The sequence below is a fragment of the Psychrosphaera ytuae genome (assembly GCF_017638545.1).
Taxonomy (GTDB): Bacteria; Pseudomonadota; Gammaproteobacteria; order Enterobacterales; family Alteromonadaceae; genus Psychrosphaera; species Psychrosphaera ytuae.
In genome coordinates this window covers 1,036,975-1,094,645 of record NZ_CP072110.1, presented here as the reverse complement: position 1 = coordinate 1,094,645, position 57,671 = coordinate 1,036,975, and the positions used below count along the sequence as shown (strand labels likewise).

The window sequence follows — 57,671 nt, the reverse complement described above, 5'->3', positions numbered from 1 at the left end:
TAACAAAGCATCTATCTATCATTTTTTACAACACAACCAGTTGCTTGAACGACCACTTTGGGTGGCTGTAAGCGGTGGATTGGACTCCATGGTGATGTTGCGTCTCATGTTGGAACTGAGAAAAAGTGCTGATATTAAATTTTGTGTTTTTCATGCGCAACATGGCTTAAGCCCGAACGCAGACCATTGGCAAGCCGTTGTAGAGCGATATTGTGAAATCAATCAAGTTGCGATTCACTCAGTCAAACTAAATCTCAAACAATCATCTCAGGCCTCATTAGAGCAAGTGGCAAGAGATGCAAGATATCAAGCGCTTTCAGACCTTATGCCGGTGAATGGCGTTGTGCTAACTGGCCACCACCAAACCGATCAAGCAGAAACCTTTTTGCTAAGACTACTGAGAAGTTCAGGACTTAGAGGACTTGGTGCAATGAAACCACTGGCTCCTTTGCCCCACGCTGATAAATTTGAAAGGCAACAGTCAATTGCACGGCCGTTATTGCAATTCGATCAAAACCAATTAGAAGCATACGCAAAGTCCCATCATTTAGAGTGGGTGAACGACGAGTCCAATAAAGATACTGTGTTTGACCGTAATTATGTTCGTCATAATGTATTACCGATTTTATCTTCGCGTTGGCCCCATTCTGTCAAAGCAATCAGTCAGACAACTAAGTTACTGCAACAAGATCAAGACTTGTTAGAAGAGTACTTGCAAGGAGATTTGCGTAATTACACTGAGTCAGTCGGCTTTGGCCAAATTAAAAATAGCTACCATGAAATTAAGCCTTTATTCGAACTACAAGGATTAAACCTGACCAAACTGTCGCAAACCACTCCTTTAAAACAAAACGCCTTATTAAAGCGGTTCGTCGAGCAGTATACCGCGCACACAGTTGGCGAAAAGGTACTGGTTGAGATAGTTAACTCGATGTTAAACACAATGGCTGATCGTCAGCCTGTTATAACTTTGGGAGATGTGGAGTTACGTACCTACAAAGATTGGCTATTTGTAATTAACACAGCCGTATTTGGCCCGCGTGATGGAGAAATGACGGAGAGGTTTAAGGTACAAAACCACAATGATGACCACAACGTTGAGCACAACGATGGCCAAATTGTGATCACATTGGATATCGAGCCTCATTTAAATCCATATACGGATAATGAGTTTTTGATAACACCGAAATCAATGGCAAAAGAGGCGCTTGCGGCGTTGAATCCAGACAACATGACGTTAAAACTAGGTGAATTAACTGCGCGCATACGCCCTAATGCGAACAGTGGCCGAAAGAAAGTGTCAGATCTACTAAAACAAAAACACTGTCCAGCCTGGTTACGCCATTTAGTTCCCGTTATTTCAGTATCTGGACAACAAGAAGTAACAGAAGATGGCAACAAATCCAGTTCAAATGCGATTGCAGTACTTGGTTTTGCTGTTGCGGCTGATTTGCAAAAGTAGCGTTAAATAATAGCTAAAACAAAGAGATATAAAAAAAGCCATAAACGAGGTTTAGGGCTCTTTACCGCTTAGCTTAGTTGACTCTGGCTCAGCCTATTTTGTTTTGCTTCCGTTATGCGGTTCTCACACAGTTTTTTCCTGCGTGTTTGGCGTCGTATAGCGCCTTATCTGCCCTAGCAAACAAACTAGTCGTAGAGTCTGCTTTGTCAAACACGGCATAGCCAATACTGACTCCTACCGAGTACTTCTGGGCGATTTCAGAGCCGAGTACAGCTTGCTGAAGTCGTTCAGCTACAAATCGTGCACAGTCTTTGGCTTGCTCGTCCAAAATGATTGCAAATTCGTCACCTCCAAAGCGAAACGCCTGATCTGTGCCTCGAATGCAATCCAATAACAATTGGGTAAAGCGGACTAAGATTTGATCACCAAGTTGGTGGCCATAACGGTCGTTTGCTTGTTTGAAGTTATCTAAATCTAACACCATCAGACTAAACTTTGTATCGCGACGCTTCGCACTACAAATTGCACGACCAATCGCGTCGTCATAACTTGCTCTGTTACCAATAGCAGTCAACGGATCTTTAAGTGCCATTTGTTGTAACTGCCAAAAAGCCAATGCATTGCGTAATGGAAATACCAAACGCTTTTGAAAGTTACTCAAAGACGACAACAAAATATCTGTGATCGGTTTAGTCGAAAAATAACGAAGACGACCCATAAGTTGATCATTGATCTGAATTGGTAACGCTAACTCTTCATGTGAAGAGCTTGGCATACCGGCCGTAAACTTTCCGTGGTAAGTATCTAACTCCACGGCAGCGACTTTGTGGCTAGCTCCAATTGCTGCAAGGTAAATTGAAAGCAGCTGCTCAATATCAAGTGTAGTTTGTAGTTGTTCCGTCAACATCGCTGGATCTTGTGTCACTGAGTTATACCCTTGCCAACTAGGTACAAATGCAGTGTTCGTCTCTGGATTTACCACATCCAAATGACTGATATAGTCCATCTGATTCTCCAATGCGAGTTGCTAAATAATGAATAGTCACGATATAAGCGAATCCCATGCCAGTTTTGCAATGATCTGATTACCTTAGAAAAACGCTGTTTTGATCAATTATTCTGCTACACTGACAAAATACCGACGGCAATGAGTTGCCTGCGTTTCCCGCGTCAAACGGCAGAATTTATTCAGTTTTAAAGAGGAACAAAACGGATTATGGATCACGGCTTTTTTGTTGAGCTTATTGTCTTGTTGGCAACATCAGTGTTCACGGTTTGGCTTTTCAAAAGGTTTAAATTACCTGCGATTTTGGCGTATTTGGTAGCAGGTGTGATTGCTGGGCCGCAAGTTTTGTCAGTGATCACAGATCCCAAAGATCTTGTTCTTGTTGCTGAGCTAGGCATCGTCTTTTTATTATTTAGCCTGGGGCTGGAGTTTTCTGTTCCTAAACTAGTAGCAATGAGACAGCTGGTATTTGGCGTTGGTAGCGCACAGGTCATAATTACCTTACTCATTGTGATGTTGCTGGTGGTTTCTCTCAATCAAACTTGGGCTAGCGCCTTTGTTATCGGCAGTATATTCGCACTCTCATCAACCGCAGTTGTGGTTAAAAGCCTTAACGAATCAGGGCTGACTCAAACAAAACGAGGTCAAATAGCGATTTCGATACTCTTGTTTCAGGATATTGCTGTCGTGCCTTTTTTAATAGCAATCCCTTTGCTAGGTGCCGAAGGAGAGGGCAGCATGATGTTTGCCATTTTGGCAGCGTTAGCGAAAGGTGCAGTGGTCGTTACCATACTATTATCCGCCGGAAAGTGGGTGTTACCACGGATCTTTAATCAAGTCGCACAAGTGAGAACCGATGAGCTATTTGTTCTAACGGCCATTTTAGTTACCGTTTTGGCGGGTACCTTAACTAACTTCTTTGGTTTATCAATGGCTCTTGGCGCTTTCTTAGCAGGTATGATGCTCAGCGAAAGCCAATACAAACATCAGCTAGAGGCCGATATTAGACCCTTTAGAGATATATTGATGGGGGTATTTTTTATCAGTGTTGGTATGGCGCTAAATCTTTCTGCCATGATCACACAGTGGCCACTGATTTTATCTGGTATCGCTTTATTACTTTTGGTCAAAACCCTCATCATACGTCACCTAGCAGTGCTTGCTGGTGAAACCAGTGCAGATGGCTGGGCGGCGGGCCTTATGTTGTTTCAGATGGGGGAGTTTGGTTTTGTACTAGTGGCTCTTGCGCAGCAGTTTGATTTGTTGTCTCCTGAGATTTCTGCGGCATTGTTAGGTATAGGTGTACTGAGTATGGCAGTTACTCCTTTCATTATTAATCAAGACAAACAAATCATCGCCTTTGGCGGTCGTATCTTTGGCACGACTCAACAAGACTATATCGAGCAACAAGAAGAAGCCGAGTTTGAAACAAATTTATCCGAACACGTCATCATTTGTGGGTTTGGCCGAGTAGGTCAAACCGTCAGCCGATTTTTAAAATCTGAAGCTGTGCCTTATGTGGTTCTTGATGTCGATCCGGTTCGTGTGGCAGAGGCGCAAGCTGCTGGTGAAAACGTACAATACGGACATGCTCGAGATAAAGCTATCTTAAAAGCGGTTAGAGTTGACCGCGCTAAACTTGTCGTCGTTACTTTTGGTGACCTTACAAAAACACAAACCGTAATCAACAATGTTAAAGCCCTCTCTTCCAATGCTCGTATAATGGTTCGGACTAAATCAGACGAGCACATGGGCTTTATACTAGAAGAGGGCGCTGATCAGGTCGTGCCAGAGGCGCTTGAAGGCAGTTTGATGCTAGTATCCCAAGTCTTGTTCGAATCAGGCGTTCCTATGTCTCGAGTGCTCCGTCGGATCAGAAAAGAAAGAGAAAATCGCTATGGACAAATGCACGGATTTTATCAAGGGGAAACGACGGATTTAGCAGCGAACAAAAGGGATTTATTAGAGTTTATCCATGCCATTAACATCCCACCATCGGCCTTCGCCGTGGGTAAAACCTTGGAAAGCCTAAAACTAGAGGAACGCCGAGTTGAAATTGTTGGCTTACGTCGCGATGGCAAAGAGGTGTCTTCACCGGAGCCTGATACAGAAATAAAAGCGCACGACGTCTTAGTTGTAAAAGGCAAGCCCCGCCGCGTCGAACGAGCGGAGCGATACGTATTAACAGGCTGAGACTTACGCGACAGATGAAGTGTTATGTTGATGTTTTCGCGTAGGTCTTTGGTATTTTTCTAATTCTAAAAATTCCATGATCTCATCAATTCGCTCTTGGCCATCTTCGTAGCCAATCTGAATAAGTTTTTCAGTAAATGGCTTCTCAAACAAAATGTAACTCAACAACGCCGACTCAGAATTTTGTTTTACCCCAAAAAATCGCATCAAAAATCGAATAGCTGGCGGTAAGTTTTGATAGTAGCTTTGAGCAATTTGGTTGAAGTTACGGCTTGGGTTTATCAACAAGGTGTCAATTTTCTTTAAGCCTGTTTTATCTGTTGAGGAGTGTTCAAGCGTTTTGTTTATTCGTTGTAAGCGCTCCAAATCAGAGTTGATTGAGTCGGTAAATACAGTGTCAAGTAAATGCCCAGTTATGGCAGCTGAATTAGGGTGGAACTCAGAGTGACCATAGTATTTATCTTGGCTAGGCTGCGCTACGCCAATAATGAGAATTTTATCGGCACCAAGATGGATAGAAGGGCTTAACGGTGATAACTGGTGAATCGCGCCATCACCATAATAGCTATCGCCAATTTTCACACTTGGAAAGACCAAAGGAATAGCCGATGACGCTAATAAGTGTCGTGTGGTTAGAACCGTTTTAATTCCTTTGCGTTTAGCGCGTTGCCACTCATTACTATCCTTACTTTGAAAAAAGGCAATAGAGTCTCCGTCACTGTAACACGAGGCAGATACCGAAATGGCAGATAGGTGATCCGTTAAAATATTTCGGTCAATTCGTTGAAAGTTAACTACCTGTTTTAACAACTGCTTAAGAGGCTCATTATTCAACAAACTGGTAGCACGGTCTTGACCTCGTTTGCTAAACCGAGATAAAAAGTTTTTAAATAAATGTGAATAAACACCATACCAACTGCTGACATAAACCTGATTTGTCTTGAAGTTTTTCCAAACCCACTCGGCTTTTTTTACCCCCAAGTGATAACAAGAGGCATGCGTTGCCAAAGTTACGGCGTTGATGGCTCCCGCAGAAGTACCACTGATCACATTAAAGGGTGACTTTTGGTTTCTTGGCAAATGAGAAGCGATAGCTTTTAAAACACCAATTTGATAAGCAGCTCGAGCTCCTCCGCCCGTTAACATAAGGCCAACGTTTGGCGGGCTTTTAGGTTGACTAAATAACATTTTGTGCGGAAATTCCTTGCTAAAATACGACCCTAGTTTTGCCACAGGTTACGATATAAACCTAGCAGAAAAAAGCACTTACTCAATTATTGAGCAGTTGTTTTAGTTAACTGCAGGATTGTTGTAATTGGCCTTGCATGTCCTCGAGGTTTACGTAATAATTCGCGCCGATTGCTTGATTACGCAATCAGTCCATTATGGTATCCCCATTGGTTCTCTCGCAACGATAGTTGGTTAACCTGGTCAGGCCCGGAAGGGAGCAGCCACAGCTAATGACTCGTGTGCCGGGATGTGGCTGGTGGGGGTGCCACCCAATCTTCCTTGATTTCTTTTTTCTTTTCATCAGAAACATTTAGTTACTGAAAATCCCGACACCTTGCTTTAAGATAAATTAAAATACGCGCTGAAAAGTTATGCGTATTCTAAATATGCAAAAAATCTATAAGAAAAAGGAGTTCCCATGCTATCCGTTTTAACACGGCTAAGTGGCATCGCAATGCTGTCTGGCACCCTGATTTCTCCATCAGTTCAAGCTCAGCAATTAGAGCTTGAGAAGTGTTTCGTAGATGGAATCAAATCACAAGTTTTATGTGGTTCACTGGAGGTTCCAGAGAATCGAGCCGAACCAATCTCAGAACAAAATAAAATCGACGTAAATGTCGTTGTGCTTCCTAAGTTCAAAGAAGAGAGCAAAACGGTCCCAGTAATATTTTTGGCGGGTGGTCCTGGTCAAGCGGCGACTGAACTCGCTGGAATGATGGATGGCAGATTGGAAAAAGTCCGCCGTGAACACGACATCATTTTTGTCGACCAACGCGGTACCGGCAAGTCTAACGCGATCATGTGTGACAAGCCATTTGTTGAGCCTTTGTCATTTGACGACAGCCAATTAGATGTCAAAGCAGAAATAGAGGCGTGTTTAGCAGATAACACCGGACACCACTTACCTTCTTACAACTCTATCGAGCATATCAAAGACCTTGAGGCGGTGAGAGCTGCATTAGGTCACGAACAGCTTCATGTATTTGGCGGTTCGTACGGAACTCGCGCTGGATTTACCTACTTACAACAATTTCCTGAGTCGGTTAAGACAGCCGTATTAGACAGTAATGCGCCAATGCAGTTAGTGATTGGATTTTTTGGCAAAACCTCCGAACGTGCCTTTGACATGTTGGTAGAGGACTGTAAAAACACAGAAAGCTGTCATAAAGCGTTTCCTAACTTAAAACAGGATTATTTGGATTTTGCTGAGCGTCTCAAAAAGGGTCCAATCAAAGTGGATATGTTCCACCCCTTAACCGGTAAACCTGTCGAGTTTGTAATGACTGACTCTAAAGTCATTGAGTCATTACGCGGACTTTTATATAGCTTAGGTACACGCTCAATGTTGCCTTATGCGATTAACCGCGCTGCTAGTGGCGACTATCGCATGATTGCCGCACTAATTGGTCAGCAGGCTGATTCTGAGCGTCAGCCAGGACAGCTATACAATGGTCTTACCCTTAATATTTTGTGTAATGAAGACATCCCTCGAGCGATGCCATCAGATATCAAAAAAGACGGTGATAACTATTTTAATGGCAACAACACGTTTGAGCAGTTTTCCTCAGCGTGTGAACATTGGCCTAAATTCGAAGTGGAATCTGGCTTCAATGAACCATTAAAAACAGACGTTCCTGTGTTGTTGTTTTCTGGATTGTATGATCCCGTTACACCACCTGAATATGGTGATATGGCAATGGAAACCTTAGAAAACGCCAAACATGTCGTCATCAAACAAGCTTCTCATGTGGCTTCATTTAATCAATGCATCGACCCTATTAGTGAGTTTGTTAAAACGGGCAGTTTTGATGGACTTGATTTTAGTTGTGCAGATCAAGAACGTCAGCGCATGTTCTTCGTCGATATGAATCAGATTAAATAGGAGCGAGTCATGTTAGAAGTGAAAAATTTAGTTAAATCTTTCGGTGAATTCCAAGCTCTTAAAGATCTGAGCTTTAGTGCTGAAGATGGCCAAATAACGGGTTTGTTAGGCCCCAATGGCGCAGGTAAAACGACTGCATTACGAGTTTTATATGGCTTATTAAAAGCAGACCAAGGCGTTGGTATTATCAATGGTATTGATAGTGCTAAAGAGCCGATGAAGGCCCGCAGTCACATTGGCATATTCCCGGATAAGTTTGGTTTGTACGAGCGGTTAACGGCGCGTGAGCAAATCAGTTATTTTGCTGGTTTACATGGCTTTAAGGGCGCAGACCGTGATGCTGCAGTTAATAAAGTGATCACTCGATTAAATATTGAAGACATCGCAGATCGTCGCTGTGAAGGTTTTTCGCAAGGTCAACGAATGAAAGTTGTGTTAGCACAATCGCTAGTACACGAACCTAAAAACCTGATCCTCGATGAACCAACTCGAGGTTTAGATGTAATGAGTACACGAATTCTTCGAGATATCTTAGCGCAACTAAAAGAGCAAGGGACGTGTATTTTATTTTCATCTCATGTGATGCAAGAAGTCGCGGCTCTGTGTGACAAAGTTATCGTTATTTCTGATGGTAAAATTGCCGGTGAGGGTACACCTGAAGAATTGTGTGAGCGCACGGGTGAGTCTTCTCTAGAAGAAGCGTTTGTAAAACTAATTGGTACTGATGAAGGAATCGCAGCATGATCATGTCATTGTTAAAAAAGGAAGTGTTGGACTCTATCCGAGATAAACGCTCAGTAATGGCAGCGCTGCTTGGTGCCGTGGTTGGTCCAATTATGTTTGTTGGAATGTTTTCGTTTCAAATCGAAAAATCTCGCTCACAAGAAACCATGTACGTGGAGTTTGAAAATCAACAACAAGCACCGCAATTATTGGAGCTATTTGATCGTGAAGACATCTTACACGCGCCAAAACCAGAAACCGGTAAGACAATTGAAATTGACGGTGAGGATGAGACGCATTCGGGTATCACAGTTCGATTTGCTGAAGATTTTGCTGAGCGTCTAGCTGCAGCGAAACCAGCTGAAGTGTTTGTCATTGCTGACCACTCAGAGCAAGATGCCAACAGTAACATTCGTCGAATAAAGTCAGTGTTGAATAGTTATCAAGGTTCAGTCGTTTCGATGCGGTTAATGGCCAGAGGTATTTCTCCGAATGTCGGTGCGGTATTAAAAGTGACTGACCGAGATACCAGTACCCCAACGTCAAAGTCCGGTATGATCTTAGGTATGATTGCAGTGATGATATTAGTATCCGTGTTTGTGTCTTCAACAAACGTAAGTATTGATACCAGTGCGGGTGAGCGTGAGCGCAATTCATTAGAATTATTGCTTATGCAACCAGTGTCTACGTTTGATGTTGTTGCTGCCAAAACGCTCAACGCTGCTTTTTATTCCATGGCTGGTGCGACACTGAGTATCTTGTTATCACTCGTTTTATTCCCATTTGTGCCTTTACATAAAGTCGGATTGGCGTTCAACTTCGACTTAGTATTGGCTGCACAAATTTGGCTAATATTGATCCCTCTCGCTGTATTTGCAGCGTCTTTCCAGCTAGCGACGGCATTCCATGCCAAATCGTTTAAGGAAGCACAGTCATATATCCAATACACGATTATTATTCCTGTTTTTGTACCTATGGTGGTCCAAATCACTGAATATAAACACGTCATTTTGGGTTGGATTCCAGTTGTTTCACAGCAGCAGGCTATTAGCCAATTGGTAAAAGGTGAGTTAAACGAGTACCTTCCTGTCGTGATGGGTTTTGTTATTACGCTGTTGGCGTCGTTAGCCCTAACACTATTTACTGCACGTTCATTACGTTCAGAAAAAGTGGTATTGGGCTTGTAATACGAACTTTCAATAGTATAAAAAAAACACGGTCTAGGCCGTGTTTTTTTCTTTTAGTTTGTATTCCAAATCGAGTTTAACGATTTCGAGGGCTTCGAGTGCGACATCCGGTTCAATTTGATGTGACTCCAAGATCATGATCAAATCTACCGCTAGTTGAATATGAGGTGGTGCGTCCGACAGCGGAGAAGAGCTGTTTATTTTTTTGTTGTCTTCAGTCTTCGGCATCACGTGTATCTCTAGAACTCATAAATTCCATTGCGCGTCCAATGGCTTCTTTTACATTCATTTCCATTTCAAAGCGTTCAGCTTGCGGTAAATAAAACGCCATGTCGACTTCGTGGCGGATATACTTAGATGGAAGTTGATTCAAAACGATACAACACATATCGGCCAAAAACTCTTCAGAGAATTTTTGGTCAAGCTTGTTGTGAGTAATAAAATCGACAACGAGCTTTTCGTAATAGTTATGTATGTCAGTAGGCATTTGCATGGCGTTTTATTCCTTTTATTTTTGACCTATTGCCAACAACTTAAGTGTTGATAACCATATCACTTTTAACACAGTTTGGACAAAAACAGATGATTTTGCCACTTTATCTGTTGTTTACCCCGAATATGGCTCTCGCTGCTCTGGGTAGTTGCTGGTGGACATCTGTCAGTGCATCAATATCACGTTGGTAGCCTCCACCGATCACAGCCATGATCGGGATAGCCATATTTTTAGCCATATTGAACACCAGTTTGTCGCGTGCAAAGACGCCATCAGTTGATATATTAATCAGCCCCAAGTCATCATCTCTATGGATATCAATACCTGCGTCGTAAATGATAAAGTCTGGTTTAAAAGCCGAAATGACGGTTTCGAGAGTATCGCTGACGATGCTTAGATAAGCGTCGTCTTCTAAGTGTTTGTCAACGCCAATATCCCAATCACTCTGTTGTTTGCGCGCCGGAAAGTTTTTTTCACAATGTATCGACACTGTATATATACGGCTATCTGAAGCACAACAGGTTGCGGTGCCATCTCCCTGATGCACATCACAGTCAAATATTAATACCCGACTTGCTTGGTCGTTATCTAACAATTGTTTGGCGGCAAGCGCCAAATCATTAAAAACACAAAAGCCAGAGCCAAAGTCAGGATGTGCGTGGTGATAACCACCCGTCATATTGAGGGCAATGCCATGCTCAAAAGCGAGCTGTGCAGTTTTAATAGTGCCAGCAACAGCAAAGCGAGTTCGCTTTACAAATTGTTCTGTCCACGGAAAGCCAATCCGTTTCATACTTTTTTCAGATATTTCACCACTGATAAAGTCGTTGATGTAACTGCGAACATGTACTTTGGCTAAGGTATCTTCATGGACAGGTCGCGCAACCTGATGCACCTTAAAGTCGCCTGGATATTGATGTAATACACGGTCAAATAAAGCCTGGTACTTTTCGATAGGAAAGCGGTGGTTTCTTGGTAAGGTTAACTGGCTGTAAATAGGATGAAAGACGATGGGGATTTGAAACATGAGACCTCTTGTTTTTACATTCCTACTTGTAATTCAAAGCTTATAAAAGACGGCGGCTAACGTTCGCTTTGTTTATCTAGTGCTTGTATTTGCTCTTCGACACCGCTTAATGCTTGACGGCATCGACCTAGACGCTGTTGAGTCAACAAAACTGCATTTTGTAATTCGGAGCGGTTAGAAGCATTGGCGTGTTGCAACTGAGCTTGTTTGTCTGCAACCATGTCTAACAAACGACGTTCGTACTCTTGTAACTTGGACAACTCTTGATACAAGGTCTGAGCCGATTGAGTCACTCTTGCCGCCATTTGTTTTACGCGGTTAACTTTAGAAAAGTGCTTTTTATTTTGGTTACTGTATTTAGTACTTAAATATGAAGAATTGGTAAAGTTTTTAAAACAAGAAAATTGCGCTGCAATACGTTCCGTTAAATACTCTGCGTAGCTTTGCTCAGTCACAGACTCGAGCCTTGTTATGTTGTTTTGAATTTCTGTTAAATAGTCGTCGAGTTCTTCACTTTTGGTATAGAAGCTACTCGAGTTAAAAACATCACTTGCTGAAAACCAGTTTTGTTGCATCAGTTTTTGATGTTGAAGTTGGGCGGTCAACTCCGTCAACTTGGCTCGTAACTGCTCTATTTGATGTACTGACATAGCGTTCTAATTTAGTGAAAAAACAATCGAATTGATGTCTTAATATTCTTATGACCATGCATCAATAGCAAGCTTTATTGCCATTACTGAGACCACCAAAGTAAATATTGGTCTAATGAAGTTATTGCCAAACCGAATAGCTGAATGAGCTCCCGTGTAAGCACCCAGCATAAGTAACGCCCCCATAGATAGACCGATGGCAAAGTTTACGTGGCCAAGAATGATAAACGCTAAAAGCGAACAAATATTACTGACAAAATTCATCGCTCGGGCTACACCACATGACATAAGTAGATTCATTTTATAGAGGATCAGGTTACTGACAGTCCAGAATGCACCTGTTCCAGGGCCAGCAAAACCGTCATAAAAACCCAACGTAAAGCCTTGGCTTATCTTCTTTATTGTCAGTCCTCGGCATTTGACTGGTAAATCTGTATTGGAACTTGGTTTAACTGGATTTAATAGAGCATAAAGAGCGCTGAAGCCGATAAGAATTGGCAAGAGTTTATTTAACACTTCCGCATCTAGATACGACACCATGATCGTACCAAACACTGCGCCAATCGCGGTTGCGATAAGACTTATCCGCCAAAATGAAGGAGAAAATAGCTTTTTCTTATAAAAAGCGTAACTTGCCGTTACAGAGCCAAAGGTAGCTGCTAGTTTGTTGGTTCCGAGTGCAACATGAGGCGGTAAACCCGAGGCGAGTAAAGCCGGAACAGTAAGTAACCCGCCACCACCGGCAATGGCGTCGATAAAACCAGCCAAAAACGCAGAGGCCAGGAGAAGAACGATAATGGTTGTCGAAAGTTCAGGGAACTGAAAAAAACTCAAAAGCCAGTCCAAAATGTCTCCTAATACGGGATGAAAAAAAGTGGCATCAACGGTTGAGATATTTAATTACCTAACCAGCCACGCTATTATACCGCCCATACTCACTTATTGATATGTCAATGTCGAATCATATAGATCCAGAATCAGAAAACACAGGTTTTATCTTATCTCGAAGCCAATACGACCGAGGTGGTCTATGTTGTTTTGATTTTTGGATTCAAACTCAGTCTGGTGTCTCGCTCTTAACGGTTACGGGAGAGAAACCTGTGTGTTTTATCCGTCAGACGGACGTAGACTCGGTTGTTACATTGGCTCACAACCAGGCCTTACCTATAACTTCTAAGCCTCTCGACTTAAAAAGCTTTGATTCAGAGCCAATGGCCGCGTTGTATGCACCTAACTTAGCCACCTATTACAAAATAAAACCTCTGTGTGAGTCACTATCAGTTGAAATCTTTGAAGAAGATATTCGCCCTGTCGATAGGTACTTGATGGAACGCTTCGTAAAGGGCTCAGTTAAGTTTGTCGGCCAACAAGTTCAAGGAAGGCGTTATAACCATTTTCAAAACGTCAAATTAACTGCCTCTGATTACACACCTAGGCCAATGTCATTATTATCGATTGACATTGAGTGTAATGAAAAAGGCGATTTGTTCTCTATTGGCTTATATCAGGGTGCTCAATCAAGTGCCGCCAAATTTGCGGTTGTACTTTATAACACCGGCGGGATGCTTAAGTCGGTTGAAACTCTGACAAAAGACAAAGAGGTCCCAGAGTTTATTGAATGGTGTAGTGATGAAAAGTCACTTTTAAAACGGTTTTGTGAATGGGTAAATTTTATAGATCCGGACTGTTTGGTCGGCTGGAACTTCATAAGCTTTGACGTGAGATTGATAGACCGAGCTGCTCAGCGAAATAACGTTAAGCTAAGAATAGGGCGGGATGGCAGTGCGTTGCGATTTTCGGACGGAAAAAGTGGCCATCAGCGTTATCCAGACCGAGCAAGTGTAGCAGGAAGAGTAGTTCTGGATGGCATTGATGTAATGAAAAATGCGACCTATCACTTTGCAAGTTTTTCATTAAATAACGTCGCAAAAGAAATTTTATCCGACCAAAAGATTACATTAACAGACGACCCAAGTGACAAACTTGGAGAAATAAAGCGTCTGTATCAGCAGGAGCCGATTAAATTAGCAGAGTACAATCTACAGGATTGCAAATTAGTAGCGGATATTTTTCGGCAAGAACAGCTCCTTTTATACCTTCAAACTAGGTCGAGATTAACCGGGCTTGAATTAGACAAAGTTGGCGGTAGCGTTGCAGCATTCCAAAATTTATACATGCCTGGTATGCACCGAAAAGGTTGGATTGCGCCTAATTTGGTTAAGTTGGAGGACTATCTGCATAGCCCTGGAGGTTATGTGATGGAGTCAGTGCCCGGTATTCACCCTCAGGTATTGGTTTTTGACTTTAAAAGTCTTTACCCATCTATTATCCGCACCTTTAACATAGATCCCGTTACCTTAATTGAAGCACCTAATATACCAGCAGAACAACGAATACCCGGCTTTAGAGGCGGAGAGTTCAGTCGTGAGAAGAGCCTGTTGTCCGACATTCTCGATGAGCTTTGGTTAGCACGAGAAAAAGCCAAGTCAGAAGGCAACAAGGTTTTTTCAAATGCGATAAAAATCATAATGAACAGCTTTTACGGAGTTCTTGGTTCAGCTGGGTGTCGCTTTTACGATACCAAACTTGCCAGTTCAATTACCATGCGCGGTCATTGGGTTTTAAACCAAACCAAGGAGTGGCTAGAACGACAGGGGCTCAAAGTGATTTACGGTGATACTGACTCGGTATTTGTTAGCTTAGCTGAAAGTCGGTACTCAGAGAGCGATGCACCTGAACTCGAGTCTCGTTTAAACAACTGGTGGCAAGTTAAGCTTTCAGAAGAAATGAATTTGCACAGTCGATTGGAATTAGAATACGAAAACTGCTACCAGCCATTTTTTATGCCGACGATAAGAGGCTCTGAAACAGGTTCAAAAAAACGCTACGCGGGTCAAGTTATCGATGCTGATGGAAACAAAAAAATAGTGTTTAAAGGGCTAGAAAGCGTTCGCAGTGATTGGACACCCCTTGCTAAACAATTTCAACAAGAGTTATACGAGAGGGTGTTTAAAAATTGTACATGCCATGACTATATTGTTGAAATTTTGACCCAGTTGCGATCTGGTCAACATGATTCTTTGCTGCATTATCGAAAAAGAATTAGAAATGACCTAAAAAGCTACACCAAGACGACGCCTCCACAAATTAGAGCGGCGAAAGGCGCAAATCGCCTTCTTGGTTTCAACAAATATGGAAGAGGGGATTTGATTGAATATTACATATCAACAAAGGGGCCTCAAAGTATTGATTTTGTTGATTTATATGATTATGAACACTATGTTGAAAAACAGCTTTTTCCCATCGCAGAATCGATTTTAAGTCATTGTGAACCGAGCGCTTTATTAGCCTTTGATGACCAGTTGAGTCTGCTGTGAATTGGCAATGGTTTCTCCTATTTGATCCTGTTTCGGCAATGATTTTTTAGAAATGTCCATAAACAAAATATAAATTCGCACTCCCGAGGGGTTGACCCTTCTTTGTTTCTGAGGGTACTATCGAAAGGTCCAATTCGTGGTGTAGCTTTTTGATGTATCAAAACGGCATACCCGGCGGAAAAAATAAAAAAATAGCCACAGCTATAGTGGCTCCAGGGAGAAAACACATGTTTAAAAATAATAAACTAGCTAACTCTGTGCGCTTAGCAATTGCCTTTGGTGCAGCTGCTACAGCTTTACCAGCAACATCTGCATTTGCTGCTGAAGAAGAAGCTAAAGAAATCGAAAAAATCGAAGTAACAGGTTCACGTATCAAGCGTACTGATATCGAAACTGCAACACCTGTTACAATCACAAGCGCTGAAGACATCAAACTTTCTGGTTACACGAAAGTAGAAGATATCCTAAACAGCCTTCCACAGATTCAAGCGTCTCAGACATCTTTCATCTCTAATGGTGCGTCTGGTACAGCTAACATTAACTTACGTGGTATGGGTACTAACCGTACTCTAGTTTTGATCAACGGTCGTCGTATGGGCCCAGGTGGTCTTAACTCACAAAACGCCGACATCAACCAAATTCCAGCTGCTCTAGTTAAGCGTGCTGAAGTAATGACAGGTGGTGGTTCATCTGTATATGGTGCTGACGCGGTTGCAGGTGTTGTTAACTTCGTAATGAACGATGACTTCGAAGGTTTCGAAATCACGGCAGGTGCTTCTGGTTACCAGCACAACAATGACAACGATTACATCCAAGGTTTAATGGATAAGCGTGGCTTTGAATACCCTACAGGAAACTCTGGCATCGACGGTAAGCAATTCAACCTAGACCTTACAATGGGTGGTGAATTTGCAAACGGTAAAGGTCACGCAGTTGTTTATGCAACATACCGTGACATCGAAGAGCTTCGTCAAGAAGCGCGTGACTACTCTTCATGTGCTCTAAACTCTGCAGGTACTGCTTGTGGTGGTTCTGGTAACGCTATTATCCCTAACTTCTACGTTGGTGTACCAGGTCTTGATGATGACGGTCAACCTACAATCGACTGGAATGGTTTCAGCAATTACTACACTCTAACTCCAGAGAGTGGTTTCCAAGCGTCTAGCGGTAACGTATACAACTACGCACCGGTTAACCACTTCATGCGCCCAGATAAGAAATACTCTTTAGGTGCATTCATCGATTACGAAATCAACGACCATGCACGTCCGTACATGGAAATTAGCATGATGAATGACGTGACTCGTGCACAAATCGCTGAATCAGGTACTTTCTTCAACGAAGCGTACATGATCGATTACGATTCACCACTTCTTTCAGATGCGCAGCGTAGCTTCTTAACTACAGAGCTAGGTCTTGAGTCTGGTGACGAATTCGCAACATACATCGGTAAGCGTAACGTTGAAGGTGGCCCACGTTCTTCTAACTTAGAGCACTCTTCTTTCCGAATCGTAGTTGGTTCTGAAGGTGAGATTAACGACACTTGGTCTTACGATGCGTCATACCAGTTCGCGTCTGTAACGTCTTCAAGCGTTTACATCAATGACTTCTTTGCACCACGTATCACAACTGCATTAAGTGCAAACGGCGAAAGCTGTGCTGATACTTCTGGTTGTGTACCTTACGAAGTATTTACTTACCAAGGTGTAACTCCAGAGCAAGCAAATACTCTAACTGGTGTTGGTATCCGTAAAGGTTACGCAAAAGAAACTATCTTCAATGCGTTCGTTTCTGGTGAGTTTGACATTACAGTACCTACTGCAGATATGCCTGTAGCAGCAGTATTTGGTGTTGAGCGTCGCGACCAATACTTTGAGTCTATCTCTGACGAAGTATTCGAAAAAGGTCTTCTACTAGGTCAAGGTGGCCCAACTGCAACACTAATCGGTGGTTATGACGTTTCTGAAATCTTCACTGAATTCAGCATCCCACTAGTAGACGGTGCAGCGTTTGCAGAGTCTCTAGCGTTAGAAATCGGTTACCGTTACTCTGACTACAGCACTTCTGGTGGTGAGTCTACGTACAAAGCAATGGTTGACTGGTCAGTTACTGATGACATCAAGTTCCGTGCAGGTTATAACCGTTCTGTACGTGCACCAAACGTTGAAGAGCTATTCGCTAGCCAATCTTTAGGTTTATGGGGTGGTGTTGATCCATGTGCGGGAGATACTCCAGCATTATCAGCAGCACAATGTGCTAACACAGGTGTAACTGCAGACCAATACGGTAACATCGCTGCTAGCCCAGCATCACAATACAATGCATTGTACGGTGGTAACCCAGACCTTAACCCAGAGATTGCTGACACAGTAACTCTTGGTGTAGTTGCTAACTTAACTGACGACATCAACGTAACTGTTGACTACTTCAACATCGAACTGGACCAAGCGATTTCATCTATCGATCCAGAACTAACTGTTGAACAGTGTGGTGTAACTGGTGACGCTGCATTCTGTGACAACGTTACTCGTAACAGTGCAGGTAGCCTATGGGTTGGTCAGCAAGGTTTCGTACAAGCGACTGACATCAACTTAGGTGGCATTCACTTTGAAGGTGTGGATTTATCTGCTAACTACTCAACAGATTTCCAAGGCGGCCAATTATCTGCAAACTTCATCGGTACTTACATGCTGACTAAAGAGTTTGATCCAGGTATCGCAGGCACTGCTTATGACTGTGTTGACACAATCAATACACAGTGTTTCGCACAGCCTGAGTGGCGTCACAACGTTAAAGTTTCATTCCAGTCTGATTCAATCTGGGCTGTAACTGCAAACTGGCGTTACTTCGGTCAAGTTTCTTACGACGGTACATCAGACACGCTTCTAGTTGAAGACGGTGGTATCGATGCGCAAAGCTACTTCGACATCAAAGGTGCGTTCGAAATTAATGAATACACAGCTGTTTTAGTTGGTGTTAACAACGTATTCGACAAAGAGCCACCAATGGTTGGCGGTTCACTTTCTTCGAATGCAAACACGGTTGCTGGTTTCTACGACACACTAGGTCGTTACTTACACGCAAGCGTAACATTCAAATTCTAATTTAATTATTAGATAATAAAACGGCGAGTCTAACTCGCCGTTTTTTTTTGGACTAAATTTATGACGCTATTAGATGTATTAAAACAACAAGTAACCAGATTACATGTCGATGAGGTTTTAACCTCCAAAGCAATTCAAGAAGTCACTCAAGTAAGGTCGCTGGAGGAGCTATTAACGATAGCTGAAGTAGACAACTTGTTGAGGTTTATTATCGCCAACAATAAGTTGACCCAATCCCTAGTTCTAGTAGAGGCGTTGTTGATTGTTTTAATACAAAATAAGCGCTTAAGGTATGCTGACTTAGAACCGTTTTTAGGTTTATTTGTAAAGCAAGGGCACCTTGAAAGTGTAATCACACTCCACGAAGTGTTTTTATCTAAAAACTCTGCATCTCCTAATACATTGTTTAATTTTGCCTATTACCTGGATAAGCATGGCCAGTATCAGGAGGCCATCTCTAGCTACAAAAAAGCCTTATCATTAGGTATATCAAGTCCAGAAGAAGTTTATTTAAACATCGCAAAAATATATGCAGAGTCTTTAAATGAACCAGGACAAGCTAAAGTCTATCTTACTAAGGCGCTAGGTATAAAGCCGTCTTATGTTGCCGGTTTACTCAACTTAGCGAACCTAGATGCTGCTTGTGGCCGTATAAGTGAGAGCCTACAAAGTTACGAAAATGTTCTAAAACACGAGCCTAACAATGCCTTGGCATTATCTCGAATCCTCGACTTGCATAATAGTGAGGAAATAGCCAATAGAGCGATAAGTGCGCTTGATGTAATAAAAGACCTTCAAGCTCGATTGGATCTTCAATTTAGTTTGGCACGTTATTACGATAAACAGGGTGAATACCTCAAAGCTTCAGATTTTCTTGCGCATGCCAATCAAGCATTAAAGCAAAGTTATCCAAAATATGACCAAAGTAAACAGCAAGAATTGGTCACGAATCTCCTTAAAGTTGCCGAGGAGTTTAAAGCCAGTAAGTTAAAGACAAACCTTGAAAGAAAGACCCAGCCTCTATTTATTAGCGGAATGTTTCGTTCTGGTTCGACGTTATTAGAAAAAGTGTTATCGAAGCATTCATCAATCTCGAGTGCTGGAGAGATGCCATTTTTTCCAAATAGATTTGGCAATAGTGTTTTCAACTTTGTAGAAAGTGCTCTATCTATTTCTAATCAACAACTAGAGGAGATACTCGACGCTCATCAAGTCCTGTTACAAAAGGTCAGTAGCCGAGCTAGTGACGTTTATACAATAGATAAGCGACCAGACAATGTCTTTTATATTCCGTTGATTAAAAAACTATATCCTAAGGCTAAAATAATAATTACCGAACGGGACATTAGAGATATATCCGTATCAATATTGTTTCAGCAGCTTGGTCCTTCATTTACTTATGCTAATGATGCATCGGATATCAACCATTATTATTCGCAAATGATGCGATTGATAGAAGGGTACAAAAGCATTTATGGAAGTGATCTTTATTTCGTCCGCTATGAAGACGTAGTTAGTAAGTTTGAAGACACTATCAGTCAGTGTCTTCGATTTTTAGGGTTAGAGTTTGAGAGTGAATGCACTCAGTTTTATAAAACTAATGAAACGTCTTTTACGGCGAGTATGGAACAAATCCGCTCGCCCTTATATAACCAATCAGTCGGGCGTTGGAAAAACTACAAGCCCCTTTTAGGCCTTTAATTAAGCCAAAGGCTCGACATCTAAAGAAATCGTCAAGCGCTCTGCATTCTGTCCTGAAATTGGAAAGGTCCCATGCCACATGAAGCTAGGAAATAAAACACTGACTCCAGGTTCAGGACAAATAGATTTGCTCACTTTATTAAGAGGGTGGGCGAGTGAGGTTTCACCAAATTTAACCCAACCAGACATCTCTGGGTCAGACGGCTTTATTTGATCAGGAATATCAATGTAAGTGGGCCCAGAAATCCACCCCATAGGATGAACATGGTTGGAGTGATGTCCTTGGTCTTTTAACAAAACACTCCAACTTCCACTAAAACAAAAGTCGCGCCCCAGCTTTATGCGGGTTGGGTGGTTTGGGTCGTTTGGCAGCTTATTTATGTAATTCTGAACGCGTTGTTCCATTACGTGTTTAAACTTCTTAATTAATGGGTGTTGATAATAAATCAGGTTACCAGTCGTTTGCGTTCCATTGCGAACACTCTGATCTAATGGTGTATTACTAGAAATGTGAATAGATTTTAAATAATCTTTTAAGTCTGCTAAATAAGCGTCTAATGATCCATATCCATTAGGAGTAGCTAATAGCTGTGCATCAATTAAATCACCTTTGCCGTACAACCAGTCAAACTTCTGCTGATTCGTTTGTTGCCACACAAAACCTAAATACGCCCACAACTCTTGATTACTTGGGTCAATTCTATGAGCTTTGTCTAAAAAATGCTCCGCCTTATTAAAATCGTTATCCATGATATGACAAATGGCGAGGTCGATTAGAAACCTCTGATTGTTGGGGGCTAGGAGTGCGGCTTGTTCAAACAGAGGCGAAGCTTTTGACCAGTTATTGTTTTGTGACAATACGACCGCTTCTAAATGTATAAACGTCGGGTCGTTTTTAAAGGTATGTTTAAGTCCACTTAGTTGTTCCTCAGCTTGTTGCCACTGTTTGGACAAAATCAAAGACTTTACTTTGGCAAAGAGCAATTCTTTTGAGTTTGAGGTGACATTGTTAAATGAAGACATAAACGCTTGTTTGTTGTCAGTGTTCCAATAGAGTTGGTTTAACGTCTCGTGTAATACAGGAGTATCGGAAAACTCATTTAAACCTTTTAGCAGTTCTTTTTCTGCAGTGGCAAAATCAGATTGGTCAAAAGCGATACCTGATTTGAGTAGGGTATTGGCGACGGAAGATGTTGTTAAATAGTCTGCACAACTTTGCGCTGATTGAGGTTGGCCAAACTGTCGATATATAGTTGCCTTGCTTCTCAAGGCAAACTCATCTTTAGGAGCTAGTTTTAATAAGCAATCTATATAACGTAGTGCCTCATCGAAATCACAGATCTTTTGGGCGATAATAATTTTAAGCTGAAGATTTGCCTTTGAAGTGTTATCTAGCCCCGCAGCGACTTTTTGAGCATTTAACAATTGTCCACTTTGGTTAAGTGTAAGGGCTAAATGAAAGATGGCTTGAGGGTCATTCGGCTTTTGGTCTAGCGCATTTTGAAGATGCTTGCAGGCCGATCCTAAAAGGTTTGATTTAAGCGCACATAGACCAAACAAAAATTCGAACTCATAGATAGAGCCAATCTGGTTCTGGATATTGTCTACTGTATTTAAAACCTGAGAATAATTACCTTGTTGAAAAGCGCTAACAAGAGACTGATAAAGCTGGTTTGCATTCAAAACGGCACCTGAGATTTTCTTTTTATTATTATGTTACCGATATTAGCATTCTGGTCTCTTTGGTAAAGGACGGTTATCAAAAAGATACATATTAATATGGTTTGTTTTTTAATCATGCAGTGTTTTTTTTCTTAAATTTTGGCTCGAAATGGGGGGAATTGGCTCGCAAATATAAACTTTTTATCTATCGAACTGACATTTCGTAGTTAGGAATTTCAGCGCTGTTTTTATCACCTTTCTTATTTCTTCAGTTTATCGACAAAAAACTGCCCTTCGTAGCTCCAGGTCAGTATTTACCTACTCTCTGAGTGTTTTTGTTACGCATGGTTCTGATACTGTAGTGAAAAGAATTTGCGTTTTTTAGTAAATAGCAGACGGCCTATTGACCGTATTTAGAGGCGCTGTTTAACATCGAGACGTCGAAAGAGCCAAATTTTATGGAACTTCAAGACAAACAAAAATTAAAGAGATCTTCTAACACACATTAGGAGTCCAGGGAGAAATTATGAAATACTTTAAAAGTAGTGTAGCGGCGTTAGCTGTAGCAACCACTTTAGGTGCGGCAATGCCAGCGCTAGCTAACAACACCAATGGTTTTATTGGTGGTAGCACTGTAACTGCAAATGGCCAAGATTTAGCTGGCGTATCAGTAACGGTAACAAACCTTGAAACAGGTTTGACTCGTACTGTTGTATCAGAAGCAGACGGTGACTTCCGTTTTCCTCTTTTACCACCGGGCAAATATTCTGTTGTTGCTAAGAAAGACGGTTTTGATATCGCTCGTAATGACTTAGTTAATGTATCTATTGGTGGTCGTACTAACTTAGACTTAGCATTACAAAAGTCTGGCTTGGAAGTAATTGAAGTTCGTGGCGGTTCAATTGCCATGATCGATACTACTTCTTCAGAGTCTTCGTTGGTTGTAGGTCAAGAGTTAATCGAGCGCGTTCCGGTTCCTCGTAACGTAACTGGTGTTGCACTACTTGCTCCGGGCACGACTAAAGGTGACTCTACGTTTGGTAACTTAGCGTCATTTGGTGGTGCTTCTGTTGCTGAAAATGCTTACTACCTTAATGGCTTAAACATTACCAACTTCCGTAATGGTCTTGGTGGTTCTAACGTTCCATTTGAATTTTACGACACGTTTGAAGTTAAGACGGGTGGTTACTCTGCTGAGTTTGGTCGTTCAACTGGTGGTGTTGTTAACGCAACAACTAAATCTGGTTCTAATGAATTCAAAGCAGGTGCCAATTTCTTCTGGGAGCCTGATTCACTTCGCGCTCATCACGATGATGTGTTACGTGACGATGGTTCTATTTATGACGTATACCACGCTAACAAATCAGACGAGTTTGACTTCAACGTATACGCAAGCGGCGCGTTGATCAAAGACAAACTATTCTATTTCGTTCTTTTAAACCCAAGTTCAACAGAAAATGAGTCTGCAGGTCTTAGTACTTTCAACGAAGATACCGTCGATTCTACGTTCTGGGGCGCCAAAATTGATTATTATCTAACCGATGAGCACCTTTTCGAACTAACAGCGTTCTCTGATGAGCGTACAACAGAGCGTAAACAGTATAACTACAATGCGAACAATCGTACGATTATAAGTGACCGTGGTGAAGCTGAGTATCGTCGAGGTGGTGACAACCTATCTTTGAAATACACGGGTATTATCACAGATGACTTCACTATTTCAGCTCTATACGGTATCAACAAGTTTGACCGTACAAGTGTACCAGCAACTGCAGATGCGCCTTTCTTGATCACTGATTTAGATACTGGTGAAAACTTAGGTTCATGGGTTGTTGGTTCACCAAATCGTGCAGATGACCAACGTACGGTTTTCCGTATCGATGCGGACTACTACGTAGGTGACCACACTATTCGTTTTGGTATTGACCGTGAAGAGCTAGAAGCAAATGAGGCGTCTGGCTACTCTGGTGGTAACTGGTTCCGCTACCAAAATGACCGTGAGCGTGTTCGTGTTCGTGTATATGAAAATGAAGGTAGCTTTAAAACAGAAAGTAACGCTTTCTACATCCAAGATACTTGGGCCGTCAACGATAACTTAACGTTGAGCCTTGGTTTGCGTAACGAATCATTTGAAAACTTCAATGTTGAAGGTAAAGCGTTCGTAGAAATCGATAACCAATGGGCGCCTCGTATCGGTGCTGCTTACGATGTTAATGCAGATGGTACTTCAAAAGTATTTGCAAACTTTGGTCGTTACTTCCTTCCTATCGCAACAAATACTAACTTGCGAATGGCTGGTGCTGAGTTCTTCACTCAACAATACTGTGACGTAGTTTCTATCGATGAAAACGATGCTCCTACAATTGACAACTGTGGTGGTATTACTTACTACGCAGATGGCGAAGTTGCTAACACAGGTCAAACGGTTAACAAAGACTTAGACCCTATGTACCAAGATGAATTCATCTTAGGTTACGAATTCGAAGTAAACGATGAGTGGACAGCGGGTGTTAAAGCAACATACCGTACACTTGGCTCTTCAATTGAAGACATCGCAATCGACTATGGTTTTGACTTAGCGTTGGGTGGTGATGGCACAGGTTCTGTTTGTACAGAGTGTTCTGGTTTCCACTACTACGTACTAACAAATCCTGGTACATCTGATGTAACTATCGACACTGACCCAGATGGCGATGGTCCTTTAGCATTTGGCGAGTACACTATTCCTAATTCGCTAATGGGTTACCCAGAAGCTGAGCGTGAATATAAAGCGCTAGAGTTCTCTGCAGACCGTGCATGGGACGATGTTTGGAGCTTAAGCGTAAACTACGTTTGGTCTAAGAGTGAAGGTAACAACGAAGGTTTTGTTCGTTCAGATAATGGTCAAGACGACGCTGGTATCACAACTAACTTTGACCAACCGGGACTTACTGATGGTGCCTATGGTCCACTTCCAAATGACCGCCGCCACTCAGTTAAGATCTTCGGTGCGTATGCTGCGACAGATAGCTTACGCTTCGGTGCCAACTTAATTTGGCAAAGTGGTCGTGCGAAAAACGCATTTGGTTTCCACCCAACAGACGTTTTTGCGTCTTACTACGAAGCTGAGTCATTTGCACAAAACGGTCAAATCGTACCACGTGGTAGCTTAGGTAACCTATCTAGCACATGGAACTTAGATGTTTCTGCAACTTACGATCTTAAAGTTTCTGACTTAGACGTTGTATTACGCGCTGATATCTTCAACGTTTTCAACAACGATACAGTGACGGATATCAACGAAACGGCAGAGCAATTTGGCGGTTACGGTGATCAAGATCAGTACCTTGGTGTACCTTTCCGTGACTTCGGCCAAATCGATGGTCGTCAAGCACCTCGTTCAGTTCGTTTCTCTGCATCAGTTAAATTCTAAATTGATTGTCTGAGTAAAACTGATAATGATACAAGCCAACCTTCGGGTTGGCTTTTTATATTGAAACGAGGAGTTTATGGATCAACAACATTATCAACTTGCAAATAGCTTGATAAAAGAAGTGGAGCAGGGCAACCGAGAGCGGTTTCATCAAAAAGCGCAACAGTTGATATCGGAGCAAGCACTTTTGGGCAAGCTGTGGGGTAGTGTAGCTAAGTTAGCGATGACCCTAGGTGACAATATTATTGCGATAGAAGCCATTACACGTTACTACCAGTCAACCAACACCACAGACAGCTTAATTCAAACCCTAGGAGTATACGGCGAATTGGGACGCTTTGACCTTGCTGAGCCTCTAATAAGTGGGGTGAAAACAGACTCTAGTAACCCAAATTTAACTTATTTTTGTGGTGTTATGTACAGTCAATTGGGGGATTTTGTAAAAGCTAGGGATTATTTAGAAAGAACCCTATCGTTAAGCCCGCAAGCTGCATCAGCATGGTTATCACTCGCAGCTATCACTAGCGCAGAACAGGCACCTGACGTTAAGGCTAAATTGGAACAATCGTATCAGAATAGAGTACCTACTAATCCAATTGAAAAGATCCAGTACCTATATGCACTGTGCCGATTGAATGAGCTTTGTGGAGATATAAAAGCTGCGTTTTTAAGTGCTCAACAAGCGGCAGAGGTTGGGAAAAACCAAATACGCAACCAAACCTATGAAATAGGCGAAGAGTTTCAATTGACAGAATCAATCAAAGGTCTATTTGATTTTGAATTTGTCCAAAAGTATCGATTACAAGCTACAGAGGATGAACCTACACCTATCTTTGTACTTGGCTTACCAAGGTCTGGAACAACACTTTTATCACAACTCATACTAAAACACGCGAACAAAGAACATGCTGTGGTTGGTGGTGACGAACTGAGGTACTGTCAAAAAAGTCTATTACCCTTAGGTCTTAGACAAATGTGTAATGCGAAGGAAGACAGCCAAAATCCAGACGTGATAAAACGGATCATTAAGCACTTTAGAGCAGAATATATGTATCGCTTACAAGCTGATTATGGCAACGCAACGGTTGTTGTCGATAAGTCACTTGATCTTTATCGCTATGCGGGACTTTTAGCGTGTGCATTCCCCAATGCTATTTTTGTCCATATTAACCGAGAGCAACGTGATGTTGCTTGGTCTTGCTACAAGCACTTTTTTAACAAAGGCATACCTTGGTGTTATGACCTTGCTGAAATGAAACACTTTTTTGAGGACTTTTTTGGGCAAATTGACCATTGGCGAACTATTCTTTCAGAAAGATTTATTGATATTGAATACGAATCATTAGTATCAAAGCCGCAAGGAATACTTGAACAAGTCCTTTCGAGTGCCAACTTGGCCTTTGAAGGTGATATTAATAATGGCCCTGTGAACAAGACTAAAGTCGCGACGAATAGTTTGTACTATGTTCGTCAGCCTTTATCTACGAGCTTTATAAATAAAAGTATGCCGTTGGCCGAAGAATTTAGTCTGTTTAACGCATAAATATTTCAAAAAAAAGTCGTATTTGTCCTATTTTTAGATTAAATATCTGCGCGAGTAATTCGCAGATAACGAGCGTTAGATGAATTGTTAAACGAGTTGAATCCTATTACGTCATTAATTGGTCAAAATGTGCGCGTTGGTTGACTGGTTGTTGTCGCGACAACTGATTGATCATTGACATTAGACTTGATGTTTGGGAGACTCGACGGTGATTATTCGTGTTGATTTATATGCACGAATAGAGAGTATTTACTCAATTTTAGAATTTTAAACACATACATTGGTTGGGAACTATGTCAAAGATGAAACTAAGTCTAGTGGCTTCTGCTCTTGTAGGAGCGGTGACATTTGCCGGTTCTGCGTTAGCAGCAGACCCTCTAGAGCAATTGCAAGCGGCTGAAACGACAATTAATAAAGCAGCAGCTAAATCGCAAACTAAAATCAACAGAATCCAAGAGCAAACGCAAGAAATGGCGTTAGAGTATCGCGATGTTGTTGATACTACTGAGATCAATCGAGTTTATAACGACCATGTTGCTAAATTAGTAGCTGCTCAAAACGCTGAAATCGCGTCTTTAGAAGCTCAAATTGCAGAAATCGAAAATACAAAGCGTAACGTTGTTCCGCTTATGTACCGTATGATCGACATGCTAGAGCAGTTTGTTCAAGCTGACATTCCAATCAAGCTAGAAAGACGTACTGCACGCGTAGAAAAATTACGTGAACTTATGGTTAACCCTAACGTAAGTACTTCAGAAAAGTACCGTCAGGTTCTAGAAGCGTACGAAATCGAAAAAGATTACGGCACAGCGATGGAAGCGTGGGAAGCGACTGAAACTTTCGACGGTCAAGAAATCACTGCTGACTTCGTACACGTAGGTCGTATTGCTCTAATCGCGCAATCAAAAGACCTTAAGAACGCTTGGGTGTGGAACAACAACACTCGCAGCTGGGAAAAATTAGGTGATGAGTACCTAAAAGACATCACATTAACTATTCGTATGGCGCGTAAACAAGCTCCATTAGAGTTAATTAAATTACCAATTTTCGCTGCGGAGTAATTACACATGAAAAAGATTTTAAATTCATTGGTACTAGCCGCTGCGGTAGCTTCAGTTGGCTTTACTACAACTGTTAACGCTGAAGGCAAACTTGACCAGTTATTGGAACAAGTTAAGAAAGACCGTCTTTCTGAAGGCGCGTTGAACAAAAAGCGTGAACAAGAGTTCCAATCTGCTAAAGCAGACAAGCAAGCGCTTTTAAACAAAGCGAAAAAAGAATTAGCCGACGAGCAAGCCCGTGGCGAACGTCTTCAAAAGCAATACGCACAAAATGAAAAAACTTTAGCAGTTCGCGCTCAAGAGCTAGAAAACGCTAAAGGTACTCTTGGTGAAATGTTTGGTGTTGTACGTCGTGCAGCCAGCAACACTATGGGTTCTATCTCTGCTTCAATCATCTCTGCACAGTACCCAGGTCGTGCTGAGCTATTGACTGAACTAGCAGAAGCTCGTGAACTTCCTACAACTCGTGAATTAGAAGAGTTATGGATTGCTTTACAAACTGAAATGACTGAGTCAGCAAAAGTTGTTGAATTCCAAAAAGAAGTTGCAGCAACTGGCGGTGGTTCAACTGTTGAAAACCTAACTCGTGTAGGTGCGTTCAACCTTATCACTGACAAAGGTAACTACGTTTACTACAACTCTGACGTTCAAGTTGTTCAAGCGTTAGGTAAAGAAGCTGAATCTCACTACCGTTCTTCTGCTAAAGAACTAGCAAATGCATCTGGTAACGAAATCATTCCTTTCTACGTTGACCCGTCACGTGGTGGTATCCTTCGTCTAAACACGCAAAAAGCAACTCTTGAAGACCGTTATCACCAAGGTGGTACTCCAGGTTACGTAATCACAGTTGTTTTAGCATTCGGTCTATTATTAGCGCTACGCAGCCTTGCAATCACAATGTCTGAAAGCTCTAAGATCAAAGCACAACTTAAGAACCCTGAAAACGTTTCTGAGAAGAACGCATTAGGTCGTATCCTTACAGTTTACCGTGACAACAAAGACACTGACGTTGAAAACCTTGAGCTTAAGCTTGATGAAGCTATCTTACGTGAAACTCCACGTATTGAGAGCGGTATCAACACTATCAAGATCCTTGCTGCTGTAGCACCTCTACTAGGTCTACTAGGTACGGTTATCGGTATGATCGAAACGTTCCAGCAAATCACATTGTTCGGTACAGGTGACCCGAAACTAATGGCTGGTTCAATCTCTATGGCATTGGTAACAACAGCAATGGGTATCATCGCTGCACTACCACTAATTTTCACTCATAGCATCGTAGCAGCACGCGCTAAGTCAATCATTCACATCCTTGACGAGCAAAGTGCAGGTATCATTGCAGCGCATGCTGAGAAGGAGAAAGCGTAATGATGATCTACCTGATGGGCCTATGGGAATCCGTCAGGGATTTTATCGGCACGGGCGGCTTTGTACTTTACTTTGTCGCCGCAGCTCTTCTTGTAATGTGGGCGTTAATGATCGAGCGTTGGTGGTTTTTAACCGCTGAGTTCCCAAATATTAGCAAAAACATCATCGCTAAATGGGACGCTCGAGCTGACACTACATCTTGGAGTGCACATAGAATCCGTGACGCTTGGGTTTCCGAAGCATCCGAACTTTTAAATGCAAGAATGTTAATTATTAAAACTCTTGTTGCTATGTGTCCCCTTATCGGCCTACTTGGTACGGTAACGGGTATGATCACTGTATTCGATACAATGGCAACACAAGGTACTGGTAACCCACGTTTGATGGCATCTGGTATTTCAATGGCAACAATCCCGACGATGGCGGGCATGGTTGCAGCCTTATCTGGAATCTTTTTCAGCTCAAGGTTAGAGACAAGAGTTAAAGTGGCAAAAGAAAAGCTAGTAGACAGCTTGCCACATCATTAGGAGATTGAACTATGGCACGTAAACAACGTTTTCGTGATGACGAAGATGCAGCAATTGACATGACTCCGATGCTAGACATCGTATTCATCATGCTTATCTTCTTTATTGTTACGACTTCATTCGTGAAAGAGGCAGGTATTGACGTATTGAAGCCAAAAGCTTCAAACGCGACTAACAAGCCATCTGCTAACATCTTTATCGCAATCAAGCCAAACGGTGACGTTCACATGGACCGTCGTCAGGTGGACATTGAGCGAGTAGCGGCAAACATCGAGCGTATGATTGCTGAACAACCGACTGATACAGTTATTATCCAAGCGGATAAAGAAGCTAAACACGGTGTGGTTGTAAAAGTAATGGACGCGATTAAGTCAGCGGGTATCGAGAAGATTTCTATCGCAGCGGAGAAAAAGTAGTATGTTGAGATTTATTGCATCAATCATTGTTGGTGTAGTAATCACATTCGGCTTGTTCGTATTTATGGCGGAACTTATTAACAGTGGTAGTAAGTCCCAAAATAACAACATCGAAAACATCATAGTCGAAATTAATACTACACCGCCGGAGAGTAAGGCACAGCAGCGTAACCGTGTTCCGCCGCCGCCTCCACCTCCACCAAAGCAGCCGCCAAAGCCGCAGCAGCCTGAGCCAGAGCCTCAGATTGCAGATGCAGGTGCGCTAAACTTTAATATGCCTTCGGTAAACGTTGGCGGTGCTAATGCCGGTTTAAGTGGTCCTGGTGCTTTGATTCGTGACGGTGATGCAACACCTATCGTACGTATCGAGCCAAAGTTCCCGCCGAAAGCAGCCCGTGACGGTATTGAAGGTTGGGTTCAGCTAAGCTTCGACATTAACGAAGTTGGTGCAGTTGAAAACGTACAAGTTATCAACTCAGAACCACGCCGAGTTTTCGACCGTGAAGCGCGTAAAGCACTTCAACGTTGGAAGTACAAGCCAAAAGTTGTTGATGGTAAGCCAGTACGTCAAACTGGTCTTCAAGTTCAACTAGACTTCAACTTAGACGGAGCATAAAAATGAAAACATCAACATTGTTATCTGCTTTATTGACGTCTTTGGTACTTATGTCAGCACCTTTCGCTCACGCGAAGGTGCCAGCTGATAAAGTAGCAGAAGTTGAAAAGCGTAAAAAAGCACGCGGTGGTGAAGTACTTGGTCCTCGTATCGGTAAAAAGGTTGGTGCGGCATTTGAACTGTACCAAGCTGACCAGGTAGAAGAGGCACTAGCATTATTGTTAGAGCTTGAGCCTAGCAGTGACTTTGACAAAGCATATGTACAACGTTTTATCGGTAATATGTATGCAACATTACAAAAGCCTCAAGACGCAATAGATAGCCTTGTGCGCGCTGAGAAGTTAGACAAACTTCCGTTCCGCGATCACAGTGATGTCTTAAAGCTAATCGGCGATTTGTACATGCAGGAAAAAGGCTACGCGAAGGCAATTGAATACTACAAAAAGTATTTAGACTTCACCTTAGACCAGCACGCTGATACTTACTTCCGTATGTCGAGTGCAAATTACGAGTTAGGTAACTACGACGAGGCTATTAAAGCTGCGCGTAATGCTATCAAGTTCTCTGAGAAAAAAGTTGAGAACTACTACGTACTTGTAATGGCAGCGTATTACGAGAAGAAAGACTACAAAAATGCGACTAAAGCAACTGAAGACTTGCTAAGAAACTTCCCTGAAAATGAGAAGTGGTGGCCGCAATTAGGTAGCTTCTATGCGTTGTTAGAAGACTATGAAAAAGGTCTAGCAACAATGAGCATCGCGTACAAAAATGGTTATTTGAAAAAGCCAGGACAGTACAAGCAAGTTTCACAACTTTTTGCGACTCAAGGTGTGCCATACAAAGCGGCAACCATTCTTGAAAAGCATATTAAGTCAGGTGAAGTTGAAAGCGATGAGCGTAACTTGGGTGCGTTAGCTAGCAGTTTCCGTAATGCTAAAGAGTTTGAAAAAGCTGCAGAGTATTACGGTGAAGCCGCTAAAGTAAGCAAAGACCCTGATTACTTCCGCCGTCAAGGTGACATGTTATTAGTCGCTGAAGACTTTAAAGGCGCAGTAAAGGCGTACGAAGCTGCATTGAAAGGCGGTATCGCTAAGAAAGGTGTTGTTTACCTTTCTATTGCCGATGCGAACTATCAGATGCGTAACTTCAAAGATGCTTACGTTGCAATTAACAAAGCAGTTGAAGATAAAAACACTGCCAAGTCTGCAAAGCCTTGGGTTGGTTATATCAAAGATGCTGCAGAGCGTAATGGTGTTAAGCTTTAAGGCCTTGGGTTTTTAAGCAAAACACGATTACCATAAAAAACCGCCGAATTGGCGGTTTTTTTATGGGCATCAATCACGATTAAGAAGTATTAATGCAGCTTAAAGTATTTGAGCGTATATGCGTTTTTACCTTTCAGCTCTGCTTCGTCCGCTAACTTCTCGGTGATCTTAAATACCTCTTCTGGATTTATATCATGCGATGGAAGTATATTTAATGCTCCAATAGACAGGTCTACCGACATTGGAAGGTTTGCTAGCGCAATCTCTACATCACTGAGTATTCTCGTAATGATGGTTTCGGTACCTTCCTCATCTAAATTGAATACACCAATTGCGATTTCATTTTCTTGAAAGCGGCAAACCAGGTCTGTTGCTCGCTTGGTACTCTTAGTGATGGCCTCTGAAATCAACCGAAAAGCTAATTTGTCATCGTCCCTATTAGGATTTAGGTGAGGGTGAATAATTATTACTGACAGGGCGTCACGTTCTCGCATCATACGATGCCATTCACGTTGAAATACCTCTGCAAAATAATCCTCACTGTATAAACCAGTGAGACGATCGCGAAACGATGTATGCATTTGGTTGAAGATCATTTTACACCTCCTCTAACTTCGTTAGTATAGTATTTAACGGAGATCTTGGTACTGTAGTTGTTACATAAAAAATTTTAAATTTATGAAATTTTGTAGTAATCCCCGTGGTCTATTAAACTGATATTAAAATTAATTGCCCTAGGAAGGTGAACATGAACACAAATAAAAAAGCAACCATTGCGGCTTTAGGTTTAGCTGCTTTAGCAACTTCTACAGTAGCATCAGCACAAGGTGCAAGTTTTCAAGCTAGCGTTCTTTCGGCTGGGTACCAAGTTGAAATGATGGAAGGTAAGTGCGGCGAAGGTAAATGCGGTGCTGAGCACGCGAAAGAAAAAGCCAAAAAAGCCAAAGAAGGTAAATGTGGCGAAGGTAAGTGTGGTGCAGAACACATGAGTGACAAGGCCAAAGAAAAAGCCAAAAAAGCCAAAGAAGGTAAATGTGGTGAAGGCAAGTGTGGTGCTGAGCACATGAGCGACAAAGCCAAAGAAAAAGCCAAAAAAGCTAAAGAAGGTAAATGTGGCGAAGGTAAGTGCGGCGAAGGCAAATGTGGTGCTAACCACATGAGTGACAAAGCCAAAGAAAAAGCCAAAAAAGCTAAAGAAGGTAAATGTGGCGAAGGTAAGTGCGGCGAAGGCAAATGTGGTGCTAACCACATGAGTGACAAGGCCAAAGAAAAAGCCAAAAAAGCCAAAGAAGGTAAGTGCGGCGAAGGCAAATGCGGAAGTGCAAAGTAACGGTCGCTTTTTGATCTGAAATTATGTGACCAAATCAATAGTAGTTGTATTTGGTCACTGCCTTTATGTTAAGAACAGTCTGCAAGGTTCTTAGCACTTTTCATCATAGTAATTTCAAGGGTATAGCAGTTTGACTCAGTCAATCCATTTACATTCATCGTTAAATTCAACAACCTCCGCAGGTGGTGAAATAACCTCTGGAAGACTAATCGATGGTGTGGGGTTGGGTTACAGACGAGAAATGATCACCAAGCATGATGAAATTTTAAGTAGTCGCGTTGATTTTATCGAGGTTGCACCTGAAAACTGGATCCCGATGAATACGCCTTACCAGAGGCCCCTTAGAGAAATTTCTGAGCAGATCCCACTGTCAACCCACGGACTGTCATTATCGCTGGGAAGTCCCGATCCACTTGATGTAGATTTTGTTAAGCAGGTAAAAGTATTTTTAGAGCAGTTTAATGTTGCTCATTACACTGAGCATTTAAGTTATTGCTCGGCCGGTGGTCATATGTATGACTTAATGCCTATTCCATTTACTTCAGAGTCAGTTAAGTATGTTGCTAATAGAATAAAGCAAGTACAAGATATTTTAGAACGACAAATTGCGGTAGAAAATGTGTCGTATTATCTACAACAAAATAGCGAACTGTCTGAGATTGAGTTTACAAAAGCCGTTCTTGAAGAAGCGGATTGTAGGTTGTTGCTGGACGTAAATAATGTCTATGTCAACAGCATCAATCACGGATACGACAGCCGCGAGTTTATCAATGCCATGCCTACCGAGCGGGTGGTCTATGGGCATATTGCAGGTCACTACGACGAAGCTGACGACCTTAAAGTAGATACTCATGGCAGCCCAGTAAAAGACTCTGTTTGGGACTTATTAGATTATGCTTACCAAAAGCATGGAGCCTTTCCGACTCTACTAGAGAGAGACTTTAATATTCCTAGTATGGCTGAGTTGAATATAGAGCTCGAAAAGATCAGTAAGATTCAAGCTTTACATCAAAAAGCGCTTGCCTGTTAACCTTCAATCTAATTAAAACGCATTCATAAAAACAATGACTACTGAAAAAATGCCGACATTCCAAAAACAACAAAAAGACCTAGTAAAACAAATTAGGACAGGTCAAGTACGCGGGTCAGAAGGTCGTCGGATCAAGGTTTATCAAGAGTTGTTTTTTAATAATATTGAAGGGTTTTGTGCCAATGGATTCCCAGTTTTAAAATCGGTACTCCCCGAGCCTGTCTGGAAAGCCTGGGTTAGAGCATTTTTAGTTCACAGTGAGTGTCATTCTCCTTATTTTAAAGATATTGCAGAGCAATACCTAGGTTTCCTTAATGAGACACTTTTACCTGTGTTGTCTCATGCTGCACCATCCATTGATGTCGAAGGGCAAACTAATTTTGGTGGTTGGGCTGAGGTTTTACCAGATTACTCCAACATGGATAACCAAACACAAACGCTGATCAACGCTGTAAATTTACATAATTACCCATGGTTACTTGAGCTTGCCCATTATGAATGGGTCGAGTTATACGTTTCGACACGAGAGCCACAGCAAGGAGTTTGCTCTTCGGGGCTGGGAGAGCTAATGCAAAATAATATAAGGGTTAGGCTCGCTGACTCGGCATTACCGTTAGCGTATCAACACCCAGTTCAGACAATAAAGGTTGGTAATGTCGAAGGCATCACAGAAAGCTTGACCTCGCTGCTGGTTTACCAAGCTTGGCAATTCACTAGTACTAAGGTGGAACAGGGAGACACTCAGTTTGTACTAATAGATTTAGTCTCAGTTCATTTATTACACTTCTTACAAAATCATTTAGCGACATTTAATGATATGCTTGAGTTTTTACAGACTCCATCTGTCGGGCTAACGCGTGAGCAAGCTACACACTTTTTGACACAGGCTTTACCTGACTTTGTTGAACGTGGTGTTTTAATTAGCAATTAATGGCTATTTTATAAAAATTATCTGCTTAGGTATTTTTCAATCCCATTGCTTCTGGCATACTTTCCTTAAATTGAATCACCGGAAACCGACATGTCGGATTTGATCAAAAACAGCATAAAGACGATCCCTGATTACCCTAAAGCAGGAATCCAATTTCGTGACGTAACCTCTTTAATGCAAAACGCCGAGGCTTTTGCAGCAACTATTGATGCTTTTTACGAGAAATACAAAAATTCTGGTATTACCGCGATTGTTGGAACTGAGGCACGAGGTTTTATTTTTGGTGCACCATTGGCTTACAAATTGGGCGTTTCATTCGTACCCGTTCGCAAACCTGGTAAATTACCTAGAGCTGTCTACTCACAGGCGTATCAGTTGGAGTATGGTGAAGACATTCTTGAGCTTCACACAGATGCATTGTCTGCAGAAGACAAAGTGTTAATGGTTGATGACTTGTTAGCGACCGGTGGAACGATTGAAGCAACGACTTTATTAATCCGCAAGCTTGGTGCTGAAGTTAATGATGCGTGTTTTGTCGTAAATCTGCCAGATTTGGGCGGTGAACAGCGTTTAAATAAATTGGATATCAACTGTTATAGCTTAACTGAGTTTGATGGCGAATAAGTAGAAAAGGGCGTTTAAAGCATGAGTTATCAAGTATTAGCAAGGAAATGGCGCCCTACAAAGTTTGCTGAATTAGTAGGCCAAGACCACGTCAAATCGGCGATCATCAATGGCTTAACCCATCAGCGCACTCACCATGCTTATTTATTTACCGGCACAAGAGGGGTTGGTAAAACAACCATCGCACGTATTTTTGCAAAGAGCCTAAACTGCGAAACTGGCATATCTGCAGAGCCTTGCGGTACGTGCTCAGTTTGTTTGGATGTTGATGCTGGGCGGTTTGTTGACCTAATTGAAATCGATGCGGCGTCGCGAACTAAAGTTGGTGACACGAGAGAGATCTTAGATAACGTGCAATATGCGCCAACTCGTGGCCGCTACAAAATCTATCTCATTGACGAAGTCCACATGTTGTCTCGACATAGTTTTAACGCATTGTTAAAAACCCTTGAAGAGCCACCAGAACACGTTAAGTTTTTGTTTGCCACAACTGATCCACAAAAGCTTCCAGTTACGATTCTTTCCCGCTGTCTGCAGTTTAACCTTCAGGCTTTGAGCATTTCTCAAATTACTGCCCAGCTGCAACACATCTTAACCGCAGAGCAAATACCTTTTGAGCAACCAGCTATTGAGCTATTAGCCAAATTTGCACGCGGTAGTATGCGTGATGGCTTAAGTTTGACGGATCAGGCTATTGCTCAATCAGGTCAAAACGTAACGCTTGATGTCGTCCAACAGATGTTAGGTACCGTCGACCAGTCGTGGAGTCTTCAGATATTACAGGCTATTGTGAGCCAAGACAGCGACCAATTGGTTGAATTGTTCGCTCGGCTACAACAGCAACAGCCTGACTTTTTGAAAATTTTAGATGACCTGATCACCTTGACTCACCAAGTTGCGATGTGCCAAGTAGTGCCTGCAGCGGCACAACTTAGTGAAGCTAATGAGGTGATGATTAAAAAGTTTGCTGGTCACCTTTCTGCACAGCAAGTACAAGTTTTTTATCAGTTGTTAATTCAAGGCAAAAAAGAAATGGCCTTCGCTGTTAGCCCAAGTGCTGGTCTTGAAATGACCTGCCTCAGGTTGTTGGCATTTTCTCCAGCTGCACCTGAATTGCGAACTGACGAGCAGCAAAAAAAAAACCTTGATTTAGCACGGACAGAAACACCTCAGCCAGAAGTTGAATCTGGCCAAGAGTTAGGCCCAGAAGAGAAATCAAACGAGGCTGAAGCTGTCATCACAGAAACGGTATCAGACCATGTTTCAGACTCAGTTCCAGAACCAGAACCAGAACTAGACTCAGCGAAGCAGCCAATTGTAGGGGCTGAAGCCTCGAACACAGAATCTACTGATATTCCCGCTGAATATGCAGAGTACGAGTCGTATTCACAGCAAATCGAATCCTCGGCGCATGAAGAACCGGTTTTTAACCCTGATTTGAGCCATGATGAACAACTTCAACCTGCGCCGGTTACAGAGCCCGAACAGCCCGCTAAAGAGACTAATTCAACAGTAGCGCCATCGCAGGCAGCTTACGAATCTGATGCTGACAATCCTGTGTTGGCCATTCTGGCAGCAAGAGGAATGAGCCTCAATGCCAGTGAGACAGGTCAAACTACACAGGTTAGTTCTGAACAAGCGATAAACAGTCCGCAAACTGGTGGTGAGGACGCTAATGTCCAATCTCAAAGCCACGCACAAGCAGAGCAGTCGCAAATTGATAACGAGCCAGAAGAGACTCAGCAAGAGGCTGTGGAAGACGTAGAGCTATTGCCCGTTGAATCAGAGCAAGTACGTTATGCCCACCAGGTTGATAAATGGGCTGCCATGATAGAGCAGTCAGGGTTAATGGGCTTAGGTCGACAGTTAGCTTTAAACAGTGAAGTTAAAATTGATGGTGATAGAATAGAGCTTATTGTTCGTGAGGAATTTGCTCATTTGCTCAATGAGCGTTCTGAAGCCGATTTAACCGATGTTGTATCACGCCTCGCGCCAGCGTCTGAGTTTATTATTAACAAAAACGCAGTGACAACAATGGCACCTGCGGACATTCAACAAAACATCAACATGAACCGTCAAGAGAGAGCAGAACAATCGATTCAGCAAGATCCAACGGTGCTCATGTTACTTAACGAATTTGATGCAAAAGTAATCGACGAGTCGATTAAACCATTATAAATATGACCTTAAAACCTTGTTTTGAGGAAAATGGACCGTATATTCCAACGGTCAAACTTGAGAGGAAACGAATATGTTTAAAGGCGGAATGGGCAACCTAATGAAGCAAGCCCAGCAAATGCAAGAAAAAATGCAAAAGGCACAAGAAGAACTAGCAAAGATGGAAGTCACAGGTGAAGCTGGCGCAGGTCTAGTTAAAGTGACTATGCTAGGTAGCCATAATGTTAAGCGTGTAGAGCTAGACGACTCTTTGATGGAAGACGACAAAGATATGATCGAAGACTTGCTAGCAGCAGCGGTTAACGATGCTGTTCGTCGTGTAGAAGAAATGAACAAAGAGCAAATGGCTAAGCTAACGGGTGGTATGGGCATGCCTCCGGGCATGAAGATGCCGTTTTAATCTAAACCCTTTGAATTTATTGGCTTTTATTAACCTCCAAACGTTGGGGGTCATAGAGGGGTCAAAAGCTCATAATAAAAAAGCTCTGAAATTTAATATTCAGAGCTTTTTTGTTTTTGTGAGATACAAATTAAATTTCTCAAATCGTGCCTACAAAAAGGAGCATTAACATTTGTTTTAATTTTTTTAAAGTCTTTTGGCAAAATACAAGAAGCCTACGCCACAAAATACTTGCAGTGTGCCTGATTCATCATTTATTAGAATTAAAAGCCTACTGTCACGTGCATTTGGTAGTAAAAAGTTTCTAGAGCTCTGAGGTCTGTATTAATACTAATTGGTTATCAAATCCATTTTAGTGTTTACTATATTCATCAATTTGATACATTTTGCCGACAAATCAGAATATTGGATGTTGTATGATTATCAAGGAAAAGATACAAATAGCGGCAAGAGACCCGAGGGTTAGAGCTGGACAAAAGCAAGAACTTGATGTCGCATTTTATCTTCGAAGAGCATTTAAAGACCACCCCTTAGTTTTTGTCCTACATGACTTCAAGTTTTCATTTAATGAAGAAACCGCGCAAATAGATCATCTTATAATTTATCCCTTCGGCTTTATTTTACTTGAATCGAAAAGTATTGAGGGTGAAGTCACTGTAAACGCACAAGGCGAATGGACCAGAAGCGTAAGGAATAGCTGGAAAGGGATCCCCAGCCCAATAAAGCAACTGGAACTCCAGGAGAAGCTACTGCGCGAAATGCTAAACCAGAACAAACATAAAATATTACCCAAGTTTCTGTTTAATTTGGTGCAGCAAAGTTTTGGCGGGAGAGAGTGGCATCAGCTTTGCGTTGTATCCAGTACTGCAATTATCGACAGAAGCAACATACCAAAAAACATTTCAGGCCGGGTCGTAAAGTCTGAGTTTGTGGTGGATGCGGTGACAAAAACTATGAATTTACCGCGCTTTGACTCAAAGGTCATTCAAGCATTAAAGATTGATACTAGACCTGATTTTTCAGAAGAGGACTTAAACTCTATCTGTAGTTTTTTACTAGAATCTGATTTGGCACAATTACCTATCGCCAGCTCACAACCAAATAACAATGACCAAACAGCAACTGAAAAGCCTATTATTTCGTGTAAGCAGTGCGGAGAAGACGAGTTGTTGGTACCAAACTCAGGACGATACGGGTATTACGTAAAATGCCAAAAGTGTGGGACAAATACATCAATGAAATTAAGTTGTTCAACTTGTAATTCACAGAATACAAAAGTCAGTAAAAAGGCCACACAATATACGTTAGTTTGTTTAGATTGCTCCAGTCAGCAAATTGTCATGGAAGCCAGATAACGGAGCAATTTGGACGTTTTATGAATCACACTGGTATATACGAGCAACTGATTACAAACCTAATATCTAGTCGATTGGATAAAGACAGGTTTTATATTGGTGAGAGAGAATTAGGTAAAGACGAAGCCGCTGTTTGGTTGTCAAAATTTTTGAACAGAGTTGTTGAACACACAATTAACTCCATACCTGGTGGAGATGATCAACTGCAGCGACAAATAGACCTGTCTAATCAACTGATTTTATGGCTCAAAGATAAACTTCAAGGTGATGATTTTTTCGATGAAAACCTGCTTGAAGGTCAAGGGAAAATACTGACTGCATTGTATGAAATTGAAAATCCTGTTGCCGCTGACCTTAAAAAGTATGTTGAAGACATATTTCCTCTAACCGGCCTTACCCAAAGCGAATTGTTTTGCGGCAGTAATGCTGGTTTGTCATTAGAAAGTGAATTAAAAAGAGAGATCCTTTCATCCGACCGAATTTATTGGTTAGTGTCATTTATCAAGTGGGCAGGCATTAGGATCTTTAGAAAGGAACTAGAAGAATTTACTCGAAGTGGAAGAAAGTTAAAGATAATCACAACCTCGTACATGGGGGCCACAGATGCTAAGGCTGTCGAGTTCTTAGCGTCGTTACCAAACACAGAAGTAAAACTTAGCTACAACACACAAAGAGAAAGGTTGCATGCCAAGAGCTATCTATTTGTTAGAAATACAGGATTTAATACTGGCTATATAGGATCGTCCAACCTATCGCACTCTGCATTAACCAGTGGTTTAGAGTGGAACTTGAAGATCACTTCACAAGAGATCCCTCACATCATAGAAAGATCATTAAATACATTTGAATCGTACTGGAATTCGAATGAGTTCGAAGCTTTTGATGGGAAGATAGAGAGTCGTGAAAAGCTTAGTGCAGCTCTAAAGGAAGCCAAATACGGGCAATCTGGAGCGCAAGCTCACTTCTTTGAGTTAAAACCATTTAGTCATCAAGAAGAAATACTGGAGCAACTTGAAGTTGAACGAACGCTACACAAGCGATACAGAAACTTGGTCGTGGCGGCAACGGGCACAGGTAAAACATTAATATCGGCTTTCGACTTTTCTCGTTATTTGGCAAAGAATCCAACTGCCAAATTTCTCTTTGTTGCGCATAGAGAAGAGATCCTTAAACAAGCCAGAATGGCCTACAGAGGAGTGCTGAAGCAAGCAGATTTTGGGGAGCTTTGCGTAGGAAATTATAAACCTGAAAAATTTGACCACTTATTTGCGTCAATCCAAACCTTAAACAACCAATTAGAGAGCCTCAAGCTAGACTCTAGTTATTACGATTACATTGTTATCGACGAGGTACACCACGTCGCTGCAAGCTCTTACAGGGGTGTTCTATCGCGTTTTGAGCCAAACATACTATTAGGTTTAACCGCAACCCCAGAGCGCTACGACGGGACGAATATATTGGACGACTTCTGTGGTGTTATTGCTGCTGAAATACGCTTACCTGAAGCGATTAACCGTCGTCATTTATGTCCATTTCAGTATTTTGGTATTGATGATGATACGGATCTAAAACAGATCAGCTGGAAACAAGGTCGATACGACATTGCTGAGCTAACAAACCTCTATACCCACAATCAGCAACGCGTAGATAAGATCTTTCAAAGTATTCAGGAGTTAATTACTTCTGTAGACAACATGAAGGCATTGGCTTTTTGCGTTGGAAAAGAACATGCTGAATATATGTGTAAGCAATTCCTACTAAAGGGAATTGAATGCGACTTTCTTACTAGCGATAACAGCAGTGATAGGGCATCAAAGCAACAAGCTTTGCGAGCCGGAAAAATAAAAGTCCTATTTGTGGTGGACATTTTTAACGAAGGTGTCGATATTCCCGAAGTTGATACTTTGCTGTTTCTTCGTCCTACAGAAAGCTTAACAATCTTTTTACAGCAGTTGGGAAGGGGACTAAGGCTTGCAAACAACAAGGACGTTTGTACTATTTTGGACTTTGTCGGTAACGCCAACTCAAACTATGATTTTGCACAAAAGTTTAGAGCTGTAGTAGGGAAAACGGAGAGTTCGATAAGCGATGAAATTAAAAATGGTTTTCCACATGCGCCGCTAGGTTGCAGAATAGAGCTGACCAAACAAACTCTGCAGATGATCCTCAATAACATCCGACAAGCAACGCTTAATAAGCAGCGTCTTATCGGTTTGATACGTAATTTTAATTTTCAGTCTAACTTGGAATTAACGCTTTCAAATTTCATAAAAATTAACCCACAAGTTGATTTGGAAGATATTTATAAAAAACATAGTTGGACGGAGTTATGTCTTGAAAGTGAAGTAATCAAAAATATTGAATTAGAACAAGACCAGCTTAAAACCTTAGCCAGATTGATCAGAACAAGGCTTATGGGTTGTGATGATCAGTTTTACCTCGCGCATATAAAACAACGTTCAAACTCAAGCTTTGAAATTAAAGAAGATACAGCAAACATCTATGATTTGATGTTGCATTATGACTATTGGCAAAAGTCAGGCCCTGCGTCAGGTTTTGGCACAATAGCGGAAAGCTTAAACTCGTTCATTAAGCCTCACGTAGAGAGTGAATTAGCTTGTTTATCAGACCTTTTGATTCAACGTATACACCACAAACAGGACAATATGCCTTTAATGGGTAATCACCCTATTAAGTTACACGCTCGTTATGCAAGAGAGCAAATCTTAGTTGGATTTGGTGCAACAACGTTTGAGAAACAACCAAACTCTAGGGAAGGCGTATTCAACATCAGAGAACAGAATATTGAGCTTCTTTTTGTGACTCTGAATAAGAACGAAAAACAGTTTTCTCCAACCACTATGTATCACGACTACGCAATCAACGACAGCCTATTTCATTGGCAAAGCCAGAACTCTGCAAGACCTGACAGAGGTAAAGGACTTGAATATGTAGAACACAAAATGAAAAACAAAAGGCTGTTTTTGTTTGTTAGAGAACAAGCGAAAGATGAATATGGCAAAACCGTCGGTTTTGTTAATTACGGTGAAGTTGAATATGTATCTCACACTAGCAGTCAACCAATGAACATAACGTGGAAGCTAAAGTCCAAAATGCCGAGTTTCATGTGGAAACAGGCTGCTAAGTTGGCCATGAATTAAAGGACTAGTTCTATGAACGATATTTACAATCAACTTTCACCAGTAGCTAGACTCTTGGTAGATAAGGTTGCGCCTGCTGAAGATAGGTCTGTTACGCGAGAAGCTGATGTGAATCGCTTCATAAAAGAAGTTATACCTACTATGACTTTAACACTTCCTCCTGTGCCTGGAAGACAAAACGAACCTTTTAATTTTGTGTTTGAGAAAATAGACTTAGTCTTTGAATCAGACGTTTATGCTGTGTTCCAAGCTCGAAAGAGAAGCCGAATTTTGTTCATTAAGTTGTTTCAAAAGTCTGGTTATATAGTTAACAAACCTTTCGACGTACTAAATCCAAGTAAAGTACATAAAGAGTTTAAGTTTCCAGAGGGGAGCAGTGCTATTGAAGGAGCTTATTATACAGATATTGGGTTGAAGTGGTTTTGGTTAAATTACCGTACATAAACATATAGCTCCTTAAAAAGGAAAAAGAGTGTTTTATAAAAATACTTGTTAAAGTTGTTTTGCTGTATATAATTACAGTGCGTTGAATGCTCTTTTACAATTTTCTTATACTTGACAAGCACATACAAAAAAAAGCAGACTGTTACCCTGGAAGGGAACTCTACTTTATTGAACAAATCGTCATTCTCTTCGTGAAGAAAGCCATAATGTATTCATAGGGATGTACGTTAATATGAACAACACTGCTGTCATTTTTATTCATGGGTTTACAGGGGGCGATGCTACCTGGGTAAATGAGAAAGGAGTTTCATTCCCTCAACTTTTAGAGACATTCCCAGAGTTATCTGAATTAGATTTTCATGAATTCGTTTACCATACTCAAATATTAAATATCAAAAATAACCCCGCAAGTAAGGTTGTTGCAGGTATATTAAATAAAGTCCTCCCATCTAAGTTCAAAATCAAGACTCCGGTTATAAAGAAAAATACACCTATAGCCGAAATTGCTCAGGAGTTATTAACTTTCGTAAAATATGAGCTTTCAGATTACTCAAATATTATTTTTATAAGCCATAGTATGGGAGGGCTTATATCGAAAAATTTGATAGTCGATGTGATTGAAAATGAAGTTGCTCTCGAGCACGATATAATAGGCTATTGTAGTCTAGCTACTCCCCACAAAGGCTCAATTCCATCGATCTTGATGGCTCCATTTAATATAAATGCCAAAGAAATGAAACCACTAGATCGAGACAATAATGCTCTTAACGATAAGTGGATTGAGCACGGTGTTAAATTGGACAAAACTCTATATGTTAGGGCTAAGAGCGATGAAGTTGTAGATGTTCCTAGCTCAATTCCATTTAATGACAATAAAAAGTTTCCATTTGATGTTGTGGAAGCCGATCACACAAGTATTTGTAAACCAAGCGACGCCTCTGACAGGGTTTGTAAAGTAGTCAGAAAATTCTTATTGGACTGTATTTCTAAAGCAAAATTAAAGAATACAAGTATGGAAAATTTTGCAGAAGAAAGTAGTTCTTATGATAAAGAAGTATTTGTCATTAAGCTTATGCTCGCGAAAGTGGATAGCTTACTGATAGCTGACGCCAAAGAGTCCTTTTTCTTGGCTGAGATAATTGAAAAGCAAGCATCAAAATCGGACAGAAAAATTATTGAAGATCTAACTTTAAGAGTTCTAAGTGTGTATAAAAATATAGCGGGGGCTGGCTCAACATTAACTAGCAGTGAACTAGTCAGCAAGATTCATGAACGAATAATGACTAATGATAAGCATGCCTTAGATTGTGCGATTAAGTATGTGAGTTTCATGCACAAAAAGGGGTTTCTTCATCAAAAGGCAAATCAGGAAAATTTAACTGTAAATTGGTCTAAGGATGTTTCACTGGCTGATATTGAGTCATATAGAGATTTGGTAAATGATTGATTATAGAGAGGAAATGGATTTTAAATTGGCGCTTGTACTTTTTTTAGTTGTGAACTTTGCCGAGAATAAGAATGGCAAAAAGTTGCTAACAATTGAAAAGCTTAAGTTACTAATTTTGACGTGTTTATCGCCAAAAAAGTTAGATATTGTTTCCAGAAAGTTAAACGATAAAAAAATAAACTACTTGAAAAATGTATTTTACGATGACTCATCAGAAATTTTTGATGCAGATGGCTTAAGAGAAGCTGCTTTACTTGTAGCTTATATGTGTAACCGAAATTATTTAAAAATCGAAAAACAAGAATCTAAATATATTGTTTTAGGAAATATGGCCTCTGACTTATCAAAAGTCATAAATGAATCTGTTCCTCAGTATTTGTCCAAAAATATTAAGGTAATAAAGTCAATATCAGGAAAAAGTGAATCTCTGATAACCAAAGCATTACTGGAAGCATAGCGATGGAAAGTTCTTATTTAGTTGTAAATAAAATTTTAATAAAAGGAATTGAGCAGACATACCAATGTGAATTTGAACAAGGTCTCAATATTATTTGGGGAGACATGGACTCTGGTAAATCGAGTATTTTGAACCTAATTGATTATTGCCTAGGTGGAAAAGGAACCGAACTTGATTATGATGAAATCAAAAGTAAAGGCCGAGTTGCTTATTTAGAAACTGATTTAAATGGAAGTATTACTACGTTTGAGCGGGTATTGCACCATGATGATAGTCTTATCAAGGTCTACAATTCAGCGTATAGCGAGATTGATTCAATTTATCCAAAGCTATGTAGTCCAAGTGTGACCGTGGAACAACCTGATGGATGGATTTCAGATTTAATATTGGAAAAGCTTAATATTCCGAAAGTTAAGATTAAAGAGTCCAAGTTGAGAGATGATGCTACTGCATACAGACTTAGTTTCAGAGACCTCATGAAGTTACTTTATTTGAAACAAAAAAAAGTTGCGAGTGAGAATCTTATGGATGCAGCCAACGGGGCTCTTTTAAATAAGAATGTTGAAATACAAAAATTTGTATATGGTGTTCATGATGATCAATTATCTGAGTTGAATATAGAGTTACAAAATAATACTCGTCGTTTGAATGAGTTAAAAACAAAAGCTGACAATATAAGAGAGTTTTTAAAATCTACAGACTCTCTAAATGTGAACGATTCTGAATTGGTTGAATTGAGAAGTAACCTCAAAGATATAGATAACGAAATTAAAAAGTTAAGCAACGAACAAGGGTTGGCTAGCCTAATTTCACAGGAGTTTAGAAAACAACTGAATGAATTTGAGGGACTTTTGACTTCGAACAAAAAGAAATATCAAAAAAATAAAAAAAAGTTAGAAAATTTCATAAGACTTAAATCAACTTATGAGCACGACCTTCAATGCTTAAGTGCTTCAAGTTCATTTAAGGCACATAGCGTAAAAACCGATAGAGATTTATCTTTTGATTGCCCTTTATGTGAATCAAAATTAGAAATTAACTCGCCAGTATTGAGTGAAACTGACTTGGTTAGTGAAAATAGGTCGCTTAAAAATAGGATTCAAGGTTGTAAGTCCTCAATCAATTCACTAAATGACCAGCAGGACGATTTACTGGCAGATATAAAAGAATTGGAATTAACAATAGCGGATATCAGGGGGGAATTTGACAAGAATAGTATTTCAAAGATATCTCCTTTGGTCGAATCAATTAATACACTTCATAACACCAAAAAAGTTGTTTACTCTCAACTAGCTAGTATTGAAAAAAACATTAAATTGAAGAACAAGCTTCTTGAATCTACAGAAGAAATTGCCAACAAGGAAACAACTATTTCGAGGATCAGGGCTTCAATCAAAGATGTAGAGGAAAAGCTAAATGATTTAGATGACATTATGAATGGCTTGTCTGGAGAATTTAGATACCTTATGAGACATTCGAAGTTATCTAATAATTATGGTTCTTCTGTAGATGGGAAGTTTTTGCCGGTTTTTCGTGAAAGACCTTACAGCAATATTTCTTCAGGTGGAGTAAGAACGATCATGTCAGTCCATCTATACTTATCTAGATTAAGGTATTTGATTAAAAATGGAGGTAATTTGCCTACATTTTTGATGTTAGATACCCCGGGGCAGAATATCGGAAGATATGCTAGAGCAACTGATAATGAGGATAATTTATCAGACCCGACCATTTATGAAGAGATATATAAACAGGTCATAGATTTTGATAAACTCTCTAGGAAGAAAAATAAAGTTTATCAAATCATTGTAGTAGATAATGATTTAGCAAATTGCTTAAATGAGAGTGATTACAAATTGGTAAAACGTTTTGACAAAAGTGACTCTAGCTTTGAAAAAGGGCTAATTTTTGACGCATAATATAGATGTACTGCTTAGTTAAATTACTTAACTAAGCAGTAAACTACCCGGGGGTCAAATAGGGGTCAAAAAATCAGTGTTTTTAACTATTTTTGAGTTATGTGAAAAGTTAGCCACCACTAAACATGGGCTTTCAGCACTTATCATAACTGAATAAAAGCTTGTTTTCTTTTGGCATGAAGATGCCATTCTAAGAGCATTTGTCACTTAATCTATTAAAAAGCCCATTGATAAAACAATGGGCTTTTTTGTCTTTAATTTCTGACTACAAAACTAACGCTATTTAATGATCACATTGCCGTGATTAACTTTGGCGATATCGTAAATATAAACTGTGTTTTTCCGATACTGCTTAAGCTTCATAGCGACTACGTCATTTCCTGCATCTTCGGCAAACTGAGTAATATTAAAGCCATTGCAATACACTTTATTTGCGACAAATCGGTATTTTATAGCAAGTGGGCCTTGGAGACCGTAGTTGTGAACCTGGCGTCGAAATTTATTAATTGTGCCATCTGCTGCGGTTACACAGAGTCTGGTTTCGGGGCTGTCATCTGCAGCTACATATTGTTTTTCTTGAGACAAAACTGAGGTGGACATAAGTAGGGATACGGCGCCTACCAACAAAATATTGGATTTGATCATGGTGCTCTCCTATCTGCTTTTTAAAAGCCCTTTAATACTGGACGAGTCTTGGGGAATTTCCATACATAGGTTCTTACCGAATGTAACTTAATATAATGGCTTTGAGCATTAGAGAAGGCTAATTCATTTGAGAAAAGAAATGTTTGCCGGAGCAAATTTGAAACATCGAAATTTTAGGTGAAATATCCTGTTACATATAGTGACAGTGCGATTACTTTGAAGAGGCTTTAAAGGCTAATTGACCGTTAAAAATACAGCCATAAGTCAATTCGCATAGCGTTTATGACATTGCGTTTGTGCAGACAAAGAGGCAAAATGATCACTTCTGTTAGGCGGTTTGTTTTTAAGGTGAAATGTGCAAACTTCGTTGTTAGAAAAGTTAATTGATGAGCTCCAATGTTTGCCAGGTGTTGGCCCTAAAACTGCACAACGTATGGCTTATAACCTGTTGCAACACAAGCGCCAAGCGGGTATCGACTTAGCTGCGACGCTCAACAAGGTAATGGTCGAAGTGGGCCAATGTCAGTCTTGCCGCAATTACACCGAAAACGATCTATGTGACATTTGCCTCAACCCAAGACGCGAGCAACAAAATCTATTATGCGTTGTGGAGACGGTGTCAGATTTAGCTGCGGTGGAAAATAGTGGTCAGTACTCGGGGCGTTATTTTGTGTTACACGGGACGCTTTCTCCAATTGATGGTATTGGTCCGAGTGAGTTGGGTTTAAGTGAGTTAGAGTCTTTGATGTCTCAAGGTGGCGTAGAAGAAGTTATTTTAGCCCTTAATCCATCGGTCGAAGGTGAGGCCACGTCTCATTATATTGCTGATATCTGTAAATCTAACAATGTCGCTATTACTCGAATTGCCCATGGTATTCCGGTGGGTGGCGAGCTCGAAATGGTTGATACCTCAACCATTAGTCACGCTCTAATGGGCAGAAAGCAGTTTTAACTAACCATTTGATTGTTCATGCTTTGTGCAACCAATTCAAATTCACAGGTTTTTTTTAAGGTTTTGTAAAATTAGCCTTGAAAACCTCTCAGGCTATTCCTATTTAGTTGTCATTACCGAATAACACTCAGTGATGTTTAACTTAATAGGAGACCCTGACCATGGCAGAAGCAGCCACTCAAGGTAAACAAACTCACGGCTTTCAAACCGAAGTAAAACAATTATTACAACTTATGATCCACTCTTTGTATTCGAACAAAGAGATCTTCCTTCGCGAACTTATTTCTAATGCGGCTGATGCGGCAGACAAATTGCGCTTTGAAGCCTTGTCTAACGGCGAGTTATTCGAAAACGACGCTAACTTACGCGTTCGTGTTTCTTTTGATGCAGATAAAAATACCGTAACTATCGACGATAACGGTATTGGTATGAACGCCGAAGACGCTGCAAACCACTTAGGTACTATCGCTAAGTCTGGTACAGCCGACTTCTTCAAAAACCTAACTGGCGACAAAGCTAAAGACTCTCAACTTATCGGTCAATTTGGTGTCGGTTTTTATTCAGCGTTTATTGTTGCTGATAAAGTTGTTGTTCGTTCGCGTAAAGCTGGTGATTCAGCTGACAACGGCGTTGAGTGGACGAGTGAAGGTGAAGGCGAATACACTGTTGAGACGATTAACAAAGAATCTCGTGGTACAGAAATCACGCTTTTCTTAAAAGACGATGAAAAAGAGTTTGCGGACGACTTTAAACTTCGCACTATCATCAAAAAATACTCAGACCATATCTCCACACCTGTGGAAATGTGGAAAGAGGGCACTCCAGAGTCGGAAGGTCCGGACGGCAAGAAAATCGAAGCGACAGAAGGTCAGTGGGAAGTTATTAACAAAGCTGACGCTCTATGGACACTTGATAAGTCTGAGCTTAAAGACGAAGACTACAAAGAGTTTTACAAGCACATCAGCCATGACTTTGAAGATCCGCTAACTTGGGCACACAACAAGGTAGAAGGTAGCAGTGAATATACCTCGTTACTTTACATTCCTAAGCGTGCGCCATTTGATTTGTGGAACCGCGATAAGCAACGCGGCTTAAAGCTATACGTTCAGCGTGTATTTATTATGGACGACGCCGAGCAATTTATGCCGACGTACCTACGCTTTGTTAAAGGTCTGATTGACTCAAATGATCTGCCTTTGAACGTTTCTCGTGAAATTTTACAAGACAACAAGGTCACTCAGAGCTTACGCAAGGCATGTACCTCTCGCGTATTAAAAATGCTTGAGCGCATGGGCAAAAATGACAAAGAAAACTACCAAGTATTCTGGAACGAATTTGGCCAAGTGTTAAAAGAAGGCCCAGCTGAAGATTTTGCCAATAAAGAGCAAATTGCCAAGTTACTTCGTTTTGCATCAACTCACAATGACGATGCAACACAATCGGTTAGCTTCCCAGACTACGTAGAGCGTATGAAAGAAGGTCAGGATAAGATTTATTATCTAGCTGCCGATTCTTTTGAAGCTGCGTCTAGCAACCCTGCCCTTGAGATCTTCCGCAAGAAAGGCATCGAAGTTGTCCTTATGTACGACCGCATCGATGAGTGGTTGATGTCTCACTTAACCGAATTTGACGGTAAGCAATTAGTGTCAGTAACTCGTGGTGATCTTGACCTAGGTGACTTAGAAGACGAAGAGTCTAAAAAGGCTCAAGAAGAAGCAGATAAACAGTACGAGTCATCTGTAGCGCGCTTTAAAGAAGCATTGACGGACAAAGTCAAAGAAGTAAAAGTTTCACACCGTCTAACAGATTCGCCTGCGTGTATTGTTACCGATAACTCTGATATGAGCCCACAGATGATTGAGCTTATGAAACAAATGGGTCAAGAGGTTCCAGATGTTAAGCCGGTATTTGAGGTGAATATGGAGCACGAACTAGTTAAGCATATTGACCAAGTGCAAGATGAAGCTCAGTACAAGCAGTGGGTTGAAGTACTACTTGACCAAGCGACATTAGCAGAACGCGGAACTATTAAAGACCCAGGTTCTTTTGTTAAGCGTCTAAACAACTTGATGATGTCATTGGCAAAATAGTCAGACTAAAATTGAAAAGAGGTGTTATACACCTCTTTTTTTATGTCTAAAATTTGTTCATGCAAAGTAAAATTCACGAATACGTTAATGAATCCTTACCACTTCGCCTTGTTATCAAAGGCCTAATGTGCCAAGATTCTGACTAGAAAAATATTATATAATTAGAACCGATTTGCAGAGGAACAGTTCATGCGGATTATACTATTAGGCGCTCCAGGTGCCGGTAAAGGAACTCAAGCACAGTTTTTGATGAACAAGTTTGGTATTCCACAAATTTCTACTGGCGACATGTTACGCGCCGCAATCAAAGAAGGCACTCCGCTGGGCCTTGAAGCAAAAAAAGTGATGGACGCAGGACAATTAGTTTCTGACGATCTTATCATTGGCTTAGTAAAAGAGCGTATTGCTAAAGCAGACTGCGAAAACGGTTTCTTGTTAGACGGGTTCCCTCGTACGATTCCTCAAGCAGATGCAATGAAAGAAAACGGCATCAGCGTTGACTACTGCCTTGAGTTTGATGTACCAGACGAAGTCATCGTAGATCGCATGGCTGGCCGTCGTGTTCACCCTGCGTCAGGTCGTGTTTACCACATCGTTTATAACCCACCTAAAATCGACGGTAAAGACGACGAAACAGGTGACGAGCTGGTTATTCGCGATGACGATCAACCGGAAACAGTACGTAAGCGTTTAGGCGTTTATCACGAGCAAACTCAGCCATTGGTCGCTTACTATAAGGCAGAAGCCGAAGCGGGTAACACTCAGTTTGCTACTATCGACGGCACGCAGCCAGTTGATAAAGTGAGCCAAAAGCTTGCTGAAATTTTAGCGTAAAGCTAACTAAGCTTCTCAAAACGCCACCTTTTAAGGTGGCGTTTTTGTTTATGACCTAGTGCGCTTTTATCTAATTCGAAAAGGGCGTACATTAAGAGTTAAAGGCATTCATTTTAAAATAACAAAAATAGCAGGCTTCGCTGAGCTATAAAAAGGAATAGATATGACGATTCAATACACTGCACTATATGCAGGCTTGTTAGCGCTTTTTTATGTAGCACTGTCGTTTCGAATTATTCGGATGAGGTTAAAATTTAAAATTGGCATTGGCCATGGTGAGCAAAATGAATTACACCGTGCCATACGTGTCCATGCTAACTTTGCTGAGTATGTCCCATTGGCACTGATTTTATTGGTTTTTTTAGAGATTAATCAGACGGCTTCTTGGATTTTGAATGTACTAGGTACGGCATTACTTATTGGCCGTGTGTTGCACGCTATGGGCCTAGGAAAAAGCGCTGGTACGTCGGCAGCTCGATTACTCGGAGGCGTTCTTACTTACTCTATGATGTTAGTGGCGGCCGTATTGAACGTTTTAGCGGTTTATTAAAAACGCAATATACAGACACAAAAAAACCGGAGCATGCTCCGGTTTTTATATTAGGCTTTCACCAAAATTAAAGTGCTTTGATTTGAGCGTTTAAACGGCTCTTATGACGTGCAGCTTTATTTTTGTGGATAAGACCTTTAGTTGCATAACGGTCAAGAACTGGTACTAAAGCAGCGAATGCTTCTTGTGCAGCTTCTTTCTGACCAGCTTCGATAGCTGATACAACTTTTTTCATGAATGTACGCATCATAGAACGACGGCTTGCATTGTGACGACGAGCCTTCTCAGAAGTTATAACGCGTTTCTTAGCAGACTTAATGTTAGCCAAGGCTGACTCCTAAACTTTTTTAATTCGATTAACCGGTTTTTTAAGGCCGCAGAGTGTGCCTTTTTCACTCGCTTTTGTCAAACGATTTTATCGTAAAAGCTAATTTATAAATCGGTCAAACTCTGGCAAGCTATACGGCTGGTATTATACAGCAATTTGAAGGAAATGGAGTGGCGCTTTTAAAATCGAGTCTCATCGTTAGTTTTATGACCTTGATATCAAGGGTTTTGGGACTTGTTCGCGATGTGGTTATCGCAACCTTTGTCGGGGCTGGGGCTAATGCGGACGTGTATCTCTTTGCCAATCGCATTCCTAATTTCTTACGTCGTTTGTTTGCCGAAGGGGCATTTGCACAAGCGTTTGTACCTGTACTCTCTGAGGTAAAAGAAAAACACGGTGATGATGAGGTTCGGGTATTAGTTGCCAAAGTCTCGGGTACTTTGGGGGTAATTGTCCTATTGCTCACTTTGTTTGCGGTTATCGCTTCTCCGCTGGTGGTCATCATATTTGGTACGGGCTGGTTTATTGATTGGCTGAACGATGGTAAGCACGCAGATAACTTTGAACTGGCCTCGGTTCTGTTAAAAATAACCTTCCCTTATTTGTTTTTTATCACGTTTGTTGCTTTGTCAGGCGCAATTTTGAATGTGTATAACCGCTTTGCGGTTGCGGCATTTACGCCTGTGTTCCTAAATATTTCAATTATCACTTGTGCCATTTTATTCATTGATAGTTTTTCAGACCCTGCCTATGCACTTGCCTGGGGTGTCTTTGTCGGTGGTTTAGTCCAGTTTTTATTTCAGCTGCCGTTTTTATATCGTTCAGGGTTGTTAGTTAAACCTCAGTGGGGGTGGCATGACGAGCACGTCACTAAGATACGTATGCTGATGCTGCCTGCGTTGTTAGGAGTTGGTGTTCATCAGCTTAATGCATTAGTTGACACTGTGATAGCGTCGTTTTTTGATGAAACAGGCTCTATCAGTTGGCTTTATTATGCAGACCGTTTGATTGAATTTCCGCTCGGTTTATTCGGGATAGGTATTGCGACTGTGATCTTGCCAAGTCTATCAAGGCTACACAGTGCCAATGACCCTGCCAAATTTCAACAAACTATGGACTGGGCGTTAAAAATGGTGTTGTTGATGGCTTTTCCTGCAATGGCAGGACTGATGGTATTAGGGCCTCAAATTATCGATTTACTTTACAAACACGGTGAGTTTACCCAATACGATGCTCAACAAGTTTATTATGCAGTCGTAGCTTACAGCTCGGGATTGGTAAGTTACATGTGCGTAAAAGTTTTAGCGCCAGGTTACTTTGCTCGACAAGATACTAAAACACCGGTTCGATTAGGCATCATCGCTATGTTATCAAACATAGTGTTTAACTTTATGTTAGCGCCGTTTTACGGTTATGTAGGTTTAGCCGTAGCAACAGCGATGTCGGCAACAATGAATGTTGCTATGTTATACATTGGATTGCACAAACAAGGTGTTTATCGTCTAACTGCTGGGACTGTAACTTGGATCGTTAAAGTAATCATTGCGACCCTAGTAATGACCTCGGCGGTGTGGTTGTTACGAGAACAATTTACCCTTGGCGAACAAGGTATTGCGAAGCAAGCGACAGTATTGTTTAGTTTAATTGGTGTTGCAGGTGTTGGTTATTTTGCTACTTTGATTATCCTCGGCGCAAGGAAACGTCACTTTGTCTTGAGCAACTGAGTTGTGAACAGCTGAGTTAACTTATCAGAACAATCCTAGCAACATGATCAAATTAATCGGAATTATCTTATTTTATCTGCGATTCCCGGGTAGTAATTAACCCGGGATTGCCGTTATAATTCGTCGGTTTTTTAACTAAAAATTGAAGGTTCAATGGAGTTAGTTCGAGGTATTGTCAATTTAACCGAACAACACAAAAATTGTGTGTTAACGATTGGTAATTTTGACGGTGTACATATTGGTCATCAGCACGTCTTAGATAAATTGCGCGAAGAGTCAAAACGACACGGGGTTCCCTCGGTGGTTATGGTGTTTGAACCGCAACCACAGGAAGTGTTTTTGGGTGACAATGCCGCAGCTCGAATTTTAACCTTCAGAGATAAATACCAAAAACTCAAAAAAATGGGCATAGATCGTTTGTTGGTCGTTCATTTTAATAAAGAGTTTGCGGCTATGTCGCCTTTGGCGTTTATCCAAGATTTGTTGGTGACTAAGCTTGGAGTTAAGCACCTTATTGTTGGCGATGACTTTCGTTTTGGTCAAAAGCGTGCAGGTGACTTTGATCTTCTTAAAGCGCAGTCACAACAATTGGGATTTACTGTTGAAGACAGTAAGACATTTTTGTTTTCAAAACAAAGAGCCAGTAGCACCGCTGTTCGTGAATACTTAGAGCTTTCTGACTTTGCTTCGGCCGAACAACTGTTAGGTGAGCCGTTTGAAATGAAAGGCAAAGTTATCCACGGTGAAAAAAATGGTAGAAAATTTGGTTTTCCTACCGCGAATGTCGCTGTAAAGCGTCGTGTATTACCAATTAAAGGGGTATTTGCCGTACAAGTGGGGTTAGAAGGTGAAACCTTATTTGGGGTGGCGAATATCGGCAACAAACCAACATTGAATGGTATTAAGCCGGTACTAGAGACACATATTTTTGACTTTGACCGCAATCTTTACGGGCAAAGGATCTCGATTCAGCCTCTATTCAAAATTAGAGACGAACAGAAGTTTGAATCGATAGAACAATTAATTTCGCAAATACAAGAGGATGTGGCACAGGCCAAGTCCAAATTAAGTCAATATGGAATCAAATAACCATGAGTGATTACAAACATACTCTTAACTTACCAGAAACAGCGTTTCCTATGCGTGGAAACTTGGCTCAGCGCGAGCCAAAAATGTTGGAAGAATGGCAAAAGAAAGATTTATACAGCCAGATTAGAAACGCTAAAAAAGGTAAAAAGAGCTTCATTTTGCATGACGGTCCTCCGTATGCAAACGGCGACATCCATTTAGGTCACTCAGTTAACAAAATTTTAAAAGATATTATTGTTAAAGCCAAAACACTGTCAGATTTTGACTCTCCGTACGTTCCTGGTTGGGATTGCCACGGCTTACCAATTGAGTTGATGGTAGAAAAGAAAGTTGGCAAGCCTGGTAAAAAGGTAACTGCTGCTGAATTTCGCCAGAAGTGTCGCGAGTACGCTCAACGTCAAATCGATGGTCAGTTAGCTGGCTTTGTTCGTTTAGGTGTGGTTGGTGATTGGGACAACCCATACAAGACAATGGACTTCAAATCTGAAGCCAACATCATCCGTGCGTTAAGTAAGATCATTGAAAACGATCACCTGCAAAAGGGTGCTAAGCCGGTTCATTGGTGTACAGACTGTGGTTCTGCACTAGCTGAAGCAGAAGTTGAATACAAAGACAAAGTATCGCCTGCTATTGACGTAATGTTCACCGCAGAAGACAGCGATGCGTTAGCCGCTAAGTTCTCTCACCCAGAGGGACATGCCAGTCAAGGCGATGTGTCATTAGTTATCTGGACGACAACACCTTGGACACTTCCGGCTAACCGAGCGATTGCTGTAGGTGCGGACGTAGAATACGTATTAGCTCAAGTTGAAGAATCTGATATTCAGGGCCAGCCGTTCCGTTTAGTGGTTGCTGCGCCATTACTTAATGACGTAATGGACCGTTACGGCATCACTAAATATCACGCACTGGGCTACTGTAAAGGTGCTGACTTAGAGCTTAGCAAAGTAAATCACCCATTCCTTGATTTTACTGTTCCTGTCATTTTGGGCGATCACGTTACAACGGACGCAGGTACAGGTTGTGTTCATACTGCACCTGGTCACGGTCAAGAAGACTACACAGTTGGTTTACAATACAAAATTGAAGTCGCTAATCCAGTAGGCCCGAATGGTGTCTATGTCGAAGGTACTGACTTTTTTGCCGGCCAACACATCTTTAAAGCGAACGACAACATCATCGAGCTGTTAAAAGAAAAACAGAAGTTGATGAAGCATGTGTCATTTGAGCACAGCTACCCACACTGTTGGAGACATAAAACGCCAGTTATTTTCCGTGCGACACCGCAGTGGTTTATCGGTATGGACAAAGCGGGCTTGCGCTCTAAATCTATCGAACAAATCAAAAAGACCGAGTGGATCCCAGAGTGGGGTGAAGGCCGTATTGAAGGCATGGTAGAAGGTCGTCCAGATTGGTGTATTTCACGTCAACGTACTTGGGGTGTGCCAATCACTCTATTTATTCACAACGAAACTGACGAGTTACACCCTGATAGCGTTGCGCTAATGGAAAAAGTGGCTCAAAAAGTAGAAGAAAGCGGTATCCAAGCATGGTGGGATTTAGACTCTGCTGAGCTGTTAGGCGATGACGCTGCGAACTACCGCAAAGTCGAAGACACATTAGACGTGTGGTTTGACTCTGGTGTAACTCATCACTTTGTAATTGATGCACGTGAAGAATTCAATAAGTCTGCAGATTTATACCTAGAGGGTTCTGACCAACACCGTGGTTGGTTTATGTCTTCTTTGATGACATCTGTGGCAATGCATGACACTGCACCGTATAACCAAGTACTTACACATGGTTTCACGGTTGATAAAAATGGTCACAAAATGTCTAAGTCTTTGGGTAACGTAGTTTCTCCAAAAGATGTGACAGGTAAATACGGCGCTGACATTTTGCGCTTGTGGGTTGCTTCTACTGATTATACGGGTGAGATGACGGTTGATGATGAAATCTTCAAACGCTCAGCGGACACATACCGTCGTATTCGTAACACGTCACGCTTCTTGTTAGCTAACCTTAATGGCTTTAACCCAAAAACTGACTTAGTTAATGAGTCAGAAATGGTTGCACTGGACCGCTGGATTGTTGGTCGTGCAGCAAGACTTCAACAAGAGATTGTTGCAGCGTATGACAAGTACCAGTTCCACGTTGTTATGCAAAAACTAATGAACTTCTGTTCAGTAGATTTGGGTAGTTTCTACCTTGACGTAATCAAAGACCGTCAATATACAGCAAAAGCAGATTCTACAGCACGTCGTTCTTGTCAAACTGC

Annotated in this window: 46 protein-coding genes and 1 other RNA gene (2 of these 47 only partly in view); 36 read left to right on the top strand and 11 right to left on the bottom strand. The window is 41.3% G+C overall.

The window, feature by feature from the left end; all coding sequences use genetic code 11:
- A protein-coding gene (tilS, locus tag J1N51_RS04810; RefSeq protein ID WP_208832838.1) for a tRNA lysidine(34) synthetase TilS crosses the window boundary here: on the top strand, nucleotides 1-1,462 show its 3' portion. Its footprint begins 29 nt before the window's first position; only the last 1,462 of its 1,491 coding nucleotides appear in the window; its start codon lies beyond the left edge, outside the window; it ends in the stop codon at nucleotides 1,460-1,462.
- A gap of 112 nt (nucleotides 1,463-1,574) precedes the next feature.
- Here the strand turns inward: tilS and J1N51_RS04805 are convergent, their stop codons facing one another.
- Nucleotides 1,575-2,468: a GGDEF domain-containing protein gene (locus tag J1N51_RS04805; RefSeq protein WP_208832837.1), complete on the bottom strand. Its 894-nt coding sequence runs from the start codon at nucleotides 2,466-2,468 to the stop codon at nucleotides 1,575-1,577.
- A gap of 210 nt (nucleotides 2,469-2,678) precedes the next feature.
- On the opposite strand from J1N51_RS04805, the gene J1N51_RS04800 reads away from it, so the two are divergent.
- Nucleotides 2,679-4,661 (top strand): monovalent cation:proton antiporter family protein, encoded by a 1,983-nt coding sequence (locus J1N51_RS04800; protein WP_208832836.1) that lies wholly within the window; start codon nucleotides 2,679-2,681, stop codon nucleotides 4,659-4,661.
- 3 nt (nucleotides 4,662-4,664) lie between these two features.
- Here J1N51_RS04800 and J1N51_RS04795 read toward each other — a convergent pair whose 3' ends face one another.
- Nucleotides 4,665-5,849 (bottom strand): patatin-like phospholipase family protein, encoded by a 1,185-nt coding sequence (locus J1N51_RS04795; RefSeq protein WP_208832835.1) that lies wholly within the window; start codon nucleotides 5,847-5,849, stop codon nucleotides 4,665-4,667.
- A gap of 207 nt (nucleotides 5,850-6,056) precedes the next feature.
- Between J1N51_RS04795 and ffs the strand changes: the two genes are divergently transcribed.
- The 4 genes from ffs to J1N51_RS04775 all read left to right on the top strand — a co-directional run bounded on the left by ffs (nucleotide 6,057) and on the right by J1N51_RS04775 (nucleotide 9,683).
- An RNA gene (gene ffs, locus J1N51_RS04790) (signal recognition particle sRNA small type) lies at nucleotides 6,057-6,153 on the top strand.
- A 156-nt stretch (nucleotides 6,154-6,309) separates the two neighbouring features.
- Nucleotides 6,310-7,773 carry an alpha/beta fold hydrolase gene (locus tag J1N51_RS04785; RefSeq protein ID WP_208832834.1) on the top strand — a complete coding sequence of 488 codons (1,464 nt, stop codon included), beginning with the start codon at nucleotides 6,310-6,312 and terminating at the stop codon, nucleotides 7,771-7,773.
- Between the two features lie 9 nt (nucleotides 7,774-7,782).
- Nucleotides 7,783-8,517, top strand: coding sequence for an ABC transporter ATP-binding protein (locus J1N51_RS04780; protein ID WP_208832833.1), 735 nt, complete (start codon nucleotides 7,783-7,785; stop codon nucleotides 8,515-8,517).
- Nucleotides 8,514-9,683: an ABC transporter permease gene (locus J1N51_RS04775; protein ID WP_208832832.1), complete on the top strand. Its 1,170-nt coding sequence runs from the start codon at nucleotides 8,514-8,516 to the stop codon at nucleotides 9,681-9,683. The genes J1N51_RS04780 and J1N51_RS04775 overlap by 4 nt, the downstream gene beginning before the upstream one ends.
- Nucleotides 9,684-9,716: 33 nt before the next feature.
- On the opposite strand, the gene J1N51_RS04770 is transcribed toward J1N51_RS04775, so the two are convergent.
- The 5 genes from J1N51_RS04770 to J1N51_RS04750 all read right to left on the bottom strand — a co-directional run bounded on the left by J1N51_RS04770 (nucleotide 9,717) and on the right by J1N51_RS04750 (nucleotide 12,699).
- Nucleotides 9,717-9,911, bottom strand: coding sequence for a DUF2496 domain-containing protein (locus tag J1N51_RS04770; RefSeq protein WP_208833324.1), 195 nt, complete (start codon nucleotides 9,909-9,911; stop codon nucleotides 9,717-9,719).
- Nucleotides 9,898-10,176: a late competence development ComFB family protein gene (locus J1N51_RS04765; protein ID WP_208832831.1), complete on the bottom strand. Its 279-nt coding sequence runs from the start codon at nucleotides 10,174-10,176 to the stop codon at nucleotides 9,898-9,900. Before J1N51_RS04765 ends, J1N51_RS04770 begins: the two co-directional genes overlap by 14 nt.
- A 103-nt stretch (nucleotides 10,177-10,279) precedes the next feature.
- Nucleotides 10,280-11,203, bottom strand: coding sequence for a histone deacetylase family protein (locus J1N51_RS04760; protein WP_208832830.1), 924 nt, complete (start codon nucleotides 11,201-11,203; stop codon nucleotides 10,280-10,282).
- Between the two features lie 56 nt (nucleotides 11,204-11,259).
- The gene (gene priC, locus J1N51_RS04755; RefSeq protein ID WP_208832829.1) at nucleotides 11,260-11,853 is read right to left on the bottom strand and encodes a primosomal replication protein PriC; all 594 of its coding nucleotides are present in this window, start codon (nucleotides 11,851-11,853) and stop codon (nucleotides 11,260-11,262) included.
- Between the two features lie 48 nt (nucleotides 11,854-11,901).
- The gene (locus tag J1N51_RS04750) at nucleotides 11,902-12,699 is read right to left on the bottom strand and encodes a TSUP family transporter (RefSeq protein WP_408635886.1); all 798 of its coding nucleotides are present in this window, start codon (nucleotides 12,697-12,699) and stop codon (nucleotides 11,902-11,904) included.
- Between the two features lie 107 nt (nucleotides 12,700-12,806).
- Between J1N51_RS04750 and J1N51_RS04745 the strand changes: the two genes are divergently transcribed.
- From J1N51_RS04745 to J1N51_RS04735, 3 genes are all read left to right on the top strand, one after another.
- Nucleotides 12,807-15,230, top strand: a complete 2,424-nt coding sequence (locus tag J1N51_RS04745) for a DNA polymerase II (RefSeq protein ID WP_208832828.1) — start codon at nucleotides 12,807-12,809, stop codon at nucleotides 15,228-15,230.
- A gap of 227 nt (nucleotides 15,231-15,457) precedes the next feature.
- Nucleotides 15,458-18,334, top strand: coding sequence for a TonB-dependent receptor domain-containing protein (locus tag J1N51_RS04740; protein ID WP_208832827.1), 2,877 nt, complete (start codon nucleotides 15,458-15,460; stop codon nucleotides 18,332-18,334).
- A 60-nt stretch (nucleotides 18,335-18,394) separates the two neighbouring features.
- Nucleotides 18,395-20,035 carry a tetratricopeptide repeat-containing sulfotransferase family protein gene (locus J1N51_RS04735; protein WP_208832826.1) on the top strand — a complete coding sequence of 547 codons (1,641 nt, stop codon included), beginning with the start codon at nucleotides 18,395-18,397 and terminating at the stop codon, nucleotides 20,033-20,035.
- Here the strand turns inward: J1N51_RS04735 and J1N51_RS04730 are convergent, their stop codons facing one another.
- On the bottom strand, nucleotides 20,036-21,718 hold the full coding sequence (locus J1N51_RS04730; RefSeq protein WP_208832825.1) for a putative 2OG-Fe(II) oxygenase: 1,683 nt from the start codon (nucleotides 21,716-21,718) through the stop codon (nucleotides 20,036-20,038).
- 505 nt (nucleotides 21,719-22,223) lie between these two features.
- Here J1N51_RS04730 and J1N51_RS04725 point away from each other — a divergent pair.
- From J1N51_RS04725 to J1N51_RS04690, 8 genes are all read left to right on the top strand, one after another.
- On the top strand, nucleotides 22,224-25,109 hold the full coding sequence (locus J1N51_RS04725) for a TonB-dependent receptor (protein WP_208832824.1): 2,886 nt from the start codon (nucleotides 22,224-22,226) through the stop codon (nucleotides 25,107-25,109).
- Nucleotides 25,110-25,185: 76 nt separating this feature from the next.
- Nucleotides 25,186-26,652, top strand: coding sequence for a tetratricopeptide repeat-containing sulfotransferase family protein (locus tag J1N51_RS04720; protein ID WP_208832823.1), 1,467 nt, complete (start codon nucleotides 25,186-25,188; stop codon nucleotides 26,650-26,652).
- A gap of 293 nt (nucleotides 26,653-26,945) precedes the next feature.
- The gene (locus J1N51_RS04715; RefSeq protein ID WP_208832822.1) at nucleotides 26,946-27,713 is read left to right on the top strand and encodes a DUF3450 domain-containing protein; all 768 of its coding nucleotides are present in this window, start codon (nucleotides 26,946-26,948) and stop codon (nucleotides 27,711-27,713) included.
- Between the two features lie 6 nt (nucleotides 27,714-27,719).
- Entirely contained in the window at nucleotides 27,720-29,081 is a 1,362-nt protein-coding gene (locus J1N51_RS04710; RefSeq protein WP_208832821.1) for a MotA/TolQ/ExbB proton channel family protein, read from the top strand.
- 2 nt (nucleotides 29,082-29,083) lie between these two features.
- Nucleotides 29,084-29,608: a MotA/TolQ/ExbB proton channel family protein gene (locus J1N51_RS04705; protein WP_208833322.1), complete on the top strand. Its 525-nt coding sequence runs from the start codon at nucleotides 29,084-29,086 to the stop codon at nucleotides 29,606-29,608.
- Between the two features lie 11 nt (nucleotides 29,609-29,619).
- Complete coding sequence (locus tag J1N51_RS04700; RefSeq protein ID WP_208832820.1) at nucleotides 29,620-30,024, top strand: ExbD/TolR family protein; 405 nt, start codon at nucleotides 29,620-29,622, stop codon at nucleotides 30,022-30,024.
- Between the two features lies 1 nt (nucleotide 30,025).
- Nucleotides 30,026-30,640, top strand: a complete 615-nt coding sequence (locus J1N51_RS04695) for an energy transducer TonB (RefSeq protein ID WP_208832819.1) — start codon at nucleotides 30,026-30,028, stop codon at nucleotides 30,638-30,640.
- Nucleotides 30,641-30,642: 2 nt separating this feature from the next.
- Entirely contained in the window at nucleotides 30,643-31,905 is a 1,263-nt protein-coding gene (locus tag J1N51_RS04690) for a tetratricopeptide repeat protein (protein ID WP_208832818.1), read from the top strand.
- Between the two features lie 89 nt (nucleotides 31,906-31,994).
- Here the strand turns inward: J1N51_RS04690 and J1N51_RS04685 are convergent, their stop codons facing one another.
- Complete coding sequence (locus tag J1N51_RS04685) at nucleotides 31,995-32,501, bottom strand: diguanylate cyclase (protein WP_208832817.1); 507 nt, start codon at nucleotides 32,499-32,501, stop codon at nucleotides 31,995-31,997.
- A gap of 152 nt (nucleotides 32,502-32,653) precedes the next feature.
- On the opposite strand from J1N51_RS04685, the gene J1N51_RS04680 reads away from it, so the two are divergent.
- The 12 genes from J1N51_RS04680 (at nucleotide 32,654) to J1N51_RS04625 (ending at nucleotide 47,181) form a co-directional block, all read left to right on the top strand.
- Nucleotides 32,654-33,235 (top strand): HvfA family oxazolone/thioamide-modified RiPP metallophore, encoded by a 582-nt coding sequence (locus J1N51_RS04680; RefSeq protein ID WP_208832816.1) that lies wholly within the window; start codon nucleotides 32,654-32,656, stop codon nucleotides 33,233-33,235.
- Nucleotides 33,236-33,476: 241 nt separating this feature from the next.
- Nucleotides 33,477-34,265, top strand: a complete 789-nt coding sequence (locus J1N51_RS04675) for an HvfB family MNIO-type RiPP peptide maturase (protein WP_208833321.1) — start codon at nucleotides 33,477-33,479, stop codon at nucleotides 34,263-34,265.
- Nucleotides 34,266-34,299: 34 nt separating this feature from the next.
- A complete protein-coding gene (locus tag J1N51_RS04670) occupies nucleotides 34,300-35,196 on the top strand; it encodes an HvfC/BufC N-terminal domain-containing protein (RefSeq protein WP_208832815.1) in 897 nt (298 codons plus the stop codon).
- 90 nt (nucleotides 35,197-35,286) lie between these two features.
- The gene (gene apt, locus J1N51_RS04665; protein WP_208832814.1) at nucleotides 35,287-35,820 is read left to right on the top strand and encodes an adenine phosphoribosyltransferase; all 534 of its coding nucleotides are present in this window, start codon (nucleotides 35,287-35,289) and stop codon (nucleotides 35,818-35,820) included.
- Between the two features lie 21 nt (nucleotides 35,821-35,841).
- Nucleotides 35,842-37,998: a DNA polymerase III subunit gamma/tau gene (gene dnaX, locus J1N51_RS04660; protein ID WP_208832813.1), complete on the top strand. Its 2,157-nt coding sequence runs from the start codon at nucleotides 35,842-35,844 to the stop codon at nucleotides 37,996-37,998.
- Between the two features lie 73 nt (nucleotides 37,999-38,071).
- Nucleotides 38,072-38,398, top strand: coding sequence for a YbaB/EbfC family nucleoid-associated protein (locus J1N51_RS04655; protein WP_208832812.1), 327 nt, complete (start codon nucleotides 38,072-38,074; stop codon nucleotides 38,396-38,398).
- Nucleotides 38,399-38,814: 416 nt separating this feature from the next.
- Nucleotides 38,815-39,753: a nuclease-related domain-containing protein gene (locus tag J1N51_RS04650; RefSeq protein ID WP_208832811.1), complete on the top strand. Its 939-nt coding sequence runs from the start codon at nucleotides 38,815-38,817 to the stop codon at nucleotides 39,751-39,753.
- A 20-nt stretch (nucleotides 39,754-39,773) separates the two neighbouring features.
- Complete coding sequence (locus J1N51_RS04645) at nucleotides 39,774-42,914, top strand: DUF3427 domain-containing protein (RefSeq protein ID WP_208832810.1); 3,141 nt, start codon at nucleotides 39,774-39,776, stop codon at nucleotides 42,912-42,914.
- Between the two features lie 12 nt (nucleotides 42,915-42,926).
- Nucleotides 42,927-43,358, top strand: coding sequence for a hypothetical protein (locus tag J1N51_RS04640; protein ID WP_208832809.1), 432 nt, complete (start codon nucleotides 42,927-42,929; stop codon nucleotides 43,356-43,358).
- Between the two features lie 232 nt (nucleotides 43,359-43,590).
- On the top strand, nucleotides 43,591-44,805 hold the full coding sequence (locus J1N51_RS04635; protein WP_208832808.1) for an ABC-three component system protein: 1,215 nt from the start codon (nucleotides 43,591-43,593) through the stop codon (nucleotides 44,803-44,805).
- Nucleotides 44,798-45,262 (top strand): hypothetical protein, encoded by a 465-nt coding sequence (locus J1N51_RS04630; protein WP_208832807.1) that lies wholly within the window; start codon nucleotides 44,798-44,800, stop codon nucleotides 45,260-45,262. Before J1N51_RS04635 ends, J1N51_RS04630 begins: the two co-directional genes overlap by 8 nt.
- A gap of 2 nt (nucleotides 45,263-45,264) precedes the next feature.
- On the top strand, nucleotides 45,265-47,181 hold the full coding sequence (locus tag J1N51_RS04625; protein ID WP_208832806.1) for a hypothetical protein: 1,917 nt from the start codon (nucleotides 45,265-45,267) through the stop codon (nucleotides 47,179-47,181).
- Between the two features lie 279 nt (nucleotides 47,182-47,460).
- Here J1N51_RS04625 and J1N51_RS04620 read toward each other — a convergent pair whose 3' ends face one another.
- Nucleotides 47,461-47,826 carry a DUF3718 domain-containing protein gene (locus tag J1N51_RS04620; protein WP_208832805.1) on the bottom strand — a complete coding sequence of 122 codons (366 nt, stop codon included), beginning with the start codon at nucleotides 47,824-47,826 and terminating at the stop codon, nucleotides 47,461-47,463.
- Between the two features lie 355 nt (nucleotides 47,827-48,181).
- Here J1N51_RS04620 and recR point away from each other — a divergent pair, with 355 nt between their 5' ends.
- From recR to J1N51_RS04600, 4 genes are all read left to right on the top strand, one after another.
- Nucleotides 48,182-48,778 (top strand): recombination mediator RecR, encoded by a 597-nt coding sequence (gene recR, locus J1N51_RS04615; RefSeq protein WP_208832804.1) that lies wholly within the window; start codon nucleotides 48,182-48,184, stop codon nucleotides 48,776-48,778.
- A 161-nt stretch (nucleotides 48,779-48,939) separates the two neighbouring features.
- The gene (gene htpG, locus J1N51_RS04610) at nucleotides 48,940-50,868 is read left to right on the top strand and encodes a molecular chaperone HtpG (protein ID WP_208832803.1); all 1,929 of its coding nucleotides are present in this window, start codon (nucleotides 48,940-48,942) and stop codon (nucleotides 50,866-50,868) included.
- 189 nt (nucleotides 50,869-51,057) lie between these two features.
- Nucleotides 51,058-51,702, top strand: coding sequence for an adenylate kinase (gene adk / locus J1N51_RS04605; protein WP_208832802.1), 645 nt, complete (start codon nucleotides 51,058-51,060; stop codon nucleotides 51,700-51,702).
- 163 nt (nucleotides 51,703-51,865) lie between these two features.
- Nucleotides 51,866-52,252, top strand: coding sequence for an MAPEG family protein (locus tag J1N51_RS04600; protein WP_208832801.1), 387 nt, complete (start codon nucleotides 51,866-51,868; stop codon nucleotides 52,250-52,252).
- Between the two features lie 67 nt (nucleotides 52,253-52,319).
- Here the strand turns inward: J1N51_RS04600 and rpsT are convergent, their stop codons facing one another.
- A complete protein-coding gene (rpsT, locus tag J1N51_RS04595; protein WP_208832800.1) occupies nucleotides 52,320-52,580 on the bottom strand; it encodes a 30S ribosomal protein S20 in 261 nt (86 codons plus the stop codon).
- A gap of 206 nt (nucleotides 52,581-52,786) precedes the next feature.
- Between rpsT and murJ the strand changes: the two genes are divergently transcribed.
- The 3 genes from murJ to ileS form a co-directional block, all read left to right on the top strand.
- On the top strand, nucleotides 52,787-54,304 hold the full coding sequence (gene murJ, locus J1N51_RS04590) for a murein biosynthesis integral membrane protein MurJ (RefSeq protein ID WP_208833320.1): 1,518 nt from the start codon (nucleotides 52,787-52,789) through the stop codon (nucleotides 54,302-54,304).
- A gap of 153 nt (nucleotides 54,305-54,457) precedes the next feature.
- Nucleotides 54,458-55,393, top strand: coding sequence for a bifunctional riboflavin kinase/FAD synthetase (gene ribF, locus J1N51_RS04585; RefSeq protein ID WP_208832799.1), 936 nt, complete (start codon nucleotides 54,458-54,460; stop codon nucleotides 55,391-55,393).
- Nucleotides 55,394-55,395: 2 nt separating this feature from the next.
- Nucleotides 55,396-57,671: the 5' portion of an isoleucine--tRNA ligase gene (gene ileS, locus J1N51_RS04580; protein WP_208832798.1), read on the top strand. The gene runs 562 nt beyond the window's last position; only the first 2,276 of its 2,838 coding nucleotides appear in the window; its start codon is at nucleotides 55,396-55,398; its stop codon lies beyond the right edge, outside the window.

Excerpts from the sequence above, each read along its gene's own strand:
- priC (WP_208832829.1), bottom strand. The coding sequence starts at position 11,853 with ATGTCAGTACATCAAATAGAGCAGTTACGAGCCAAGTTGACGGAGTTG.
- J1N51_RS04625 (WP_208832806.1), top strand. The coding sequence starts at position 45,265 with ATGGAAAGTTCTTATTTAGTTGTAAATAAAATTTTAATAAAAGGAATT.
- htpG (WP_208832803.1), top strand. The coding sequence starts at position 48,940 with ATGGCAGAAGCAGCCACTCAAGGTAAACAAACTCACGGCTTTCAAACC.
- J1N51_RS04760 (WP_208832830.1), bottom strand. The coding sequence starts at position 11,203 with ATGTTTCAAATCCCCATCGTCTTTCATCCTATTTACAGCCAGTTAACC.
- J1N51_RS04725 (WP_208832824.1), top strand. The coding sequence starts at position 22,224 with ATGAAATACTTTAAAAGTAGTGTAGCGGCGTTAGCTGTAGCAACCACT.
- J1N51_RS04620 (WP_208832805.1), bottom strand. The coding sequence starts at position 47,826 with ATGATCAAATCCAATATTTTGTTGGTAGGCGCCGTATCCCTACTTATG.
- J1N51_RS04695 (WP_208832819.1), top strand. The coding sequence starts at position 30,026 with ATGTTGAGATTTATTGCATCAATCATTGTTGGTGTAGTAATCACATTC.
- J1N51_RS04735 (WP_208832826.1), top strand. The coding sequence starts at position 18,395 with ATGACGCTATTAGATGTATTAAAACAACAAGTAACCAGATTACATGTC.
- J1N51_RS04685 (WP_208832817.1), bottom strand. The coding sequence starts at position 32,501 with ATGATCTTCAACCAAATGCATACATCGTTTCGCGATCGTCTCACTGGT.
- J1N51_RS04710 (WP_208832821.1), top strand. The coding sequence starts at position 27,720 with ATGAAAAAGATTTTAAATTCATTGGTACTAGCCGCTGCGGTAGCTTCA.
- J1N51_RS04775 (WP_208832832.1), top strand. The coding sequence starts at position 8,514 with ATGATCATGTCATTGTTAAAAAAGGAAGTGTTGGACTCTATCCGAGAT.
- J1N51_RS04785 (WP_208832834.1), top strand. The coding sequence starts at position 6,310 with ATGCTATCCGTTTTAACACGGCTAAGTGGCATCGCAATGCTGTCTGGC.
- murJ (WP_208833320.1), top strand. The coding sequence starts at position 52,787 with ATGACCTTGATATCAAGGGTTTTGGGACTTGTTCGCGATGTGGTTATC.
- J1N51_RS04670 (WP_208832815.1), top strand. The coding sequence starts at position 34,300 with ATGACTACTGAAAAAATGCCGACATTCCAAAAACAACAAAAAGACCTA.
- J1N51_RS04780 (WP_208832833.1), top strand. The coding sequence starts at position 7,783 with ATGTTAGAAGTGAAAAATTTAGTTAAATCTTTCGGTGAATTCCAAGCT.
- J1N51_RS04770 (WP_208833324.1), bottom strand. The coding sequence starts at position 9,911 with ATGCCGAAGACTGAAGACAACAAAAAAATAAACAGCTCTTCTCCGCTG.
- J1N51_RS04650 (WP_208832811.1), top strand. The coding sequence starts at position 38,815 with ATGATTATCAAGGAAAAGATACAAATAGCGGCAAGAGACCCGAGGGTT.
- J1N51_RS04800 (WP_208832836.1), top strand. The coding sequence starts at position 2,679 with ATGGATCACGGCTTTTTTGTTGAGCTTATTGTCTTGTTGGCAACATCA.
- J1N51_RS04645 (WP_208832810.1), top strand. The coding sequence starts at position 39,774 with ATGAATCACACTGGTATATACGAGCAACTGATTACAAACCTAATATCT.
- J1N51_RS04805 (WP_208832837.1), bottom strand. The coding sequence starts at position 2,468 with ATGGACTATATCAGTCATTTGGATGTGGTAAATCCAGAGACGAACACT.
- J1N51_RS04745 (WP_208832828.1), top strand. The coding sequence starts at position 12,807 with ATGTCGAATCATATAGATCCAGAATCAGAAAACACAGGTTTTATCTTA.
- J1N51_RS04715 (WP_208832822.1), top strand. The coding sequence starts at position 26,946 with ATGTCAAAGATGAAACTAAGTCTAGTGGCTTCTGCTCTTGTAGGAGCG.
- J1N51_RS04680 (WP_208832816.1), top strand. The coding sequence starts at position 32,654 with ATGAACACAAATAAAAAAGCAACCATTGCGGCTTTAGGTTTAGCTGCT.
- ribF (WP_208832799.1), top strand. The coding sequence starts at position 54,458 with ATGGAGTTAGTTCGAGGTATTGTCAATTTAACCGAACAACACAAAAAT.
- dnaX (WP_208832813.1), top strand. The coding sequence starts at position 35,842 with ATGAGTTATCAAGTATTAGCAAGGAAATGGCGCCCTACAAAGTTTGCT.
- J1N51_RS04720 (WP_208832823.1), top strand. The coding sequence starts at position 25,186 with ATGGATCAACAACATTATCAACTTGCAAATAGCTTGATAAAAGAAGTG.
- J1N51_RS04795 (WP_208832835.1), bottom strand. The coding sequence starts at position 5,849 with ATGTTATTTAGTCAACCTAAAAGCCCGCCAAACGTTGGCCTTATGTTA.
- J1N51_RS04630 (WP_208832807.1), top strand. The coding sequence starts at position 44,798 with ATGATTGATTATAGAGAGGAAATGGATTTTAAATTGGCGCTTGTACTT.
- J1N51_RS04765 (WP_208832831.1), bottom strand. The coding sequence starts at position 10,176 with ATGCAAATGCCTACTGACATACATAACTATTACGAAAAGCTCGTTGTC.
- J1N51_RS04705 (WP_208833322.1), top strand. The coding sequence starts at position 29,084 with ATGATCTACCTGATGGGCCTATGGGAATCCGTCAGGGATTTTATCGGC.
- J1N51_RS04600 (WP_208832801.1), top strand. The coding sequence starts at position 51,866 with ATGACGATTCAATACACTGCACTATATGCAGGCTTGTTAGCGCTTTTT.
- J1N51_RS04690 (WP_208832818.1), top strand. The coding sequence starts at position 30,643 with ATGAAAACATCAACATTGTTATCTGCTTTATTGACGTCTTTGGTACTT.
- J1N51_RS04700 (WP_208832820.1), top strand. The coding sequence starts at position 29,620 with ATGGCACGTAAACAACGTTTTCGTGATGACGAAGATGCAGCAATTGAC.
- J1N51_RS04675 (WP_208833321.1), top strand. The coding sequence starts at position 33,477 with ATGATCACCAAGCATGATGAAATTTTAAGTAGTCGCGTTGATTTTATC.
- J1N51_RS04740 (WP_208832827.1), top strand. The coding sequence starts at position 15,458 with ATGTTTAAAAATAATAAACTAGCTAACTCTGTGCGCTTAGCAATTGCC.
- apt (WP_208832814.1), top strand. The coding sequence starts at position 35,287 with ATGTCGGATTTGATCAAAAACAGCATAAAGACGATCCCTGATTACCCT.
- adk (WP_208832802.1), top strand. The coding sequence starts at position 51,058 with ATGCGGATTATACTATTAGGCGCTCCAGGTGCCGGTAAAGGAACTCAA.
- J1N51_RS04655 (WP_208832812.1), top strand. The coding sequence starts at position 38,072 with ATGTTTAAAGGCGGAATGGGCAACCTAATGAAGCAAGCCCAGCAAATG.
- J1N51_RS04640 (WP_208832809.1), top strand. The coding sequence starts at position 42,927 with ATGAACGATATTTACAATCAACTTTCACCAGTAGCTAGACTCTTGGTA.
- J1N51_RS04635 (WP_208832808.1), top strand. The coding sequence starts at position 43,591 with ATGAACAACACTGCTGTCATTTTTATTCATGGGTTTACAGGGGGCGAT.